The sequence below is a fragment of the Sinomonas albida genome, assembly GCF_004919045.1.
Taxonomy (GTDB): Bacteria; Actinomycetota; Actinomycetes; order Actinomycetales; family Micrococcaceae; genus Sinomonas; species Sinomonas albida.
Window position 1 is genome coordinate 115201 of the sequence record NZ_SWDW01000010.1, and the last position, 46689, is coordinate 161889.

43 protein-coding genes, 3 tRNA genes and 1 pseudogene (1 of these 47 only partly in view) are annotated in these 46689 nt (G+C 70.3%); 13 read left to right on the forward strand and 34 right to left on the reverse strand.

The window, feature by feature from the left end:
• From smc to coaD, 6 genes are all read right to left on the reverse strand, one after another.
• Positions 1-2503 carry the 5' portion of a chromosome segregation protein SMC gene (gene smc, locus E6A26_RS11625; RefSeq protein WP_211129094.1) on the reverse strand. Its footprint begins 1079 nt before the window's first position, so 2503 of the gene's 3582 nt are visible here — the first part of the coding sequence; it begins with the start codon at positions 2501-2503; the stop codon falls past the left edge of the window.
• A gap of 136 nt (positions 2504-2639) precedes the next feature.
• Positions 2640-3590 carry a bifunctional DNA-formamidopyrimidine glycosylase/DNA-(apurinic or apyrimidinic site) lyase gene (gene mutM, locus E6A26_RS11630; RefSeq protein ID WP_136611363.1) on the reverse strand — a complete coding sequence of 317 codons (951 nt, stop codon included), beginning with the start codon at positions 3588-3590 and terminating at the stop codon, positions 2640-2642.
• Between the two features lie 3 nt (positions 3591-3593).
• On the reverse strand, positions 3594-4313 hold the full coding sequence (gene rnc, locus E6A26_RS11635; protein WP_136611364.1) for a ribonuclease III: 720 nt from the start codon (positions 4311-4313) through the stop codon (positions 3594-3596).
• A 19-nt stretch (positions 4314-4332) separates the two neighbouring features.
• Complete coding sequence (gene rpmF, locus E6A26_RS11640; protein ID WP_136611365.1) at positions 4333-4536, reverse strand: 50S ribosomal protein L32; 204 nt, start codon at positions 4534-4536, stop codon at positions 4333-4335.
• Positions 4537-4567: 31 nt separating this feature from the next.
• Positions 4568-5098 (reverse strand): YceD family protein, encoded by a 531-nt coding sequence (locus E6A26_RS11645; protein WP_136611366.1) that lies wholly within the window; start codon positions 5096-5098, stop codon positions 4568-4570.
• A 137-nt stretch (positions 5099-5235) separates the two neighbouring features.
• Positions 5236-5724: a pantetheine-phosphate adenylyltransferase gene (gene coaD, locus E6A26_RS11650; protein ID WP_136611367.1), complete on the reverse strand. Its 489-nt coding sequence runs from the start codon at positions 5722-5724 to the stop codon at positions 5236-5238.
• A gap of 49 nt (positions 5725-5773) precedes the next feature.
• Here coaD and E6A26_RS11655 point away from each other — a divergent pair, with 49 nt between their 5' ends.
• Positions 5774-6970 (forward strand): pyridoxal phosphate-dependent aminotransferase, encoded by a 1197-nt coding sequence (locus E6A26_RS11655; RefSeq protein ID WP_234865383.1) that lies wholly within the window; start codon positions 5774-5776, stop codon positions 6968-6970.
• On the forward strand, positions 6967-7797 hold the full coding sequence (locus E6A26_RS11660; RefSeq protein ID WP_136611368.1) for a spermidine synthase: 831 nt from the start codon (positions 6967-6969) through the stop codon (positions 7795-7797). Before E6A26_RS11655 ends, E6A26_RS11660 begins: the two co-directional genes overlap by 4 nt.
• Here the strand turns inward: E6A26_RS11660 and E6A26_RS11665 are convergent.
• The 6 genes from E6A26_RS11665 to E6A26_RS11690 form a co-directional block, all read right to left on the reverse strand.
• Positions 7794-7964 carry a hypothetical protein gene (locus E6A26_RS11665; protein ID WP_234865385.1) on the reverse strand — a complete coding sequence of 57 codons (171 nt, stop codon included), beginning with the start codon at positions 7962-7964 and terminating at the stop codon, positions 7794-7796. The genes E6A26_RS11660 and E6A26_RS11665 overlap by 4 nt on opposite strands.
• 17 nt (positions 7965-7981) lie before the next feature.
• Positions 7982-8419, reverse strand: a complete 438-nt coding sequence (locus tag E6A26_RS11670; RefSeq protein ID WP_136611370.1) for a hypothetical protein — start codon at positions 8417-8419, stop codon at positions 7982-7984.
• The gene (gene rsmD / locus E6A26_RS11675; protein WP_136611371.1) at positions 8416-9039 is read right to left on the reverse strand and encodes a 16S rRNA (guanine(966)-N(2))-methyltransferase RsmD; all 624 of its coding nucleotides are present in this window, start codon (positions 9037-9039) and stop codon (positions 8416-8418) included. Before rsmD ends, E6A26_RS11670 begins: the two co-directional genes overlap by 4 nt.
• A 72-nt stretch (positions 9040-9111) precedes the next feature.
• Positions 9112-11343, reverse strand: a complete 2232-nt coding sequence (locus E6A26_RS11680) for an ATP-dependent DNA helicase RecG (RefSeq protein ID WP_136611372.1) — start codon at positions 11341-11343, stop codon at positions 9112-9114.
• Positions 11333-12283 carry a DAK2 domain-containing protein gene (locus E6A26_RS11685; RefSeq protein ID WP_136611411.1) on the reverse strand — a complete coding sequence of 317 codons (951 nt, stop codon included), beginning with the start codon at positions 12281-12283 and terminating at the stop codon, positions 11333-11335. Before E6A26_RS11685 ends, E6A26_RS11680 begins: the two co-directional genes overlap by 11 nt.
• A gap of 34 nt (positions 12284-12317) precedes the next feature.
• Positions 12318-13334 (reverse strand): thiamine-phosphate kinase, encoded by a 1017-nt coding sequence (locus E6A26_RS11690; protein WP_136611373.1) that lies wholly within the window; start codon positions 13332-13334, stop codon positions 12318-12320.
• 72 nt (positions 13335-13406) lie between these two features.
• Here E6A26_RS11690 and E6A26_RS11695 point away from each other — a divergent pair, with 72 nt between their 5' ends.
• On the forward strand, positions 13407-14048 hold the full coding sequence (locus E6A26_RS11695) for a DUF3515 family protein (RefSeq protein WP_136611374.1): 642 nt from the start codon (positions 13407-13409) through the stop codon (positions 14046-14048).
• Positions 14049-14136: 88 nt separating this feature from the next.
• Here E6A26_RS11695 and E6A26_RS11700 read toward each other — a convergent pair whose 3' ends face one another.
• The 6 genes from E6A26_RS11700 to leuC form a co-directional block, all read right to left on the reverse strand.
• Positions 14137-15342 carry a D-alanine--D-alanine ligase family protein gene (locus E6A26_RS11700; RefSeq protein ID WP_136611375.1) on the reverse strand — a complete coding sequence of 402 codons (1206 nt, stop codon included), beginning with the start codon at positions 15340-15342 and terminating at the stop codon, positions 14137-14139.
• A 1-nt stretch (position 15343) separates the two neighbouring features.
• Entirely contained in the window at positions 15344-16366 is a 1023-nt protein-coding gene (locus E6A26_RS11705; protein WP_136611412.1) for an NAD(P)H-dependent glycerol-3-phosphate dehydrogenase, read from the reverse strand.
• Between the two features lie 71 nt (positions 16367-16437).
• Positions 16438-17151 (reverse strand): lysophospholipid acyltransferase family protein, encoded by a 714-nt coding sequence (locus E6A26_RS11710; RefSeq protein WP_136611413.1) that lies wholly within the window; start codon positions 17149-17151, stop codon positions 16438-16440.
• 74 nt (positions 17152-17225) lie between these two features.
• Complete coding sequence (gene murA / locus E6A26_RS11715) at positions 17226-18554, reverse strand: UDP-N-acetylglucosamine 1-carboxyvinyltransferase (RefSeq protein ID WP_136611376.1); 1329 nt, start codon at positions 18552-18554, stop codon at positions 17226-17228.
• A 139-nt stretch (positions 18555-18693) separates the two neighbouring features.
• On the reverse strand, positions 18694-19293 hold the full coding sequence (leuD, locus tag E6A26_RS11720; protein WP_136611377.1) for a 3-isopropylmalate dehydratase small subunit: 600 nt from the start codon (positions 19291-19293) through the stop codon (positions 18694-18696).
• A gap of 37 nt (positions 19294-19330) precedes the next feature.
• Positions 19331-20761, reverse strand: coding sequence for a 3-isopropylmalate dehydratase large subunit (leuC, locus tag E6A26_RS11725; RefSeq protein WP_136611378.1), 1431 nt, complete (start codon positions 20759-20761; stop codon positions 19331-19333).
• A 119-nt stretch (positions 20762-20880) separates the two neighbouring features.
• On the opposite strand from leuC, the gene E6A26_RS11730 reads away from it, so the two are divergent.
• Together E6A26_RS11730 and E6A26_RS11735 are read left to right on the forward strand one after the other, a co-directional pair.
• The gene (locus E6A26_RS11730) at positions 20881-21600 is read left to right on the forward strand and encodes an IclR family transcriptional regulator (protein ID WP_136611379.1); all 720 of its coding nucleotides are present in this window, start codon (positions 20881-20883) and stop codon (positions 21598-21600) included.
• Positions 21601-21638: 38 nt separating this feature from the next.
• Positions 21639-22175 carry a DUF1697 domain-containing protein gene (locus E6A26_RS11735; RefSeq protein WP_136611380.1) on the forward strand — a complete coding sequence of 179 codons (537 nt, stop codon included), beginning with the start codon at positions 21639-21641 and terminating at the stop codon, positions 22173-22175.
• Positions 22176-22406: 231 nt separating this feature from the next.
• Here E6A26_RS11735 and E6A26_RS11740 read toward each other — a convergent pair.
• From E6A26_RS11740 to E6A26_RS11765, 6 genes are all read right to left on the reverse strand, one after another.
• Positions 22407-22479, reverse strand: a tRNA-Glu gene (locus E6A26_RS11740).
• A gap of 81 nt (positions 22480-22560) precedes the next feature.
• Positions 22561-22633: transfer RNA gene (locus tag E6A26_RS11745), tRNA-Glu, on the reverse strand.
• 49 nt (positions 22634-22682) lie between these two features.
• Positions 22683-22754: transfer RNA gene (locus E6A26_RS11750), tRNA-Gln, on the reverse strand.
• 221 nt (positions 22755-22975) lie between these two features.
• Positions 22976-23734, reverse strand: coding sequence for an HAD family hydrolase (locus E6A26_RS11755; protein ID WP_136611381.1), 759 nt, complete (start codon positions 23732-23734; stop codon positions 22976-22978).
• Positions 23727-25250: a glutamate--tRNA ligase gene (gene gltX, locus E6A26_RS11760; RefSeq protein ID WP_136611382.1), complete on the reverse strand. Its 1524-nt coding sequence runs from the start codon at positions 25248-25250 to the stop codon at positions 23727-23729. Before gltX ends, E6A26_RS11755 begins: the two co-directional genes overlap by 8 nt.
• Positions 25251-25317: 67 nt before the next feature.
• The gene (locus tag E6A26_RS11765) at positions 25318-26094 is read right to left on the reverse strand and encodes a fumarylacetoacetate hydrolase family protein (protein WP_136611383.1); all 777 of its coding nucleotides are present in this window, start codon (positions 26092-26094) and stop codon (positions 25318-25320) included.
• A gap of 130 nt (positions 26095-26224) precedes the next feature.
• Here E6A26_RS11765 and E6A26_RS11770 point away from each other — a divergent pair, with 130 nt between their 5' ends.
• The 3 genes from E6A26_RS11770 (at position 26225) to E6A26_RS11780 (ending at position 29222) form a co-directional block, all read left to right on the forward strand.
• Positions 26225-26767: a hypothetical protein gene (locus E6A26_RS11770; RefSeq protein WP_136611384.1), complete on the forward strand. Its 543-nt coding sequence runs from the start codon at positions 26225-26227 to the stop codon at positions 26765-26767.
• A 166-nt stretch (positions 26768-26933) separates the two neighbouring features.
• Complete coding sequence (locus tag E6A26_RS17760; RefSeq protein ID WP_211129096.1) at positions 26934-27770, forward strand: hypothetical protein; 837 nt, start codon at positions 26934-26936, stop codon at positions 27768-27770.
• A gap of 174 nt (positions 27771-27944) precedes the next feature.
• Positions 27945-29222 (forward strand): MFS transporter, encoded by a 1278-nt coding sequence (locus tag E6A26_RS11780; RefSeq protein ID WP_136611385.1) that lies wholly within the window; start codon positions 27945-27947, stop codon positions 29220-29222.
• A 131-nt stretch (positions 29223-29353) separates the two neighbouring features.
• Here E6A26_RS11780 and E6A26_RS11785 read toward each other — a convergent pair whose 3' ends face one another.
• Positions 29354-30700 carry a peptide synthetase gene (locus tag E6A26_RS11785; protein ID WP_136611386.1) on the reverse strand — a complete coding sequence of 449 codons (1347 nt, stop codon included), beginning with the start codon at positions 30698-30700 and terminating at the stop codon, positions 29354-29356.
• 51 nt (positions 30701-30751) lie between these two features.
• Between E6A26_RS11785 and E6A26_RS11790 the strand changes: the two genes are divergently transcribed.
• A complete protein-coding gene (locus E6A26_RS11790; protein ID WP_136611387.1) occupies positions 30752-31549 on the forward strand; it encodes an alpha/beta fold hydrolase in 798 nt (265 codons plus the stop codon).
• Positions 31550-31562: 13 nt separating this feature from the next.
• On the opposite strand, the gene E6A26_RS11795 is transcribed toward E6A26_RS11790, so the two are convergent.
• Positions 31563-32483, reverse strand: coding sequence for an NADP-dependent oxidoreductase (locus tag E6A26_RS11795; protein WP_136611388.1), 921 nt, complete (start codon positions 32481-32483; stop codon positions 31563-31565).
• A gap of 104 nt (positions 32484-32587) precedes the next feature.
• Here E6A26_RS11795 and E6A26_RS11800 point away from each other — a divergent pair, with 104 nt between their 5' ends.
• Entirely contained in the window at positions 32588-33532 is a 945-nt protein-coding gene (locus tag E6A26_RS11800) for an AraC family transcriptional regulator (RefSeq protein ID WP_168928733.1), read from the forward strand.
• Positions 33533-33803: 271 nt separating this feature from the next.
• On the opposite strand, the gene E6A26_RS11805 is transcribed toward E6A26_RS11800, so the two are convergent.
• The 8 genes from E6A26_RS11805 to ilvD all read right to left on the reverse strand — a co-directional run bounded on the left by E6A26_RS11805 (position 33804) and on the right by ilvD (position 45351).
• A complete protein-coding gene (locus E6A26_RS11805; protein ID WP_136611390.1) occupies positions 33804-34916 on the reverse strand; it encodes a branched-chain amino acid aminotransferase in 1113 nt (370 codons plus the stop codon).
• A 146-nt stretch (positions 34917-35062) separates the two neighbouring features.
• Entirely contained in the window at positions 35063-36115 is a 1053-nt protein-coding gene (locus E6A26_RS11810; RefSeq protein ID WP_136611391.1) for a 3-isopropylmalate dehydrogenase, read from the reverse strand.
• Between the two features lie 239 nt (positions 36116-36354).
• Entirely contained in the window at positions 36355-37914 is a 1560-nt protein-coding gene (gene metG, locus E6A26_RS11815) for a methionine--tRNA ligase (protein ID WP_136611392.1), read from the reverse strand.
• Positions 37915-38050: 136 nt separating this feature from the next.
• Positions 38051-39646: a phosphoglycerate dehydrogenase gene (gene serA / locus E6A26_RS11820; protein ID WP_136611393.1), complete on the reverse strand. Its 1596-nt coding sequence runs from the start codon at positions 39644-39646 to the stop codon at positions 38051-38053.
• 137 nt (positions 39647-39783) lie between these two features.
• The gene (gene ilvC, locus E6A26_RS11825) at positions 39784-40875 is read right to left on the reverse strand and encodes a ketol-acid reductoisomerase (protein WP_407695381.1); all 1092 of its coding nucleotides are present in this window, start codon (positions 40873-40875) and stop codon (positions 39784-39786) included.
• A 1-nt stretch (position 40876) separates the two neighbouring features.
• Positions 40877-41389 (reverse strand): acetolactate synthase small subunit, encoded by a 513-nt coding sequence (gene ilvN, locus E6A26_RS11830; RefSeq protein WP_136611395.1) that lies wholly within the window; start codon positions 41387-41389, stop codon positions 40877-40879.
• A gap of 3 nt (positions 41390-41392) precedes the next feature.
• Positions 41393-43267, reverse strand: a complete 1875-nt coding sequence (locus tag E6A26_RS11835; RefSeq protein ID WP_136611396.1) for an acetolactate synthase large subunit — start codon at positions 43265-43267, stop codon at positions 41393-41395.
• Between the two features lie 356 nt (positions 43268-43623).
• The gene (ilvD, locus tag E6A26_RS11840; protein WP_136611397.1) at positions 43624-45351 is read right to left on the reverse strand and encodes a dihydroxy-acid dehydratase; all 1728 of its coding nucleotides are present in this window, start codon (positions 45349-45351) and stop codon (positions 43624-43626) included.
• A gap of 143 nt (positions 45352-45494) precedes the next feature.
• Here ilvD and E6A26_RS11845 point away from each other — a divergent pair, with 143 nt between their 5' ends.
• The 3 genes and pseudogenes from E6A26_RS11845 to E6A26_RS11850 form a co-directional block, all read left to right on the forward strand.
• Positions 45495-45977 carry a hypothetical protein gene (locus E6A26_RS11845; RefSeq protein ID WP_136611398.1) on the forward strand — a complete coding sequence of 161 codons (483 nt, stop codon included), beginning with the start codon at positions 45495-45497 and terminating at the stop codon, positions 45975-45977.
• A 208-nt stretch (positions 45978-46185) separates the two neighbouring features.
• Positions 46186-46314 (forward strand): hypothetical protein, encoded by a 129-nt coding sequence (locus tag E6A26_RS18060; RefSeq protein WP_268815404.1) that lies wholly within the window; start codon positions 46186-46188, stop codon positions 46312-46314.
• A 107-nt stretch (positions 46315-46421) separates the two neighbouring features.
• A pseudogene (locus E6A26_RS11850) lies at positions 46422-46689 on the forward strand (hypothetical protein); the annotation flags it as partial.

Genomic DNA, 46689 nt, shown 5'->3' on the forward strand with positions numbered 1-46689 from the left:
CGCGGCGCTCGGCCTCGGCGGCCGCCTTGCGTTCCCCCGCGGCCGCACGCTCGAGCGACTCGGCCCTCGCGGCGAGCGCCCGGTGCTGCTCCTCTGCCGTGCGCAGCGCGAGGCGAGCCTCGAGTTCCGCGGCGCGCGCCGCCGTCGCCCGTTGCGCGAGGCGGTCGCGCTCGTCCGAGGACGGCTCGGCGTCCGGCTCCTCCTCGGCGTCAGCCTCTTCTGCTGCCTCAAGGCGCTCGGCCGCGGTCGCGAGGGCCTCCTGCTCCTTCTCGAGGTGCTCCCGGGCGGCCTCGAGCGACGCGCGGAGCCGCTCGTCCTCGGCCGTGGCGCCGCGCAGCTGGGCGCCGAGCGCTGCGAGCCGCTCGGCGACTGCCGCGAACTTCGCGTCGGAATCGTGAAGCGCGGCGAGGGCCGCGTCCGCGCGCTGGGTCGCCTCGCGCACGCGCTCGCGGGCGCCCGCGAGCTCGAACCCGGCGCGCTCGTGCTCTGCCTGAGCCGTCGCGAGCTCCGCCTCGGCCTCCTCGACCTGCGCCTGGAGTTCGATCGTGGACGGCGCCGCCGCCGAACCGCCCCGCACCGAGGCCGACGTGAGGACGTCGCCACCGTGCGTCGCCACCGTGAGCTCGGGGTGTTCGGCGAGAATCGACCGGGCCTGGGCGGCGTCCACGGCGGCGACGGCGCCACCGAGGAGGCGGACGACGGCGGCCCTCACCCGCGCGTCGGGCGTCACCACGGCGTCGAGCCAGCTGGCCCCCTCGGGGAGCTCGGGCCGCTCCGGGGAGGCGTCCGGCTCCGGCCCGCCGCCGACGAGAAGGGCCGCCTGCCCGCCGTCGTCCTCGCGGAGCCGCTCGAGCGCGCGGTGGGCCGCGTCCGCGCCGTCCATCGCGAGGCCCTCGGCCACGGGGCCCAGCACGGCTGCGACGGCGGCCTCGAAGCCGGGCTCGACCTTGACGAGGGCGGGCACGGCGCCGAGCACGCCGTCGCCGGAGGCGACGACGGCGCCGCTCCCGTCACGCCCGCGCAGGCCCGCGCGGAGCGCGTCGAGCCTGGCCTCGAGCGAGCGCCGGGCGGTCTCGGCGTCGCGCCGCCGCTCCTCGATCGCGACGAGCTGGGCCTCCGCGGTCTCCTGGGCCTCGGCGGCCTCCTCGTAGTCGGCGTCGAGGCCCTCTTCGCCTTCCTCGACGCCCGCCACCTGGGTCTCGAGCGCCGTGAATTCCAGTTCCGCGGCCCGGCGGCGCTCGGACGCGGACGCGAGCGTGGCGCGCAGCCTCCCGATCTCGCCCTCGGCCGCCTCGACCCGACTCCGCGCGGCGCCGACGCTTCCCGCCAGCCGGGCGAGGCCTTCGCGCCGGTCCGCAGACGCCCGGAGCCGCGCGGTGTGCCGACGATCCTCCGCTGCGGCGTCCTCCTCTGCCTCGGCCCGCGCCTCGGACGCCGCTTCGAGGGCCTCCGAGCGGACCTCGAGCGCCTCGTCGAGCACGGCGAGCTCCTCTCGCGCCTCCTCGGCCTGCCGCTCGAGACGCTCGGGATCACGGCCGGAGTGGGTCGGCTCCGAGGTTCCGAGCAGGCGGCGGCGCTCCTCGGCGACGTTGGCCAGCGATCGAAGCCGCTCCCGCCCCGACGAGAGGCGATACCAGAGGTCTCTCGCGGCGTTGAGCCGCGGGGTCGCGATGGCGGCGGCGTGCTCGGCCTCGGCCTGTTCGCGCCGCGCGGCCTCGAGCTCACGCTCGACGTCGGCGCGGCGGGTCGTGAGCGCCGACTGGTCCGCGCGGTCCTGCTCGAGCGAATCGCGCAGCCGCACGACGTCGTCGGCGAGGAGGCGGGCGCGCGCGTCGCGCACATCTGCCTGGATCGTCTGGGCCCTCCGGGCCACCTGCGCCTGCCGGCCGAGCGGACCGAGTTGCCGACGGATCTCCCCCGTGAGGTCGGCGAGGCGCTGGAGGTTGCCCTGCATCGCGTCGAGCTTGCGCACCGTGCGCTCCTTGCGGCGACGGTGCTTGAGGATGCCGGCGGCCTCCTCGATGAAGCCCCGGCGGTCCTCGGGCGTCGCGTGCAGGATCCGGTCGAGCTGCCCCTGGCCCACGATCACGTGCATCTCGCGACCGAGGCCCGAATCGCTCAGAAGCTCCTGGATGTCGAGGAGCCGGCAGGAGTCCCCGTTGATCGCGTATTCGGAGCCGCCCGTACGGAAGAGCGTGCGGGAGATCGTCACCTCGGCGTAGTCGATGGGGAGCGCGCCGTCGGCGTTGTCGATCGTGAGCGCGACGTGGGCGCGCCCCAGCGGCGGCCGCCCGGACGTCCCCGCGAAGATGACGTCCTCCATCTTGCCGCCGCGGAGCGTCTTCGCGCCCTGCTCCCCCATCACCCACGCGAGTGCGTCGACCACGTTCGACTTGCCCGAGCCGTTGGGGCCGACCACGGCCGTCACGCCCGGCTCGAACTCGAACGTGGTCGCCGAGGCGAAGGACTTGAAGCCTCGGATGGTCAGGGTCTTGAGGTGCAAAGGACCGGGGGTCTCCTGTCAGTGGCTCCCCTGCTGGCTGCGGGTAGGGAGGATGGGTAGATGAGAGCGGCGGGCACAACCTGCGCGCAGGGCAGGCTGTGCGCCATTCTGCCACCACCACCCCGCGGATCCGCGGCTACCAGCGGGCGTTGCGTGGAGGCCGCTGGCAGTAGGGGCACCGGTAGGAGGACCGGTTCATGAATGATTCGCGGACCATGATGCTCGTCCGGCCGTCCTCGGCGCAGCGCGCGCACGGCTGCCCGGCCCGCCCATAGGCCGACAGCGAGCGGTCGAAGTAGCCGGACGCGCCGTTGACGTTGACGTAGAGGGAATCGAAGCTCGTCCCGCCGGCGTCGAGCGCCCGGGTCATGACGTCGCGCACGGCGTCGACGAGGCGCAGCGTCTCGGTCCGGCGCAGGGTGTCGGTGGGCCGGGCGTAGTGGAGACGCGCCGCCCAGAGCGCCTCGTCCGCGTAGATGTTCCCGATCCCGGAGACGAGGGTCTGGTCGAGCAGCGCCCGCTTGAGGCCGGTCCGGCGCGTGTGCAGCCGGGCGTGGAACGCCTCGGCGGAGAAGAACGGGTCGAGTGGATCCCGCGCGATGTGCTTGGCGTCGGCAGCGATGAGCGGGAGGGGGCGCGCGCCGTGGCCGCCCGGGCCGCCGTCGTAGGTCGGAACGAGAGGGACGACGGCGAGGCCCCCGAAGATGCGCTGGTCCACGAAGCGCAGCTCGTCCGGGAGCCCGGGCGCAGGCGAGAGCGTCAGGCGCACCTTGAGGTGCTTCTCATCCGGCTGGCCCGGGTCCTCGACGAGGAGCTGGCCGCTCATGCCGAGGTGGGCCAGGAGCGCCGTGTGGGGCGACCCGCCGTCGTCGGCCGTCGCGTCCGAAAGCGGGAGCCACAGGAACTTGCCGCGGCGCACCGCGTCGACCACCGTGGCGCCCTTAAGCTGGCCGCGGAAGTCCTCGCCGCCCAGCAGATGCCGGCGGAGCGAGCGGGGGTCACGGATTTCGACGGACTCGATGCGGCGCCCGGCGACCCATGTCGCGAGGCCGCGTCGGACGACCTCGACCTCGGGGAGCTCAGGCAAGGCCTACGCCGCTCCGCCTGAATCGTGCGCGCCGGCCGCGGCGGTCTCGGGGCCGAGGATCTTCCACGCGCTGGACGCGGACTGCTGCTCGGCTTCCTTCTTGGAATTGCCCGTTCCGGTCCCGTAGGCGACGCCGCCGATGAGGAGCGTCGCGGTGTACGTGCGGGCATGATCGGGGCCGTCGCCGACCACCGCGTAGTGGATGCTGCCGAGCTGGCGGTTCGCTGCGAGCTCCTGGATGTGCGTCTTCCAGTCGGTGCCGGCGCCGAGGACTGCGGCGTCCTCGAGCAGCGGGCCGACGAGCCTCACGACGAGGCAGCGCGCGTCCTCGAGGCCGTTGGAGATATAGGTGGCCCCGATGAGGGCCTCCATGGTGTCCGCGAGGATCGAGGACTTGTTCTTGCCGTTCGTGACCTTCTCGCCGTGGCCGAGGTAGATGCACTCGCCAACGCCGAGGCGACGAGCGATGCTCGCGAGGGCGCGGGTGCTCACGACGGCGGCGCGCCGCTTGGCCAGTTCGCCTTCCGACAGGTCGGGGTACACCCTGTACAGGTGGTCCGTCACGGAGAAGCCGAGGATCGAGTCGCCGAGGAACTCGAGGCGCTCGTTGGTGGGGATGCCGCCGTTCTCGTACGCATACGAGCGATGGGTCAAGGCAAGACGAAGCGTCTCGGCGTCGATATCGACGCCGAGACGCTTCAGAAGCTCATCGCGAGCAGGCATTTGGCGGCCCGACGGTCTGTCAGACGTCGGCGACCTTGCGGCCCTTGTACTCCATGAAGAGCGCAGTGCCGGCCGAGTCGGTCACGACCTTCGCCTGATGCGGAAGGCTGTAGGTCACACGGCCGTTCTCGACCGTCTTGATCAGGTTGGGCGCAGTCGCCTTCCACTGGGACCGGCGGGCGCGCGTGTTCGAGCGGGACATCTTCCGCTTGGGAACTGCCACGGCTAACTCATTTCTCTCTTAGGGCCAACACTTATTCATCTCGGTGCCGGTCGGGCCTAGCCAACTCAGCCAAGGCCGACCATCGCGGGTCAACGACCTCGTGATGATGGCCCGGCTCGTCTGCAAGTCGGATGCCGCATTCGGGGCAGAGCCCCGGGCAGTCCTCCCGGCACACCGGCTGGAACGGCAGCATGGTCACCACTGCGTCCCGCAACACCGGCTCAAGATCGATGGAATCGTGCTCGACTCGACGTTGCTCTTCCTCGTCTTCTCCCCCGGCGGACTCAGCGCCCTCGAAGGAGAAAAGCTCTTGCACATCGACCTCGAGGCTGTACTCGATGGCATCCAGGCACCGTCCACACTCGCCGGTTACATCGACGCGTGCGGTTCCCGATACCAGGATCCCCTCGTGGACAGACTCAAGCCGCAGATCGAGGTCCACGGGGGACCCCTCCTTGACGCCGATGAGCGCCACACCGAGCTCGCTCGGTGCGGGAACATGCTCTTCCAGTGTCCGCATTGTGCCCGGGCTTCGCCCGAGGTCCTTGACTTCGATGGTCAAGGGCGAACGTCCTTCGCGCTTAATGAGAACTCCTGTGGAACATAGACCGACAAACAATCCTAGCCTGTGTGGGGGCCAAGGCAAAAACGGAAGCGCCGTTCACGCAGCGCCGCCTCCCGACGCCGCTCGCGCGGCGCTCAGGACCCCGCACGCGGCGTCGTCGCGTCCAGCCTAGCGAGTACGGCGCGCGGCACATACTCGGACACGTCGCCGCCGAGGTCGTGGACCTCCTTGACGAGCGTCGAGGACAGGTGGACGTAGTGCGCCTCGGCGGGGAGGAACACCGTCTCGACCCCGGCCAGCTGGCGATTCATGATCGCCATGGGCAGCTCGTAGTCGAAGTCCGACGACGAGCGCAGGCCCTTGACGATCGCGGACGCGCCGCGCTGGCGGCAGTATTCGGCGAGCAGCCCCTCGCCCATGGGCTCGACGAGGATCCCGCTGATCGCCCCGAGCGTCCTGCGGGCCATCTCGATCCGCTCCTCGGTGGAGAACCGGTACTTCTTCGCGTAGTTGGTCGACACGGCGACGACCACCTCGTCGAACAGGTTCGCGGCGCGCGCGATGACTTCGAGGTGGCCGTTGTGGATCGGGTCGAAGGAACCGGGGCACACCGCGCGTCTCATGCTGTCAACATACCCGCTCGGCCCCGCAGGCGCTGGTTAGCATGGGCAGGTGACTTCCCCTTGGCAGCGGACGGCGGCCGGCGCGAACCTGCTCGGCGACGATGGGCGCCTCGGCGTGACGATCTTCGAGGAGATGACCGCCCTCGCGGTTCGGACCGGGGCCATCAACCTCGGCCAGGGCTTCCCGGACGAGGACGGCCCCGCGGAGATGAAGGAGGCCGCGCGCCGCGCGATCGCGGAGGGCTCGAACCAGTACGCGCCCGGCAAGGGCCTGCCGGTGCTGCGCCATGCCATCGCGGAGCACCAGTCTCGGTTCTACGGGCTCGAACCGGACCCCGAGGCTGAGGTCGTGGTCACGACCGGCGCCACCGAGGGCATCGCGGCGGCCGTGCTCGCGCTCGCGGAGCCCGGCGACGAGGTCATCACGTTCGAGCCCTTCTACGACTCGTACGGCGCGATGATCGGGCTCGCCGGCGCCAACCATGTCACGGTGCCGCTTCATGCGCCCCGCTTCCAGCCGGACCTGCGCGAGCTCGAGGCCGCATTCGGCCCGCGGACCCGCCTCGTGATCCTGAACAACCCGCACAACCCGACCGGGGCCGTGTTCGGGCGCGACGTGCTCGAGCGCGTCGTGGAGCTCGCCGCACGGCACGACGCCGTGATCGTCACCGACGAGGTGTACGAGCACCTGGTCTTCGGCGAGCCGCACATCCCGGTCGCGACGCTCCCCGGCGCGGCCGAGCGGACGCTCACGATCTCCTCGGCCGGAAAGACCTTCTCCTTCACGGGCTGGAAGATCGGCTGGGTCACGGGCCCCGAAGAACTCGTGGCCCGTGTGCGCACCGTCAAGCAGTTCACCACGTACAGCTCCGGGACGCCGTTTCAGGCGGCCGTGGCACTGGGCCTCGGGCTCCCCGACGAGTTCTTCGCGGGCGCGGCGGCGTCGCTCCGGCGCAAGCGCGACATTCTCGCCGACGGGCTGCGCCGCGCCGGCCTCACGGTCTATCTGCCGGACGGGACGTACTTCATCACGGCGGACACCGCCGCGATCGGCTTCGACGACGCCCTCGACCTCGCGCGCCGCCTCCCCGAACTCGTGGGCGTCGCCGCGATTCCCGTCTCCGTCTTCTGCCACGACGAGGGTGCGAAGCGCACGCGGTCGCTCCTGCGCTTCGCGTTCTGCAAGCGCGAGGACGTCCTCGACGACGCCGCGGCCAGGCTCGCGCGCCTCGGCGGGCTCGTGTGAGCGGCGGAACGGACGACGGCGGCCCCCGCCCCGGTGCGAGCCGGTACCTCGCGGGTCTGGGCACCCACGCGACGATCTCCCCGGACGAGCTCGTGCCCGGGGCGTATGTCCTCTCGATCGGCGGGTCCGAGCAGTCCCACGTGGACCTCGCCGCGCCGCGCCACGTCTTCTACGCCTACCTCCGCCGCATCGCGAACGTGCTCGACGTGCTCAAGCCGCCCGACGAACCGCTGCGCGTCCTCCATCTCGGCGCGGGGGCGCTCACTCTGGCGCGCTACGTCCAGGCGAGCCGAGAAGGGTCGCCGCAAGTCGCCGTCGAACGCGAGCGCGAGCTGCTCGGCTTCGTCCTCGACCAGCTCCCGCTCGCCCTGGGGACCGTCCTCGAAACCCGCATCGGCGACGCGCGGTGGGAGCTAGCGGACCTCGCGGACAGGGCGCCTTTCGATGCGATCGTCCTCGACGTCTTCTCGGGCCCCGGGGCGCCGAGCCATCTGTCGCATCGCGACTTCTACGCCGAGGCAGCCGCGCTGCTCGATCGGGACGGCGCCATGCTCGTGAACATCGGCGACGACCCGCCGCTGACGCTCGTGCGCTCGCAGCTCGCGGCCATGCGCACCGTGTTCCGCGAGGTCGCTGCGCTCAGCGAGCCCGACATGTTCGAGGCGAGGTTCCCCGGCAACTTCGTGGCCGTGGGCCTGCAGGTCCCGTGGCCGGAAGGGTGGAGCGACGCGCTGATCGCGGCGGGCCCGCACCCCACCGAGCTGCGCCGCGGCGTCGAGCTCGATGCGCTTGCCGGCAGCGGGCAGAGCGGCCGGCTGGACAGCTAGCTCGCGAGACGCTGTTCGGCGAGCCGCTTGACCCAGTCGGGCGTCTCGCGGTTGAGGCGCTCGTCGAGGGCGACGCGGAGCTTCGCGGCAGCGATTTGGACGCGGCGGTCTGAGGAGCCCGGGCGCCGCACGGGCAGCCTGGAGGCGCCGGCGTGCTTCGGTGTCACTTGAGGCCTCTCGTGGCTCATCGCTCCCCCGTTTCCTCGGGCCCGCCATTAGGACCGTCCCTCCCAGTATGGTCCGGATCCTCGTCGAGGCCCAGCTCATCGTCGAGATAGGCTTCCGCGGCCTCGGCGATCGGCTCGAGCCACACGGCATCGAGGAACATCAGTTCCTCGTCGCTGGCCACGAGCTCGCTCCGGGCGAGCGTCGCGAGAAGCTCGGTGCCGATGGCCTGCATCTGCGGGTCCGGGCTCACGGTCGCCGTGAGGGCCCATTCCGTGCGGCGCCAGAACTCAGCCCTTCGGTCGGCCTGGGCGCGCTGCCGGAGCGTCCAGAGGCCAACGAACGCCGCTACGACGGCCGTGGCAAACGTCCCAACGGGAGCGAACGAGGACACGATCTGCCACCACTGCGGCGCGTCCTGGACGCTTGCGGCAGCGACCTGCTCGAGAATCCTCATGTCTCCAAGCTAGGCGCAGGCTCCGACATTCCGGCGCTGCCCTGCCCCGCGGGCGCGGTCGGCTCGGCGAACCACAGGTGGGTCTCGCCGTACTTCCGATCGGCGTAGTGGGCGAGGCCGTCCGGCCAGGCCGGCTCGGGCGAGCGCGTCGAACGCTCGACGACGACGAGCGCGTCCGCGGCGAGGCGGGGGGCCACCGCGCCGAGCACGTCCGCGAGCTGCTCCTCACCGAGCGGGTACGGAGGATCCATGAGCACGAGGTCCCAGTGGGCCCCTAGCGGGACCTTCTCGAGGAACACCGAGACCTTGGAGCGCCGCACGGTAACGGCCCGGCGGCTCACGGCCTCGTTGACGGTCCGGGCATTGCGCTCGCACACCTGGGCGGCCTTCGCGTCCGCCTCCACGAGCTCGACCGTCGAGGCACCACGGCTCGCCGCCTCGACGCCGAGCGCCCCCGAGCCTGCGTAGAGGTCGAGGACGCGCGCGCGACTCAGCATGCCGAGAGCGTCAAGGCGGGAGAAGAGCGCCTCCTTGACCCGATCGGTCGTGGGGCGCGTGGCCGATCCCGGAACGGCAGCCAGCGGCACGCCGCCCGCGATTCCGGCGATGATCCGGGTCATGCCGCGCTCCCCTTCCGCACCCGATCCGTCCGTCTCGCCATCCGTCTCGCCATCCGTCTCGCGGTCTGGTTCTCAGCCACGCTCGAGGAACACCTCCCGCTCCGGGTCCAGATAGTCGTCGATCGCCGCGGCCAGCTCCGGGTGCCGCTCGAGCTCGGGGTCGTCCCCGACGAGCTCGAGGGCATCCTCGCGGGCGCGCGCGATGACGTCGCCGTCGCGGAGCACCCGCAGGAGCCGGAGCGTCGAGCGCCGGCCCGACTGGCTTGCGCCCAGGATGTCGCCCTCGCGCCGGAATTCGAGATCACGCTGCGCGAGCTCAAACCCGTCTGTGCTCGCCGCGACGGCCGCGAGCCGCTCTCGGCTCGGGTGGCCGGGCTCGAGCCGCGTGACGAGGAGGCACGTTCCGGCGTGCCCGCCGCGGCCCACGCGGCCCCGCAGCTGATGCAGCTGCGCGATGCCGAAGCGGTCCGCGTCGAGGATGACCATGAGCGTCGCGTTGGGGACGTCGACGCCGACCTCGACCACCGTCGTCGCGACGAGGACACCCGTCTCCCCCGAGGCGAAGGCTCGCATCGCAGCCGCCTTCGACTCCGTGTCGAGCCGGCCATGCAGGACGCCGACCTTCACGCCGTCGAGCGCCGGCTCGGCCTCGAGCTGCTCGACGATCTCCGTGACGGACACCGCCTGCGCCGGCTCGGGCGCCGCGAACGCCCCGCCCCACGTCGCCGCGTCGAGCGCGTCCAAGTCGTCCTCCCCCCGGTCGCCGGCTCCGATCGTGGGGCACACGACGTAGACCTGCCGCCCGGAGTCGACCTCTTCGCGGGCCCGCTGCCAGATGCGCCGCTCCCACAAGGGGTTCTCGACGAGGCCCACCGTGTGCGTGGCGATGGGCGATCGGCCCGCGGGGAGCTCGCGAAGGACAGACGTCTCGAGATCCCCGAAGACCGTCATCGCGACCGTCCGGGGAATGGGCGTCGCCGTCATGACGAGGAGATGCGGCGTTGCGAGGCTCTTGGCCCGGAGGGCGTCCCGCTGCTCGACTCCGAAGCGGTGCTGCTCGTCGACCACCACGAGGCCCAGATCCGCGAACTGCACGTTCTCGGACAGGAGCGCGTGGGTCCCGATGACGATGCCGGCCTGCCCGCTCGCGGCCGCGAGCAGGCTGCGCTTCTTCTCGGCGGCGGACTGCGAGCCCGTCAGCAGGGCGACCTCGACGCCGTCGTCACCGGCGCCGCCCAGGAGGCCCTCGCGCACGAGCGGCCCCAGCGTCGCGCGGATCGAGGCGTAGTGCTGGGACGCGAGGACCTCGGTGGGCGCAAGCAGCGCCGCCTGGCCGCCGTCGTCCACGACCTGGAGCATGGCGCGGAGGGCCACGACCGTCTTTCCCGAGCCGACCTCGCCTTGGAGCAGCCGGTTCATCGGGTGGGCCAGGGACAGCTCCTCGGCCAGGAGCTCGCCGACGCCGCGCTGGCCCGCGGTGAGCTCGAACGGGAGCCCACGGTCGAACGCGTCGAGGAGGCCGCCGCGGCGCGCCGGACTCGGGCGGGACGGGAGGGCCGCATGCTGGGCCCGCCGCCGCGCGAGCGCGGTCTGGAGCACGAGGGCCTCCTCGAAACGGAAGCGATCCTGCGCGAGGCGCCATTCGGCGTCGTTCTCCGGGACGTGGATCATCCGGTAAGCCTCAGCCGCGGACGGGAAGCGGTACTTCCGGAGCAGCAGCTCCGGGACCGGTTCCGGAAGCGACTCCAGATCGAACGCGCCCAGCACCGTCTCCATGGCCTTGGCGATGGTCCAGCTCGGCACCGCCGCCGTCGCGGGATAGACGGGGATCGGGCGACCCGCGAGCTTGGCGGCAGCCTCGGCGTCGAGCTCCTCCGGATCGAGCAGCTCATAGATCGGATTGGTGAGCTGGAGCCGCCCGCGATACATGCCCACGCGTCCGGAGAACATGGCCACCACGCCGCGCGTGAGCTGGCGCGACGCCTTGATGCCGTTGAAGAAAGTCAGCGAGAGCGTGCTCGGTCCGTTCGTCTGCCCGGGGCGGTCGCTCACGAGCACCTCGGTAATGCTCCCCTTGCGCTGGTTCATGCGCCGTGTCGAGGTGGAGACGACCTGCGCCACGAGTGTCACGTCCTCGTCGAACGGGAGCTCGCGGATGGGCGTGAGCTCGCCGCGCGCGAGGTAGCGGCGCGGGAAGTGCCCCAGGAGCTCCCCCGCCGTCGTGATTCCGAGCTGGTCGGCGAACTTCTTCCCGCTCCGCGCACCGATGAGCCGGTCGAGCCCGGTGCTGCGCTCAGCTCGCATGGTCGGGGCGGAGCTCGGTCAGCGAGATCCGCTCGGGCTCGCCGAGGCGACGGATCTCCGCGAGCGCGTCCTCTGGCTCGCGGACGTGGACGTGGACCCGCCAGCGGACGCAGCCCGAGTCCTCGTCGAGCGGACCGAGCGGGCTCATAATGACTGATTCGCCCAGCTCATCGAGACGGTGGCGGAGCCCGGCGGCGTCGAGCGGGCTGAGCGTAATGGTGCACATGAGCTCGACGCCCTGCGCGGCCGGCTGCTCCGCGTGGATGTGCGGATCCTGGACGTCGAAGCCGTGGAGCGCGTCGACGATCGGCTCGGCGAGCCCGACGCCCAGCACAGCGGCGCGGAGCGCGCCGAGCACGAGGAGCAGGCCGACCGCGCCCGCGTCCACGACGTTCGCATCGTGCAGGCTCGGGAGCTGGCCCTCCGTGTCGACGACCGCGGCCACCGCCGCGTCGACGACCGCGTCGAGCGTCCGCGCGAGGGCCGCGTTGCTGTGGGGCTTGTCGGCGTTCGCGTCCATGCCCGAGTTCGCGTCGGCCGCCGCGTCGGCCGCGGCTGCCAGGACGGACAGCATCGTCCCCTCGACCGGCTCGCTGAGCGCCGACCACGCCCGGATACGGCTGCGGTGCAGGGCTTCGGCGAGCAGCGGGCCGCTCAGCCGCGGCTGGCCCGCGAGGGGCACGGCGAACGCGTCGAGGAAGACGGCGAAGAGCGTCCCCGAGTTTCCGCGGGCCTCCTCCATCGCGGCGTGCCCGGCCGCGCCGATCACCGTGCCGAGGTCGGAGCTGTCACACTCGGCGGCCGCCTCCGACGCAGCCCGCGCCGTGAGGTAGAGGTTCGTGCCCGTGTCGCCGTCCGGCACCGGGAAGATGTTGATCGCGTTGAGCCGGTCGCTGTGGTTGGCCAGCACCGTCTCCGCCATGCCCAGCCAGCGGCGCATCGCGGCCGCGTTGGACGCCGGTTTGGCGGCGTTGTTAGCTGGCAAAGTGGTCCCATCCCCTCGTTGCCGCTGGATGTCCACCCACGGACACCCCGGGCGCCCCGCCGACGGCGGGCAACACCGAGCCTATCGCAGCGAACCCGTGCGGAAGCTGTGTTGCGGCGGGGAACGTCGCGAGGAGTCCGTGGTCCTCCCCGCCGCCGAGGACCCACTCGAGGGGGTCCACTCCGAGGACCTCGGCCGCGGCGACGAGGGGCGCGGCCTGGGCCGCGAGGGCCGTCGGATCGAGGTCGAGGCGGACACCGCTCGCCTCCGCGAGGCGCCCCCCGTCCCGCAGGAGCCCGTCGGAGAGGTCCATCAGCGCGGTGGCTCCCCCGCGCGCGGCCGCGGGACCGGCCTCGAGCGGCGGGACCGGGCGGCACTGCCGGCCCACGAGCTCGCGGAGCTCGGCGCCGAGCGACTCGTAGCTGGGGCCGCCCTCGAGCAGGGCGAGACCCGCGGCGGCGGGGCCGAGCGAACCGGCGACGGCGACCACGTCACCCGGGCGGGCGCCGCTGCGCAGCACGGCCTGGCGCCCGTCGAGGCTCCCCAGAACCGTCGCGGTGATCGAGAGCTCGCGGCCCCGTCCCAGGTCCCCGCCGGCCAGGGCACAGCGCGCCGCGCCGAGCGCCGCGACCGCCTCGGCGAGACCGTCGGCGACGCCTTCGACCCACTCGACGGGCGTGGCAGGCGGGAGCGTGAGGCTCACGACGATCGCCGTCGCGACCGCGCCCATGGCGTTGACGTCGCTGAGGTTCTGCGCGGCCGCCTTCCAGCCCACGTCGCGGCCGGTATGGCGGTAGCCGTTGGGCCACTCGAGCCGGAAGTCGGCGTCCTGGGTCTGCGTGTCGGTCGTGACGACGACCCGCCCGTCGGGGGCCGCAACGACGGCGGCGTCGTCGCCTGGGCCGAGCAGCGCGGGCGGTCCTCCGGCGAGCCGGGGAAGGATCCGTGCGAGGAGCTCCCCCTCGCTCAGCTCGCCGACCGTCGGTGTCAGGGGGAACGTGGGCACGGTCTCAGCCTAGTAGTCTTGAAAGGGCCGGGCCGCTCGCTCGGCACCCCCGAATCCGTCCCGAGGAGGACCATGCCTCGCAGCCGTCGCCGTGCGAACAGCCTCTCAACGGGCGCCGTACTGCGCGCTTCTGCGCTGGCGTTGGCCGTGGGTCTCACCGCCTCGCTCAGCGCATGCGGCACCGCCGTGTCCGTCGAGGCCGCCCCGGACGCCGCGAACCCCGCGTGCGCTCCCGAGATGATCGCGCTTCCGGACTCGATCGGCGACGCGGCGCTGCGGAAGACGACAAGCCAGGCGACCGCAGCGTGGGGCGACCCCTCCGCCGTCGTGCTCCGCTGCGGCGTCGCCTCGCCGGGGCCCACGACGGACCGCTGCGTGACCGTCAACGGCGTGGACTGGGTGATTCGCGAGGCTGGCCGGTCGCCGTCGGCCTCGGCGTCCGCGAGCCCGAGCGGCCCCGCCACCTCGGGAGCCGGGCCCCACCCCACGGCGTCGCCCTCGGCCTCGGCACCCGCTTCGCAAGGCACCGACACCGAGAACGGGACGTACGTCCTCACGACGTTCGGGCGCTCGCCCGCGACCGAGTTACTCCTCGACAGCTCGAAGATCAGCTCCGCGACGGTCCTGGCGACGCTCGCTTCGGCGGTCGCGAAGGTCCCCCAGACCGCGAAGTGCGTCGGGCAGGCCGAGGTGGCCCAGCTGCCGAAGGGCTGAGGCCCGCGGCGTCGCGAGGGCCTGCTGCCGGGCCCGGCACCCGCCGGGCGGCCCGGCGCGAACCGGCCTCGAGCCCAAGCCCCGGCGGCTAGCGCAGGCCCGTGGGCCGCTCGAGTGCGAGCTGGATGAGCTCGTCGATGAGGTCGTGGTAGGCAAGCCCGGTCGCCGCCCACATCTGCGGGTACATGCTGATGGGCGTGAATCCGGGCATCGTGTTGATCTCGTTGATCACGAGCTCGCCCTCGGGCGTGTAGAAGAAGTCCACGCGGCTCAGGCCCTCTGCGGAGACGGCGTCGAACGCGAGCGCCGCCTGCTCGCGAACGCGCGCGATGGCCTCCTCGGGAAGATCCGCGGGGCAGCTCAGCGCGGCGGCGTTGTCCTCGACGTACTTCGCCTCGAAGTCATAGAACGTGTGGTCGTCGCCCTGCACCACGATCTCGCCGGGGAGGGAGGTCCGCGGGGGCTCGGCGCCGTGGCCCTCGAGCACGCCGCACTCGATCTCCCGGCCCGTGATCGCGGCCTCGATGACCATCCGCAGGTCGTGCCGGCGCGCCTCGGCGATCGCGGCGTCGAGATCCTCCGGACGTTCGACGCGCGTGATCCCCACCGAGGAGCCCGCGCGGCACGGCTTGACGAAGACGGGGAAGCCCAGACGGCCGACGGCGGCGCGCACCCCCTCGGGGTCGCGGCGCCATTCCTTGTCGGTCACCGCGACATACGGACCCACGGTCAGGCCGGCGGCCTCGAACGCGACCTTCATGAAGTGCTTGTCCATCCCGACCGCCGACGCGAGCACGCCCGCGCCGACATAGCGGACGTCCGCGAGCTCGAGCAGCCCCTGGACCGTCCCGTCCTCTCCGAACGCCCCGTGCAGGAGCGGGAACACGACGTCGACCTCGCCCAGCTCGCGCGGGACCTCGTTGGGCCGGGTCACCACGAGGCCCGGGCGCCCGGGTCCGCCCGCGAGGCTCACGGTCTCGGAGCCGGCATGTACCTCGGGCATCTCGCCGGCGTTGAGCGCCCACTGCTGCCAGTTGCCGTCGGAGAGGACCCACTGGCCGTCCTTGGAGATGCCGATCGGCAGCACCTCGTACTTGGCCGCGTCGATCGCGTTCATGACGCCGGCGGCCGTCACGCAGCTCACGGCGTGCTCGCTCGAGCGGCCGCCGAAGAGGAGCGCGACGCGGACCTTGCGCCCGGGGCCGGGGCTCTCAGGACCGGTTCCCTCGGGGGCGGAGTTCTCGGGGCCGTTTCCCTCGGGGGCGCCGCGCTCGGAACCTGCAGTGTTGGACACGCTATTCGCCTTCCGATTTGAGCTCGCGAGCGAGCAGGAGCGTTTCAAGCTGGTCGACCTCGACCCTGCCGGCGAGAACGCCGACCACGGCCTCGGTGATGGGCATCTCGACGCCGACCCGCCGCGCGAGCTCGCGCACCGCCGGGGCCGACTTGATGCCCTCGGCGATCTGGGTCATGTGCTGGCCGAGCTCGTCCACGGTGAAACCCTGGCCGAGCAGCGTTCCTGCGGTGTGGTTGCGGGAGAGCTTCGACGCACACGTCGCGACGAGGTCCCCGAGCCCCGCGAGCCCGGACAACGTCTGGGCGTCGCCGCCGAGCGCCACCGCGAGGCGCGTCGTCTCGGCGAGGCCTCGCGTGATCACGGAGGCCTTCGTGTTGTCGCCCATGCCCTTGCCCTCGCAGATCCCTACGCACAGCGCAATGACGTTCTTGACGACCCCGCCGATCTCGGCGCCGACCACGTCAGTGGACGTGTACGGCCGGAAATAGGGTGCCGTGCAGGCGCGGGCGAGCCGCAGCGCGAGCGCCTGGTCCCCGCACGCGACGACGGAAGCGGTCGGCTCGCGCCGCGCGATCTCCATCGCGAGGTTGGGGCCGGAGAGGACGGCGATTCGCTCCGCGGGAACGCCGGCAACGTCGGAGATGACCTGGCTCATGCGCAGGTCGGAGCCGACCTCGAGGCCCTTCATGAGCGACATCACGACCGCGCCGGGCGGGATCAGGCCGCGCCAGGCCTCGAGCTGCGCGCGCAGCGACTGGGCGGGAACCGCGAACACCACGAGCTGGGCTCCGGCGAGCGCCTCGGCGGGATCGACGGTGGCCGTCACCGTGGCCGGCAGCTCGATGTCGCCGAGGTAGCGCTGGTTCCGGTGCCGATTGATGTCTGCGATCGTCTCCGGGTTGCGGCCCCAGATCCGGATGGTGCGCTCCACTCCGCTCGCCGCGGCGGCGTCCGCGAGGACCTTGGCGAACGTCGTGCCCCAGCTCCCGGCGCCGAAGACCGCGATGCTCGTGAGCTCCAGCTCGGCCTCACGGGCCGGCGAGCTCGCGGGCCCGGTCTCCGAGGCGCGCCCCACGGCGGTGACGTCAGCGCTCACGCGGGGATCCCGCCATCGTGCGTGGAGCCTTTCGCGCCGCGCTCGACGTCCCGGCCGTGCTTGGGCTGCTGGTGCGCCGACGGGTCCCACCGCTCCGCCGGGGCCTCCTCGCCCCGCAGCTCTGCGAGGAGCTCCGTGATGGCCGCCATGATCTTCTCGGTGGCCGCAACGAGAGTCGACTTGTCGAGCGGGCGGTCCTTGAACTCGCTCAGGTCCACGGGGTCGCCCACGAGCACGCGGACGTGCTTGCGCGGCCACGTGTACAGGCGCTTCGCGTAACGCGGGAAGAGCTCCTGGGCTCCCCAGTGGGCGATCGGAACGACCGGGGCGCCCGTCTTGAGGGCTAGCCGCGCGGCGCCGGTGTGGCCCTTCATGGGCCACAGGTCCGGATCGCGCGTGAGCGTGCCCTCGGGGTAGATGAGAATCGCGCCGCCCTCGTCGAGGACCTCCCGCGCGACTTCGAGGGACTGGCCCCCGCCGGCTCCGCTGCGGTCCACGGGGATCTGCTTCGTGCCCCGCATGATCTGTCCCACGACCGGGGGCTTGAACAGGCCCGCCTTCGCGAGGAAATGCGGAGGCCGCCCCATGTTGTACAGCATGTGCCCCACCACGAGCGGATCGATCTCGGTGCAATGGTTCGGGCAGGCGATGAAGCCGCCCTCGGGCAGGCGCTCGGTGCCGAGCCACCTCTTTCCGAGGAGGGCGTTCATGGTGGGCCTCACCACGCCCCCGGCGATCGCGAAGGCGATGCGCTCCCCGATCGACTCGGCCCGGACCGGACGGCTCACGCTGCACGCTCCTCGAGGTCGAACTGGGCTCCCAGGGCCTCCAGCTTGTCCGTGAAGTGCTCGTAGCCGCGTTTGATGACGTCCACGCCGGTCGCGCGGGACGTGCCCTCGGCCGCAAGGGCCGCGATGAGATGGCTGAACCCGCCGCGCAGATCCGGCACGTCGAACTCCGCGCCCTTGAGCTCCGCGGCGCCGGAGATGACGGCGGAATGCAGGAAGTTGCGCTGCCCGAAGCGGCAGGGAACGCTCCCGAGGCACTCGCGGTGCACCTGGATGGTCGCGCCCATGCGCCGGAGGGCCTCCGTGAAGCCGAATCGATTCTCATAGACGGTCTCGTGCACGATCGAGACGCCCTCGGCCTGGGTCAGCGCGACGACGAGCGGCTGCTGCCAGTCCGTCATGAAGCCCGGGTGCACGTCCGTCTCGACGACGAGCGGCGAGAGCTTGCCACCGCGATGGAAGAAGCGGATGCCGTCGTCGCCGATCTCAAGACCGCCCCCGACCTTCCGGAACGTGTTGACGAACGTCATCATGTCGCGCTGGAGCGCACCCTCGACAAAGATGTCGCCCTTCGTCACGAGGGCCGCGCAGCCCCACGACGCCGCCTCGTTGCGGTCAGGGAGTGCCGTGTGCGTGTAGCCCCCGAGCGAGGGGACGCCCTCGATCCGGATCGTGCGGTCGGACTGGATCGAGATGAGCGCGCCCATCTTCTGCAGGACGGCGATGAGGTCCACGATCTCCGGCTCGGTCGCCGCGCCCGTGAGCTCGGTGATGCCTTCGGCCTTGGTGGCGCTGAGCAGGACCTGCTCCGTCGCACCCACGCTCGGGTACGGGAGGGAGATCTTCGATCCCTTGAGGACCTTGGGCGCCGAGATGCTGATGCCGCCCGGGCGCTTGTCGACGACGGCGCCGAACTGGCGCAGGACTCCAAGGTGGTAGTCGATGGGGCGGTCGCCGATGCGGCAGCCGCCGAGGTCGGGGATGAAGGCCTCGCCGATGGCGTGGATGAGCGGCCCGCACAGGAGGATGGGGATGCGTGAATCGCCCGCGTGCGCGTCGATGTCGGCCACGTGTGCCGTGCGCGCGTTCGCGGGGTCCAGCGTGAGCTCGCCGCGCACTGCGTCCCGCTCGACCTCGACTCCGTGGAGTCGGAGGAGGCTCGTGACGACCTCGACGTCCTTGATGTCTGGGACGTTCCGGAGGGTAGAGGGCTCGTCGCCCAGCAGGGCCGCGACCATGGCCTTCGGGACGAGGTTCTTTGCTCCACGAACGGTCACCCGCCCCGAGAGCGGCACGCCGCCGCGGATGGTCAGGACACTGCTCATATGCATTGCTTCCTCACTGCTCGCCTGACCCACCGGACCGGCCACGGACCTGCTAAGCATAGAAGCTCCTCCGTGGCCCGGCGAATCCCGCAGCCGGGTGAGGGGAGGCTCGACCGGGTGGGCGGCCGGGCCTCCCGGCTCAGCCTCGGGCTGGGAGGGTGGTCGGTTTGAAGGAGGGCCTCTGGCCCTCGTAGGCCGCGATGTCCGCCTCGCGCTGGAGCGTGAGGCCGATGTCGTCGAGGCCCTCGAGGAGGCGCCAACGCGTGTAGTCGTCGATCTCGAAGGGGGCCACGAGGTTCCCGCACGTGACCGTCTTGGACTCGAGGTCCACCGTAATCTGGGTGCCGGGGTGGTTCTCGAGCTCCTTCCAGATGAGCTCGACGTCGTCCTGCGCCACGACGGCGGCAAGGAGCCCCTGCTTGCCCGAGTTGCCGCGGAAGATGTCTGCGAAGCGGGACGAGAGGACGGCCCTGAAGCCGTAGTCCTTGAGGGCCCACACGGCGTGCTCGCGCGACGAGCCGGTGCCGAAGTCCGGTCCGGCCACGAGCACCGAGCCCTGGTTGAAGGGCTCCTGGTTGAGGATGAACTGCTCGTCCTTGCGCCAGGACGCGAACAGGGCGTCCTCGAAGCCGGTGCGGGTGATCCGCTTGAGGAACACCGCGGGGATGATCTGATCCGTGTCGACGTTGCTCTGACGCAGCGGGACGCCGATGCCGGTGTGGGAGGTGAACTTCTCCATGGCTAACTCCGTATCGTTCGTGGCCGGGGCCCGCGGCTCAGGCGGCGCTCGTCGCGGCTGGGATGGGTTCGAGGTCCGACGGCGACGAGAGCGTTCCGCGGATGGCCGTCGCGGCGGCGACGACAGGAGAGACGAGGTGCGTGCGGCCGCCCTTGCCCTGGCGGCCCTCGAAGTTGCGGTTCGAGGTGGACGCGCAGCGCTCCCCCGGCGCGAGCTGGTCCGGATTCATCCCAAGGCACATCGAGCAGCCGGCAAACCGCCACTCGGCGCCGAACTCCTTGAAGACCCTGTCCAGGCCCTCAGCCTCGGCCTCGAGCCGCACGCGGGCCGAGCCCGGGACCACGAGCATGCGCACGTTCGGGTCCTTCTGCCGGCCGCGGACGATGTCGGCCGCGGCGCGCAGGTCCTCGAGGCGCGAATTCGTGCACGAGCCGAGGAAGACGGTGTCCACGCGGATGTCCTTCATGGCCGTGCCGGGGGCGAGGTCCATGTACTGGAGGGCGCGGCGGGCGGCGGACTTCGAGTTCTCGTCGCCGAAGGAGTCCGGGTCCGGGACCGCCTCGGAGAGCGAGACGCCCTGACCCGGGTTCGTGCCCCACGTGACGAACGGCTCGAGCTCGTCCGCGTCGAGGAAGACCTCGGCGTCGAAGACGGCGTCCTCGTCGGTGTGCAGGGTGTTCCAGTATTCGACGGCGGTATCCCACTCAGCTCCCTGCGGGGCGTGCGGGCGGCCCTTCATGAATTCGTACGTGGTCTCGTCCGGGGCGACCATGCCGGCGCGGGCGCCGGCCTCGATCGACATGTTGCAGATGGTCATGCGCGCCTCCATCGAGAGCGCGCGGATCGCGGAGCCACGGTATTCGAGCACGTAGCCCTGGCCGCCGCCGGTGCCGATCTTGGCAATCACGGCGAGGATGATGTCTTTGGAGCTCACGCCCGGCTTGAGCGTGCCCTCCACCGTGATAGCCATGGTCTTGAAGGGCTTGAGCGGGAGCGTCTGGGTCGCCATGACGTGCTCGACCTCGGACGTGCCGATGCCCATCGCGAGCGCGCCGAACGCGCCGTGCGTCGATGTGTGCGAGTCGCCGCACACGATCGTCAGGCCCGGCTGCGTCAGTCCCAGCTGGGGGCCCACCACGTGGACGATCCCCTGTTCCTTGTCGCCGAGCGAGTGGAGACGCACCCCGAACTCCTTGCAGTTGGCGCGCAGGGTCTCGATCTGGGTACGGCTCGTGGGGTCCGCGATCGGCTTGTCGATGTCGAGCGTCGGGGTGTTGTGGTCCTCGGTCGCGATGGTGAGGTCGGGGCGGCGCAGCGGGCGGCCGGCGAGGCGGAGCCCCTCGAACGCCTGCGGCGACGTCACCTCGTGCACGAGGTGAAGGTCGATGTAGAGGAGGTCGGGCTGGCCGTCTTCGCCCTTGCGCACCACGTGCGCGTCCCAGACCTTCTCGGCCAAAGTGCGTCCCATGGCCAGCTCCCTTCGATTCCGTGCGCCTCCAAGCGCCTCTTCACCAGTCCAGCAGGCGCCCCGGATCGGGGCCAGTCCGTCGACTTGCATCTCAGATATTGAGACGGCAATATCAACCTATGGACAATTCTAGTGGCGTCGGCGTGATCGACAAGGCCGCCATGGTGCTCGACGCCCTCGAGGCCGGCCCGACGACCCTCGCGCAGCTCGTCGCCGCCACGGGCCTGGCCCGACCCACCGTGCACCGCCTCGCTCTCGCCCTCGTCCACCACCGACTCGTGGCGCGCGATATCCAGGGGCGCTTCGTGCTCGGCTCGCGGCTCGTCGAACTCGCCTCGGCGGCCGGCGAGGACCGCCTCATCGCCGCTGCCGGACCCATTCTCGTCCAACTGCGCGACGCGACGGGCGAAAGCGCGCAGATCTTCCGCCGCCAGGGTGATTGGCGCGTGTGCGTCGCCTCTGCCGAGCGCCCAGTGGGCCTCCGCGACACGATTCCGGTCGGCACGCAGCTCACCATGAAGGCCGGCTCGGCGGCCCAGGTGCTCGTCGCCTGGGAGGACCACGACCGGCTCCTTGAGGGGCTCAACAATGCGCGCTTCACGCCGACGGTCCTGGCCGGCGTACGACGGCGGGGCTGGGCCCAGTCGCTCGGCGAACGCGAGCCGGGGGTCGCCTCGGTGTCCGCGCCTGTGCGCGGGCCGTCCGGCCGGGTCATCGCGGCAGTCTCGATCTCCGGGCCGATCGAACGCTTGACCCGCCAGCCCGGCCGTCAGCATGCTGAGGTGGTCTGCGGCGCGGCGCGGCTCCTCAGCGAGGCGCTGCGCAAGGCCAACGACTGAGACCCGCCCCAGGAACCCGAGTCACCCGAGGAGACCAAGTGACCGCCTACGCCGTATTCCTCCGAGGGGTCAACGTGGGCGGGATTAACCTCAGGATGGCGGACGTCAAGACGGCCCTCTCCGAGCTGCCCGTCACGGACGTCTCGACGCTCCTCGCGAGCGGGAACGCGGTACTGCGCTCGGATCTCGACGCGGACGAGCTCAAGGAGGCGGTCCAGGGCGCGCTCCGGAAGTCCTTCGGGTACGACGCATGGGTCATCGTCATGACGGCGGACGACGTCGACGCGACCGTGGGTGCGTGCACCTACCCTCCCGATGACGAGACCACCCATGCGTACGTGACGCTCTCCACGGATCCCTCCGTGCTCGACGAGCTCTGGGAGCTGGCGGAGGGCGGCGGCACCGAGCACACGCGCCTCTCCCCCGTCGCGACGGCCTGGCTCGCACCCGTGGGCGGAACGCTCGACAGCACGATGGGCGAGGCGACCGGCAAGGCCAAGTACAAGGCCACGACCACGACGCGCAACCTCCGCACGCTGCTGAAAGTCCAGTCCGCCCTGGCCAAGCTCCCCTGACCGTCTCGGGTACACCAACTCCCACACAGACACGTCTCGGGTACACCAACTCCCGCCCTTGGCCATCTCGGGTACAGATCACCTGTACCCGAAACGTTTCTGGGCCGGATTATCTGTACCCGAAACGTTTCTGGGCAGGATTATCTGTACCCGAAACGTGTCTGGGCCGGATTATCTGTACCCGAAACGCAGAACACCCCCGGTCCGAGGACCGAGGGTGTTCTTCTGCAGTGACCCCAGCGGGATTCGAACCCGCGTTACCGCCGTGAGAGGGCGGCGTACTAGGCCTCTATACGATGGGGCCGCACACTGCACCTTCCGTAAAGAAGGCATTACCTTCCCAAAGAAGGCATTGAGAAAGTCCGGCGCAGAACGCCGAACTTCGTGACCCCAGCGGGATTCGAACCCGCGTTACCGCCGTGAGAGGGCGGCGTACTAGGCCGCTATACGATGGGGCCGCGCACTTTACCGACCGTCAGGCCGCGACTCGATCGCGGACATCAGGAGCTGGGATACCAGGACTCGAACCTAGAATGACGGTACCAGAAACCGTAGTGTTGCCAATTACACCATATCCCAAGGTGTCTGCCGGGTCAGGGCTCCTCGGACTGCCGTCCGGTTCGCTCCGTGCCCCTCAGCACGAGTAATTACTCTACTGGATCGCGAGCCACGCTGCCAAATCGGCAGGGGCCCGGCGTGGCGTCCGCCGTGCCGCGATTCGAGATACCCAGGCCTGCGGATCCCAGCAGGTTTCGGCGGGGGCTGACAAGCCCGCGAACGCCAACCGGCAGCTCCCCTGGCTAGGTGATGCCGATGAGGGCGGGGAGCTCCCCAAGCCCCGTGATCTGCTCGGCCACCGAGCCGGCCACATCCTCGGGGAGGGCCCGCCCCGAGCGGTTGAGCCAGATGCCGCGGAGGCCGGCGCTGGCTGCACCGATGACGTCGTGGCGAGGGTTGTCGCCGACGTAGACGGTGGCCTCGGCGGCCGTCCCCAGGAGGCGAAGTCCCTCACGGAAGATCGCGGGATCAGGCTTCGCGGCGCCGACCGCGTCGATGCCCACGAGGACCCTGATGCGGCCCAGGCCAGCTGTATCGAGCTTGGCGCGCTGGTAGTCGTGCACGTTGTTGCTCACGGCGCCGTACGGAACCCCGGCGGCGTCGAGCGCGTCGAGGAGGGGGACGACGTCCTGGAACGCGCGGACGTAGTTCGGCTGCGCGGCCTCGTAGGCGCCGAGCCACGCAAGAGCGGCCGCGCCGTCCACGAAGGCCGTGCCGGCGTTCGCGAGGCAGCGCTCGGCGCGCTGAACCCGCTGCTCGGCGAAGGTGATCTCGCCGGCCACGTAGCGGTCGTAGATGTCATCCGAGCCTCGCGTGAACATGAGGCAGAATTCGGTCCAGCCGGCCTCGGTGAGCGCCGCGTACGGCGCGGTGACCTCGCGGAGCGCCTGATGCATCGCGCCCTCGAGGTCCACGAGCGTCTCGTCGATGTCGAGCAGGACCCCGGCGACCGTACCGTGCGACGGCCGGCCGGCCGCCGGCGCCAAGACCGAATCAGCCATGGAACGCCTTGAGCCGCGCGAGCGACGAATCCTTGCCGAGGATGACCATGGACTCGAAAAGCGGCGGGGAGACCCGTCGACCCGAGACAGCAGTGCGGACCGGCCCGAACGCGAGGCGCGGCTTGATGCCGAGCCCCTCCACGAGCGCCGCGCGCAGCGCGTCCTGGATCGCCTCGGCGGTCCAGTCCTCGAGCGGCTCGAGGGCCGCAATGGCCGCGCCGACCACGTCGGCGACGTTCTCCGGGAGCCCCTTCCGCCCGTCGTCCTCCACCTCGATCGCCGAGTCCTCCGCGAAGAGGAAGCCAATCATTCCGGGCGCCTCGCCCAACAGTGTGATGCGCTCCTGGATGAGCGGGGCCGCCTCCGTGAGAATCGCCTCCTCGCGCGGAGTCAGGGTCTCCCCCACCACGTGGGCCGCGCGAAGGTACGGCACGAGTCGATCGCGGAAGTCCGCGGGCTCGAGGAGCCGCACGTGCGTTCCGTTGATGGCCTCGGCCTTCTTCTGGTCGAACCGCGCGGGGTTCGGCAGGACCGAGGAGATGTCGAAGTTCTCGACGAGCTGCTGGACCGTGAAGATGTCCTCGTCCGCGGACAGCGACCAGCCCAGGAGCGCGAGGTAGTTGAGCAGGCCCTCCGGGATGAAGCCGCGGTCTCGGTGGTGGAAGAGATTCGACTGCGGGTCGCGCTTCGAGAGCTTCTTGTTGCCCTCGCCGAGGACGTACGGGAGGTGCCCGAAGAGCGGCATGTAGGAGGCCACGCCCACGGCGTGGAGCGCGTGGTACAGCGCGACCTGGCGCGGGGTCGAGGAAAGCAGGTCCTCGCCGCGGAGCACGTGCGTGATGCCCATGAGCGCGTCGTCGACCGGGTTGACGAGCGTGTAGAGCGGCGAGCCGTCGGCGCGGACCACGACGAAGTCGGGGACGCTCCCGGCCTTGAAGGTGATCTCGCCGCGGATGAGGTCGTTGAACACGACGTCCTCCTCCGGCATGCGGAAGCGGAGCACGGGCTCGCGGCCCTCGGCGCGGAACGCGGCGACCTGCTCGGCCGTGAGGTCGCGGTCCGAGTTGTCGTACCCGAGCTTCGGGTCGCGGCCCGCGGCGCGGTGGCGTGCCTCGATCTCCGCCGGCGTCGAGTACGACTCGTAGAGGAAGCCCGCGTTCTTGAGCTTCGCGGCGACGTCCTTGTAGAGGTCGAGGCGGCGGGACTGCCGGTAGGGCTCGTGCGGGCCGCCCACTTCGATGCCCTCGTCCCACGTCAGCCCGAGCCACTTGAGGGCCTCGACGATCTGCTGGTAACTCTCCTCCGAGTCGCGCTGCGCGTCCGTGTCCTCGATCCGGAACACGAACGTCCCACCCGTGTGACGCGCGTAAGCCCAGTTGAACAGGGCCGTGCGGATCAGGCCGACGTGCGGGGTGCCCGTGGGCGACGGGCAGAAGCGCACGCGGACAGGGGTGTCCGGGGTGACGGTGGGGATCTGATCGGCAGGGTTCAGCGCGGTCGCGGCGGAGGAAGTCATAGTGACCCCATTCTAGGCCGCGAGACGGCGCCGCTTCCCGCGTGGGCGCTTGCGGCGCCAGCTGGCCTCAGCGGCGCACGACGGGGTTGGTCAGTGTGCCGATGCCCTCGATCTCAACCTCGACCCGGTCCCCCTCCTGCACGAGCCCGACGCCCGCAGGGGTCCCGGTCATGATGACGTCGCCGGGGAGGAGGGTGAAAGCCTGTGACACCGCGGAGACGAGCTCGCGCACGCCGAAGACCATGTCCGCCGTCGTGCCGTCCTGCACCACTGTTCCGTTGAGGCGCGTCACGACCGAGAGGTCCTCGGGGTCGAGCTCAGTCTCGATCCACGGGCCGAGCGGCGACGACGTGTCGAACGACTTCGCGCGGGCCCACTGCACGTCCGCCCGCTGCTTGTCACGCGCAGTGAGGTCGTTGCCCACCGTGTAGCCGAAGATCACGTCCTCGACCTTCTCGGCCGGGACGTCCTTGCAGATCCTGCCGATGACCACGCACAGCTCGCCCTCGTAGGAGACCTCGTCGCTCCAGTCAGGGAGCACCACCGGATCGCCGGGGCCGACGACGGCGGTGTTCGCCACGAGGAACATGGCCGGCTCGGTCGGGAGCTCGTTGCCCATCTCCTTCGCGTGGTCGGCGTAGTTGCGGCCGATGCCCACGATCTTGCTGCGAGGGATGATCGGCGCGACGAGCCGCACGTCCTCAAGCCGGTGCACCTGCCCGGTCGGCGTGATGCCCTGAAAGAACGGGTCGCCCTTGATGACGGCCACTTGCTCCTCGCCGGGGTCACCCTGGACCACGCCGTAGACGGGCTCGGACTCAACAACAAATCGGGCGATACGCATGGCTCCCACCCTATCGCGGCGCGTGCGCGAGACCCGCTCTCGGCCGACCTTGACCGAGCCTCGAACTGCCGCCACACTTTCAGAACCCAAGGGCACCGGTCCACGTCCGCCCGGGGCCAGGGGTGGGGTCATGGCTTCTAGACGGCGCATCGCCGCGATCGCAGCGGCGCTCGGCGCACTACTGACGACGACGGCGTGCGGCGCCGCGTCTTTCGGCGCGCCTGAGGCAGTGCCTGCGGGAGTCGAGACGGTCATTGACCACGCCGTGAACGACCGCGCCCAGACAGCCCTCGAGGTTCCGACGTCTTCGCCGGCACTGACCCCGGACAGCACCACCGATCAGTTCAAGGCCGGCTGGGCACGGGCCGTGGCGCGGATTCAGGAGTCCAAGAAGGGGTTCAGACTCAAGGGCTTCACGTACATCAGCACATCGTCAAGGATTTCGGTGACGTCGTGGACCACGGCCGGGGACACCGGTCGCGCCCATTTCACCGAGGCCACGACGCTTTACCTGGCCTCGGCCACGAGCGGCCCGAGCGCTGTTCCGACTGAATACACGGCGAATGAGACGGCGACATTCAAACGCACGAACCACGGGTGGGTCCTCGACAGCATCGTGTCGGACGAGGGCCAACACGGCCAGCCCATGGCTGAGGTCGACATCTCGTCCTGACCCTCTGGTATCCCCCAACGCCCCCACTCATCAGAACAGCACCGCTCGGATGCCCAATGCGGCAGTCCGGTGGAAAATCAGTTCTATGGGCGGATCGATGGGCGACCGCCGGGACAGCGTCCCGCGCGCCGTGATTCCTCCCGCCGCGGCGCGGATTCCACCATCCATGACTCCGATAGCCGCGGCTCCTGAGCCGTTCGGTGCCTATACCTTGAGCACAGGCACCGGCGCCGGCACCCGCGGAAGCTGGACCGGCGCCGGCACCCGCGGAAGCTGGACCGGGGCAGGCACCGGCGGAGGCGAGACCGGCGCAGGAACGGGCGGCGGCACCGGCGCAGGCACCGGCGGAGGCGGGACCGGCGCAGGAACGGGCGGCGGCACCGGCGCAGGCACCGGCGGAGGCGGGACCGGCGCAGGAACGGGCGGCGGCACCGGCGCAGGAACGGGCGGCGGCACCGGCGCAGGCACCGCCGGCGCCGGCACAGGAGCAGGAACCGGCGGAAGCGGGACCGGCGCAGGAACGGGCGGCGGCACCGGCGCAGGAACGGGCGGAGGCGGGACCGGCGCCGGAACGGGCGGCGGCACCGGCGCAGGCACGGGCGGCGCCGGCACAGGAGCAGGAACCGGCGGAAGCGGCACCGGCGCAGGCACGGGCGGCGCCGGCACAGGAGCAGGAACCGGCGGAAGCGGCACCGGCGCAGGAATGGGCGGAGGCGGGACCGGCGCAGGAACCGGCGGCGCAGGCACCGGCGCAGGAACCGGCGGCGCAGGCACCGGCGCAGGCACCGGTGGAAGCGGCACCGGCGCAGGCACCGGCGGAACTGGAACGGGCAAAGGCACCGGCGGGACCGGCACGGGCGCAGGCACCGGCGGAACCGGCACGGGCGCAGGCACCGGCGGAACCGGCACGGGCGCAGGCACCGGTGGAAGCGGCACGGGCGCAGGAACCGGCGGAACCGGAACAGGAGCAGGCACCGGCGGAACTCGCCGCCGTTCGATGTGACCAGGGCGCGCGCGAATCTGCAGCAAGGCAGTCGCCTTGAATCTGAACTACCTCCGAGAGGCTTACGAGGTGGGCGCGGGACGCCACCTGAAGGAAATGCCGAGGGACCGAACGACTCGCTGAGGTCGGCACCGGCGTTGGTAGTGTCGAGGTCACCGATCCTAGGGGGCAGCTTTGGGCGAGGGGACTTCGACCGCGCGGGTTTTTCGGCTGCCCGGGTTTGCCGCATTTTGGGCGGCGTCCACGATCTCCGGGTTCGGGAGTTCGATCACGCAAGTGGCGATTCCGGTGCTCGTCGTCTCGACTCTGGCCGCTACGCCCCTTGAGGTCGGCCTCATCAATGCCGTTCAGTTCCTTCCGTATCTGCTGTTCGGGCTCATCGCGGGCGTCCTCGTGGACGGCGGGCGGAAACGAAGCACGCTCATCGTCACATCGCTGGCCAGTTGCGCGCTCCTTCTCACCATTCCCGCTTTGTGGCTGACGGGGTATCTGTCCCTCTGGACCGTCGCCGCATTGCTCTTCCTCTTCGGCATTGCCGGGCTGCTGAACGCGGCGGCTTCTCAATCGTTCTTGCCGCGCTTGACTCCTCGGAGATACCTGGTGGCGGCAAATGCGCGATTGGATCAAAGTTCGACGGCGGCGCAGACCGCCGGCCCCATGCTCGGCGGTGCGTTGGTCGCCGCGTTGAGCGCGCCCTTTGCAGTACTCGTCGATGCAGTCAGCTACGCCGTCGAGGCGGCGTTGATCGCCCGCATTCGCACGGAGGAGCCGCGAGGCGCACGGAGACAACGGGCCAGGAACGTTCTACGTGACATCCGCGAGGGTCTCGCGTTCATCTACCACCACCGGATGCTCGGGCCGTTGGCCTGGTCCACGCACGTCTGGTTCGTGGCGAATGCCATCGCCCTCGCAGTCTTCGCTCCGTTTGCGCTCCGGGCACTGGACCTTGGCGCCCTGGGGTATGGCATCTCGCTGGCCGCGGCCGGAATAGGAGGCCTGCTGGGCGCGAGCCTCGCGACGAGATCGGGCACCCGCCTCGGAGCGGGCCGTTCCATCCTTGCGGGGCGGGCACTGATTCCCCTGGCCTGGGTGGTGGTCGCGCTGGCGCCGTCGACCTCCCAATCCGGCTCCCTCGCATCCGTGGGCGTTGTCGCTGTCGGGCAATTCGTCTACGGGCTCTCGATGGGCATCGAGAACGCCAACGAGATGGGCTATTGGCAGGCCGCCACGCCAGACGAGCTACAAGGACGAGTCAACGCGACAAGGCGTTCCGCGAATCGGACGATGTTCGTCGTCGGCTCACTCCTCGGCGGTGCCCTCGCGACCCTGCTCGGCTACCGCCCGGCGATCTGGATCGCCGCCGGCGTCTTCCTGATCGCGGTGCTCGTGATCGGCCTTTCGCCGTTTCGCAACGCCCGGCACCTCCAGCACGACGCTCCGGCCACACGATGAGGCTCCCCAAAGCGGGCGGCTGCCCGACGAACGACGACGGCGCGTCCCCCGAGGTGGGGAACGCGCCGTCGTTCGCTGTGGTGAAGGCGCGCTACGCGAGCCGAGTGAGCCAGCCGTGGAGGTCCTCCGGGTCAGCGCGGGCGGGGCGGCTCGTCCGGTTCTGCGCGGGCGACCGTCGCAATCCGGTTCGTGAGCTCGTCGAGCCACGAGCTCACGGTTGCCCGGGCGACGGCGTTGCTGGGGTAGCGGCAACGCAGGTGGAGCCCGTCGTCATTGACGATGAACCAGATCATGAGATTGTCCGTGGGCAGCTCAGCCGAGACGAACTGCGGCTCGAACGACGCCTCGATGCGCAAGGGCAGGCGGCGCACATCGAGCCAGGAGAGCGCGAACATCCCCGGGGGCTCGGTCCCGCCGATGCGGTCGAAGATGGGAGCCAAGGGAAAGGCGCCAAGGCGCACTGCCTCGCCGACCGCCGCAGCGCAGGACGCCGGGGCCGGATCCCCGACGTCGAGCACGGCGTTGGTGATGTACCAGCCGACCGAGTCGCGCCACCGCGGCTCGTTGCGCGAGTGCACGGGGAACACGGCACGCAGCGGCGCGTCCGCAACATCGCGGAACAGCTGAGCGAGCTCGGACAAGACCAGGGGGAGAATTCGCACCTCGCGCGCACGCGCCTGCTCTTCGAGACGCGCAAGCTGGCTGACATCGAGCACATCGCGCACCTCCACAATCGCCGACGACGGCGTCGACACATCCCCCAGCGACAACGGGAACACAGGCATCGCCCCGCCGCCCGCGCGCAAGATCTCCTCCCAGTGCGCGATCACCTCAACCGGCGCCTCGGGCATCGCCGCGAGCGCCCGCGTGTGATCGACGAACGCCGCCGGGAGCGGATCAGCGGGGGCCGCCGCCGAGGTCGCGTCCCCTCCCGCGCCCTCGCCATCGACGCGGGACCTCACCTCGTGGGCGAGGATCAGCAGCGACCACATGTCAACGTGCGCGTGGTCGCTCGCGAGAACGACGACGGGCCGCGGGTCGGGTTCGGCCGGTGAGGGCACCACCATGGCGAGAAGGTACGACGGCGCCGCAAACGGGCGGCACTCTGCGTCAAGCAGCGCGTGCAGCGCCTCGCGCGTCGTTGCGCCCGGGCTTGCCTCATGCTCTCGCCATACGCCGTCGTCGACGGTTGCCTCGTGCAAACGGACCCCAGACTCAGCGGCTGAGAACACGGTGCGCAGGGTGCCGTGTCGGGCGATCGCCGCGCGCCACGCATCAGCGAGCACAGCGTGGCTGGGAGACTGGGCGAGCCGGAATGACACCGCCATCCATGATCCTGCACGATCACCGCGCCCGACGTGGCGGCTCTGGTCGAACGATACGGGCAGCTCGCGCGTCGGATCGGGCGTGGCGCGCACAGCGAAGCTCTGGAGGGACCCCTCTGGCAGGGCCATCTGGGCGACCGTAGTAAGGCGCATGGTGCCGTAGTCTAGGGCCCGGATGTTTCGCGAAAGTACGCGGGAGGGCTCGTGACCTCATTTCAGACGCGCGGCGCGACTCTCGACTTCGATGTCGCCGGAACCACCGGTCCCCTGGTCGTGCAACTGCACGGCCTGACATCCAGCCGCGAGCGCGACGGACAGCTCGGCCTCAACCTCGCACGAGCGCTGCGTGGACACCGGATCCTTCGCTATGACGCCCGCGGCCATGGCCGCTCCACCGGCACGTTCGAGGAAGCCGACTACACCTGGCCCCGCCTTGCCGACGACCTCTTGGCCCTGCTCGACAGTGTCGCCCCGGGCGAGCGGGTACACGGGGTGGGGCCGTCCATGGGGACCGGGACGCTTCTGCATGCTGCAGCGAAAGATCCCGACCGATTCGCGTCCCTGACTCTTGTCACGCCCCCGACGGCTTGGAGGACCAGAGTCGCGCAGCGCGAGACCTACCTGGCCAATGCCACCATGATCGAGCAGGAAGGGGTCGCGGCCTTCGTTCAACAAGGATCCACGGCCCCTTCCCCGCCGGCGCTCGCCGACGCGCCTGAGACGAGCATCGCCGTGGGGCAGAGCCTCCTGCCGACGGTGATGCGCGGCGCGGCGAATACGGACCTGCCGCAGAAGAAGACCATTGCGGCTGTCGAGGTGCCGACCCTTGTCCTTGCCTGGAGCGGCGACCGCTCGCACCCACTGACCACGGCGCATCAGTTGCACGCCACGATGCCCCGAAGCCGCATCGTGGTGGCCCGCACGCCCTACGGCATCTTGGCGTGGCCGGGACTCTTCGCGGAGTTCATCACGACTGTAGGCAAGGGAGATCCGGTCGACTGAGCGGCAACAGTCTCTACGGCTCAAGCACGATCTTGCCGCGGGTGTGCCGGCGCATGAGTTCGCGGTATGCCTCGCGGACCTCAGTGAGCGGGTAGCTCGCGGCGATCGGAACCTCGAGGTCCCCGTCCGCGGCAAGCTTGACGAGCTCGGCCAGGACGGCGGCATTCGCGGAACCGTCCATGCCCTCGCTCTTGACTCCGGTCCGGGCTGCGCCGGCGAAGTCGATGATGGTGTTGATGCGGTCTCTGGCGACGCCGAGGTCTAGTGCCAGATCGACGTAGCCGTTTCCGAAGGTGTCGACGAACGCGTCGATGCCCTCGGGGGCGACGGCGCGGATCCGGTCGGCGACGCCGTCGCCATAGGTGACCGGGACCACGCCGTGCTCCTGCAGCCACTCATGGTGAGGCTCGCTGGCCAGCCCGATGACCGTGGCGCCGGCGCGACGGAGCAGCTGCACCGTCAGCGAGCCCACCCCGCCCGCGGCGCCGGCGACCACGACGGTGTCGCCTAGGCCGGCGTCGACCGCACGCACGTTCGCGTGTGCGGTGGTTCCTGCGACGAACAGCGAGCCGCCGACCTCCCAAGAGACCGCGGGGTCGCGCGCTACGAGATTGGCGGCGGGAACGGCAACCAGCTCTGCATGGCTGGCTCGGGTATCCACCCAACCAATCACCTCGTCCCCCACCGACCAGTCGAGCACCTCGGAGCCGATCTCTTCAACGACGCCGGCGAGGTCGCTGCCCTGGCCGGAGGGGAAGGTCGCAGGCCACCGGTCGTGGAGAACGCCAGCCCGGATCACGCTCTCGCCCGGGCTGATTCCGGCGGCGCGCACGCGCACCAGGACCTCGCCGGCCGCGGGTACCGGCCGGGGCACCTCCCGAACCTCGAGCACGTGGATGTCACCATAATTGTCGAACTGCACTGCCTGGGGCATAGCGCCCTCCCTCCGTGTTTCCGCTCTGCAGCTTCTAGGAAACCGTCTCGGTGAGGCGCGATCCATGCTGGATTCGCCCGATTACATATGCGATCGTCTCAGGTGTGGACGTACTGACGGATCTCTTGCAACGTTCGCGTGCGCGCGGCGCCGCGTTTTCGCATTCGACCGCGCATGGCGCATGGGGGGTCAGATTCCCTGTCGGCGCCCAGCTCGCGATCCACGGCATCCTCGGCGGCGAGGCGTTCGCGTGGACCGACGACGCCGGCACGTCGCGCCACGTTCTGGCCGGCGACATCGTGCTGGTGCGCGGGTCGGCGGAGCATTTCATGGCCCACTCGCCGGGGGCAGAAACGGTTTCGTTCCTGGGCCATCCGTCCGTCGGCCCGCCGGGCGGGGCACAGCGGATGGTGTTCGGCGAGGGCCCCGGAAGCTCAACCACCTTCTTCTGCGGTGCCTACACCTTCGTGGGCGACCTGTGCGCGGGACTACTGGCCGGGCTCCCGGAGCTGACCGTCGTGCGGCCGAGGTCCGGCTCGAGCCTGCGCGCGACTCTCGATGTGTTCGCCGGCGAGCTGCTCGACGATGCTCCCGGACAGCAGGCACTTCTCGACAGCCTCCTCGACGTGGTCCTCGTGCAGGCGCTGCGGGAACAGCTTGCAGCCGATGTTCACGCCGCGCCCGCGTGGTTCCGCGCGATGGACGACCCGACGGTCGGCTCTGCCCTGCGCGCCGTACATGCCGAGCCAGCGCGCAACTGGACGGTCGCGGACTTGGCCGCGGAGGCATCGGTATCCCGCGCCGTGCTGGCACGTCGGTTCACCGCTCTGCTCGGCGTCGCACCTCTGGCCTACGTCACGGACTGGAGGATGGCGCTCGCGCGCGAGCAACTGCGCGAGGGCGCTACCAGTCTTGCCGCTATCGCGCGTTCTCTGGGATACGCGTCGGAGTTCTCCTTCGCCGCAGCCTTCAAGCGTCACCACCGCATGCCGCCGGGGCGCTGGCGGACCGCGTCACGAAGGCAGGCCGCCGGTTTGGCGTCGGTTTGAGTCGGCGAGCCTTCGACGGCGTAGGCGGCGGCATGGTCGGCCGCGGGTGCGGCGGTGCGGACGCTTCATGAGGCCCCGCCGCCAGCATGGGCCGCGCGGAGCCTTGTCGGTGCGGCAAGGCGCCTCGACGAGGAATGCGAGCTACTCATACGAGGCGGCATCCTTCCCGCCGACATGGTCACGCGGAATCGCAGGATTGCCGAGGCCGCGCTGCGACGGCGCGTCCCCCGAGGTGGGGGGACGCGCCGTCGTTGGCTGTGGTGAAGGCGCGCTACGCGAGCCGCGTGAGCCAGCCGTGGAGGTCCTCGACGGTTCCCGTCTGGATGCCGAGGAGCTGCTCGCGGATGGCCATGGCCACGGAGTCGGCGCCGAGCGGCGGCGACACGAACGAACCGTTCGCCGTCTTGAGCTCGCCGATGGGCGTGATGACCGCCGCGGTGCCGCACGCGAACACCTCGGAAAGCGATCCGTCCTCGAGCGACTCGTGCCACTCGTCGATCGTGATCTTGCGCTCCTCGACCTTGTGGCCACGGTCGGAGGCGAGCTGCAGGACGGAATCGCGGGTCACGCCGTGGAGGATGTTGCCGTTGAGCGCGGGCGTGACGATGCGGCCGTCGGTGAAGACGAAGAACACGTTCATGCCGCCGAGCTCCTCGACCGCATTGTCGTTGAACGGATCGAGGAAGAGGACCTGCTTGCAGCCGTGTGCCTCGGCCTCGAGCTGCGCCGCGAGCGACGCCGCATAGTTGCCGCCGCACTTGGCCTCGCCGGTCCCGCCGCGGCCGGCGCGCGCGAAGTGCTCCGAGAGCCAGATGGAGACGGGCTTGAGCTCGCCGCCGAAGTAGTTGCCTGCGGGCGAGGCGATGACGCGGTACGAGACCTCGCGCGACGGGCGGACGCCGAGGAACGCCTCAGTGGCGATCATGAACGGGCGGAGGTAGAGCGCCTCGCCGTCGCCACTCGGGACCCAGTCCTTGTCCACGGAGACGAGCTGGCGGAGCGACTCGATGAAGACCTCGGGGGGAAGCTCCGGGAGGGCAAGTCGCTGCGCCGAGCGGTTGAAGCGGTGGGCGTTCGCCTCGGCGCGGAACGTCCAGACCGAACCGTCGGCGTGCCGGTACGCCTTGAGGCCCTCGAAGATCTCCTGGCCGTAGTGCAGGACCGCGGCGGCCGGGTCCATCGCGATGGGACCGTAGGGCTCAATCCGGGCGTCGTGCCAGCCGCCCTTGCCTTCCGTGTCAGCCGTCCAGTCGACCACTGCCGTGTGGTCGGTGAAGTAGTCGCCGAATCCCGGGTTCGCCAGGATGGCCGCACGCTCCTCAGCGCTCTTCGGGTTGTCCGTGAGCCGCTGCGAGAATTCAACGCCCAGGGCGTTCTGAGTCATGGTTCCTCCACATCCTTGTGCCCAACAGATTCTGGGCACGTGCCCCGACGACCGTGGCCCTCGGGCTGTCAGTGCCATCAGCTTACGCCGAAGCCCACGTTCGCCGGGCGTCGAAACAGGGCCCCCGCCCAACCTCGAGGGCGGCTCTAGACGAGTGCCGCGATCGCGTCGCCGATCTGCGCCGTGGTCCGCTGCTCCCCAGCGGTGCGGGACTCGACCTCGGTCTTGACGGCGGCCTCGATCCGGGCCGCCGCCTCGGCGTAGCCCACGTGGTCGAGCAGGAGCGCGGCCGAGAGGATGGCCGCCGTAGGGTCCGCCTTCTGCTGGCCCGCGATGTCCGGCGCCGAGCCATGGACGGGCTCGAACATGGACGGTGCCGAGCGGTCGAGGTTGATGTTCCCTGAGGCCGCTAGGCCGATGCCGCCCGTGACGGCGCCGGCGAGGTCGGTGAGGATGTCACCGAACAGGTTGTCCGTGACAATCACGTCGAAGCGCGAGGGATCAGTCACGAGGAAGATCGTCGCGGCGTCCACGTGCAGGTAGTCGAGACTCACCTCGGGGAACTCCGCTGCGACGGCTTCGACGGTGCGCTTCCAGAGGTGGCCTGCGTGGACCAGGACGTTGTGCTTGTGAACGAGCGTGACCTTCTTGCGCGGCCGGAGCGATGCCCGCCGGAACGCATCGCGGACCACGCGCTCCACGCCGTAGGCCGTGTTGACGGAGACCTCGGTCGCGATCTCGTGCGGGGTCCCAACGCGAAGTGCGCCGCCGTTGCCCACGTACGGACCCTCGGTGCCCTCACGCACCACGACGAAGTCGACCTCGCCCGGTGCCGCGAGCGGGCTGCCGACACCGGAGTACAGGCGCGAGGGGCGCAGGTTGACGCAGTGGTCAAGGCTGAAGCGCAGCTTGAGGAGCAGTTCGCGCTCGATGAGCCCGGACGGGACGCGGGTGTCCCCCGGGGCCGCGCCGACGGCGCCGAACAGGATGGCGTCCCGCCCGCGGAGATCCTCGAGGACTTGGCCCGGGAGCGTCTCCCCCGTCTCGAGCCAATGCTGGGCGCCGAGCGCGTAATGCGTCTCCTTGACCTCGACGCCCGCTCCGTCGAGCGCCTTGCGGAGCACCTTGAGGGCCTCCTCGGTCACCTCAGGGCCGATTCCGTCACCGGGGATCACTGCAAGGTCGAGTGTCTGGGTCATGGACCAACCCTAGCCGCACCATCCACATGCTGGGCAACCGGTCTCGCAATTCGGACCACGCCACGACGATTCACGGCAGGACACGCGGCCGCGGCGGCTCAGCCCCTGGCATGATGCCTTCCCACCCCGATGCGGCCCACACGCTCGTCCAGGTCATCCTGAGCAATCAGCCGGTGACAGCCCGAGGTCCCGGTCTTCCCGACCGGGACCCGCCGCCTTCGCGGAAGGGTGGCGAGGCGTCAGACCGCCGCGGGCTCCTCGTACTTCGGGAAGACCGGCGACGGCGCCGGCAGCTGGGTGCCGGGCGCGATCCGCGTGCCGAGGGAAGCGAACTCGCGCGGGGCGCCCTCGCCCTGCCCGAGCGCGTCGAGGAGCCTGCCCGCGGAGCCCGGCATGACGGGCTGGACGAGCACGGACACGACGCGCAGGACCTCGAGCGTCACGTACAGGACGGTCGCCATGCGCGCGGGGTCCGTCTTGCGCAGCACCCACGGCGCCTGCTCGGCGAAGTACGCGTTCGTGTCGCCGAGCACGCCCCAGATCGCCTCGAGTGCGCGGCTGAACTCCTGCTTCTCGAACGCGGCCCGGACCGCGTGGAGCAGCCCGTCCGCCGCCGCGAGCAGCGCAGTGTCGGCAGCGGTGAGCTCTCCCGGCTCCGGCACGATCCCCTCGAGATTCTTCGCGACCATCGAGAGCGAGCGCTGCGCGAGGTTGCCGAGGTTGTTGGCGAGGTCTGCGTTCATGCGGCCCACGATCGCCTCGTGGTTGTAGCTCCCGTCCGCGCCGAACGGCACCTCACGGAGGAGGAAGTAGCGCACCTGGTCGAGGCCGTACTGCGCGATGAAGTCCCGCGGCGCGACGACGTTGCCGAGCGACTTCGACATCTTGACGCCGTTGTTCTGCAGGAAGCCGTGGATCATGACGCGCTTGGGCACGTCGAGCCCGGCGCTCATGAGGAACGCGGGCCAGTAGACGGCGTGGAAGCGCGAGATGTCCTTGCCGATCACGTGCACGTCCGCGGGCCAGTACTTCCGGAACTCCTCCGACTCGACGTCCGGGAAGCCGACTCCGGTGAGGTAGTTCGTGAGCGCGTCGACCCACACGTACATGACGTGGCCGGGGGCGTCGGGGACGGGAATGCCCCAGTCGAACGTGGTGCGCGAGATCGAGAGGTCCTCGAGGCCGCGCTTGACGAAGGAGATGACCTCGTTGAACCGGTACTGCGGCGCACCGAACTCGGGCTGCGACTCGTAGAGCGCGATGAGCCGGTCCTGGTAGGCCGAGAGGCGGAAGAAGTAGCTCTCCTCCGCCGTCCAGGTGACCTCGGTGTCGGTCTCCTTCGTGTACCGCACGCCGTCGCGGACCACGGTCTCGTCCTCGGTGTAGTACGCCTCGTCGCGCACCGAGTACCAGCCCTCGTACTTGTCGAGGTAGATGTCGCCGTTGGCCTCCATGCGCTTCCAGATGGCGGCCGCGGCGGCGTAGTGGTCCGCGTCGGTCGTGCGGATGAAGCGGTCGTACGTGATGCCGAGCTCGGCGTGGGTCTGCTTGTAGAGCTCGGCGTTTCGGTCCACGAACTCCTTCGGCGTGATGCCGGCCTTCTGTGCGGACTGCGCGATCTTGAGTCCGTGCTCGTCCGTGCCGGTCATGAAGAAGACCTCGTGCCCGTCGAGGCGCTTGAAGCGCGCCATCGCATCCGTCGCGATGTACTCGTAGGCGTGCCCGATGTGCGGCTCGCCGTTCGGGTACGTGATGGCGGTCGTGATGTAGAAGGGTGCCTTCTGGGCTGCGGACGTCACCCTAAGAATTTACCGGATCCGCGAGGCCGGCGCGGCGAATGCGTCAACGGACGACGGCGGGCCCCACCGCATGTGGTGGGGCCCGCCGTCGTCGTGGGTGTCGTGCCGATCCAGCTCAGCTGGCCAGCTCAGGAAACTAGTCCTCGAGGTCGATCTCGCGGACCGCGGTCGCGCCGATCTCGCTCTTGACGGTCTCGAGCACGGTGGCCGGGATCTTGGAGTCGACCGTGAGGAGGGCCATGGCCTCCCCTGCCTCCTCGGCGCGGGCCACCTGCATCCCGGCGATGTTGACGCTGTTCATGCCGAGGATGTGCCCGATCGTGCCGATCACGCCCGGGCGGTCCGTGTAGGCCATGACCACGAGGTGGTCGGAGATCGGGATCTCGACGTCGTAGCCGTTGACCCCCACGAGCTTCTGGACCTGCTTCGGCCCCGTGAGCGTGCCGGCCACCGAGACCTGCGAGCCGTCGGAGAGCAGGCCGCGGATCGTGAGGACGTTGCGGTAGTCCTCCGCCTCGCTCGTGGTGAGGAGGCGCACCGTGACGCCGCGCTGCTCGGCGAGCACCGGGGCGTTCACGTAGGAGACCTTCTCCGACACGATGTCCGTGAAGACCCCCTTGAGCGCCGCGAGCTCGAGGGACTTCACGTCGAGCGACGCGATCTCGCCCGCGACCTCGACGTCGATCTGCGTGACCGGCTCGTGGCTGAGCGCCGTGAAGATGCGGCCGAGCTTCTCGATGAGCGGGATGCCCGGGCGGACGTCCGGCGCGATGACGCCGCCGGCCACGTTGACCGCGTCCGGCACGAGCTCGCCCGCGAGGGCCAGCCGCACCGACTTCGCGACCGAGATGCCGGCCTTCTCCTGGGCCTCGTCCGTCGACGCGCCGAGGTGCGGGGTCACGACCACGCTCGGGCTGCCGAAGAACGCGAGGTCCGTGCTGGGCTCCTTCGCGAAGACGTCGATGCCGGCACCGGCGATCTCGCCGTTCTCGAGCGCCTCCGCGAGCGCGTCCTCGTCGACGAGCCCGCCACGGGCCACGTTGACCACGTACGCCGAGCTCTTCATCTTCTTGAACGCCTCGGCGCCGAGCATGCCGACCGTCTCCGGCGTCTTCGGCATGTGGATCGTGATGAAGTCGCTCTGGGCGAGCAGCTCGTCGAGCGTGAGGAGCTTGACCCCGAGCTGGGCCGCGCGCGCGGACGTGACGTACGGGTCGAACGCGACGATGTTCATCTCGAACGCCTGCATCCGGGCCGCGACGAGCGCACCGATCCGGCCGAGGCCGATCACGCCGAGGGTCTTGTCGAGCAGCTCGGTGCCCGCGTACTTGGAGCGCTTCCACTCGCCGCCCTTAAGGGACGCGTTGGCGGCCGGGATGTTGCGCGCGAGGCTCAGGATGTGGCCGCACGTGAGCTCGGCGGCGGAGACGATGTTCGAGGTCGGCGCGTTCACCACCATGACTCCGGCCTGCGTGGCCGCCTTGATGTCGACATTGTCGAGGCCCACGCCCGCGCGGGCGATGACCTTTAGCTTCTTGGCGGCCGCGATGGCCTCGGCGTCGACCTTCGTCGCGGAGCGGACGAGGATGGCGTCGACGTCGGCGATCGCGGGCAGGAGCTGAGCGCGGTCGGCGCCGTCGGTGTGGCGGATCTCGAAGTCGGGGCCCAGGGCCTCGATGGTGGCGTGGGAAAGTTCCTCGGCAAGAAGGACGACGGGCTTGTCGGTAGACACGGGCGGGGCCTCCGGTTCGGGCGGGTGGGGCTGTGGTGAGTCGAGGGGGGCTGGAAGGCCGGGTGTGCACTGGGTCACACCCTGGGCGGTGACAGCCGAAGCGGCGGGTGCCGGGCACCCGCCGCCTCGATCGTCGACTAGCGGGCTGCGCTGCCCTCGGTGTAGTCGTTGTCCTGCTGGCTCCACGAGAAGTGCGATCGGAGGTCCTTGCCGGTCGCCTCGATCGGGTGGCCGGCCTCCTTCTCGCGAAGCTGGAGGAACTCGACAGCGCCGTTGTCCTGGTCGTCGATGAACCGCTTCGCGAAGGCACCCGACTGGATGTCCGCGAGGATCTCCTTCATCGACTCCTTGACCGCCGGCGAGACGACGCGCGGACCCGAGACGTAGTCGCCGTACTCGGCCGTGTCGGAGATGCTCCAGCGCTGCTTCGCGATGCCGCCCTCCCACATGAGGTCGACGATGAGCTTGAGCTCGTGGAGGACCTCGAAGTAGGCGATCTCCGGCTGGTAGCCGGCCTCGGTGAGGGTCTCGAAGCCCGCCTGGACCAGGTGGGACATGCCACCGCAGAGCACGGCCTGCTCGCCGAAGAGGTCAGTTTCCGTCTCCTCGGTGAACGTCGTCTTGATGACGCCGGCCCGCGTGCCGCCGATGCCCTTCGCGTAGGCCTTCGCGAGGTCCCACGCCTTGCCCGTGGCGTCCTGCTCGACCGCGATGATGTCCGGGATGCCGCGGCCGGCGACGTACTCGCGGCGCACCGTGTGGCCCGGGGCCTTCGGCGCGACGAGGATGACGTCGACGCCCGCCGGCGGCTGGATGTAGCCGAAGCGGATGTTGAAGCCGTGGCCGAACACGAGGGCGTCGCCGTCCTTGAGGGCCGGGGCGATGTCCTGCGCGTACAGGTGGCGCTGCGTCTGGTCCGGCGCGAGGATCACGACGACGTCGGCCTCCTCCGCGGCCTCGCGCGGGGTCAGGACGCGGAGCCCCTCCTCCTCGGCCTTGGGGCGGCTCTTCGAGCCCTCGAGCAGGCCGACGCGGACGTCGACGCCCGAGTCGCGGAGGTTGAGCGCGTGGGCGTGGCCCTGGCTGCCGTAGCCGATCACGGCGACCTTGCGGCTCTGGATCACCGAAAGGTCGGCGTCGTCGTCGTAGTAGAGCTCGGTCATTTCTTCTCCCTTGACTTGCTTCTCGGATGCGTGGGGGCGGCGCCCGCCCTCGCGGGCGCCGCGCAAACTAGCTCGCGCGGAGTGCGCGGTCGCTCATCGACCGCGCACCGCGGCCGATCGCGAGGGTTCCGGACTGGACGATCTCGCGGACGCCGAACGGCTCGAGCACCGTGAGCAGCGCTTCGAGCTTCTCGGTGGTGCCCGTCGCCTCGATGACGAGCGCATCGGTCGAGACGTCCACGATCGACGCGCGGAACAGGTCAACGGCCTGGGTCACCTGGATGCGGGTGGCCGCGTCGGCGCGAACCTTGATGAGGAGGTGGTCGCGACGCACCGAGTTCTCGGGCAGCAGCTCGACGATCTTGATGACGTTGATGAGCTTGTTGAGCTGCTTCGTGACCTGCTCGAGCAGATCGCCCTCGGCGTCGACCACGACCGTGATGCGGGAGATGCCCTCGACCTCGGTCGGCCCGACCGCGAGCGAGTGGATGTTGAACGCGCGGCGGGCGAAGAGGCCTGCGACGCGCGTGAGCACGCCGGGCTTGTCCTCGACCAGCACGGACAGGGTGTGGCGGGCCATGCGTCAGTCCTCCTCTTCCCACACGGGCGTGGAATTGCGGGCCACCTGGATCAGGTCATTGCTGACGCCGGAGGGCACCATAGGCCAGACCATCGCGTTCGGGCTCACGACGAAGTCGATCACCACGGGACGGTCGTTGATCTCGAGGGCCTTCTTGATGACCTCGTCGATCTCCTCCTCGCGCTCGACGCGGAACGACGCACAGCCGTACGCCTCGCCCAGCTTGACGAAGTCGGGGACGCGCACCGTCTCGGCGCCCGTGTGGAGGTCGGTGTTGGAGTAGCGGCCGTCGTAGAAGAGCGTCTGCCACTGCCGGACCATCCCGAGCGAAGAGTTGTTGATGACCGCGACCTTGATCGGGATCTTGTTGAGCGTGCACGTGGCCAGCTCCTGGTTGGTCATCTGGAAGCACCCGTCGCCGTCGATCGCCCACACGACCCGGTCCGGATTGCCGACCTTCGCGCCCATCGCCGCAGGGACGGAGTAGCCCATCGTGCCGAGGCCGGCGGAGTTGAGCCAGGCGCGCGGCCGCTCGTAGTCGATGAACTGCGCAGCCCACATCTGGTGCTGCCCCACGCCCGCCACGTAGACGCCCTCGGGGCCCGTGAGCTGCCCGATGCGCTTGATGATCTTCTGCGGGGCCAACAGACCGTCCTCGGGCTCGGTCCAGCCGAGGGGGTAGTCCTCCTTGAGCCGGCGCAGGAACGTCCACCAGGCCGTCAGGTCGGCGGGGCCGTCCTTCTCCTGGAGCGCGCGCACGGCGTCGGAGAGCTCGGGGAGGATCTCCTTCACGGAGCCCACGATCGGCACGTCCGCCGTGCGGTTCTTGGAGATCTCCGCGGGGTCGATGTCCGCGTGGATCACCTTCGCGCTCGGCGCGAACGTGCTCAACACGCCCGTGACGCGGTCGTCGAAGCGTGCGCCGAGCGTCACGAGCAGGTCGGCCTGCTGGAGCGCTGTCACGGCCGAGACCGAGCCGTGCATGCCGGGCATGCCCACGTGCTGCGGGTGTGCGTCGGGGAAGGCCCCGCGAGCCGTGAGGGTCGTGACGACGGGCGCGCCCGTCGTCTCCGCGAGGCGAAGGAGCTCCTCCGACGCGTCTGCCTTGATCACGCCGCCGCCCACGTAGAGCACGGGCTTCGACGAGGCCGCGATGAGCCTGGCCGCCTCGCGGACCTGCTTGCTGTGGCCGCGCGTCACGGGGCGGTAGCCCGGGAGGTCGACCTTGGGCGGCCAGCTGAACGTCATCTTGGCCTGCTGGGCGTCCTTCGTCACATCCACGAGGACGGGGCCGGGGCGGCCGGTCGACGCGAGGTGGAAGGCCTCCGCGAGGGTGTGCGGGATGTCTTCGGCGCGCGTGACGAGGAACGAGTGCTTCGTGACCGGCATCGTGATACCGACGATGTCCGCTTCCTGGAAGGCGTCGGAGCCGATGACGCTGCTCGCGACCTGCCCGGTGATTGCGACGAGGGGCACGGAGTCCATATGCGCGTCGGCGATCGCGGTCACCAGATTGGTGGCACCCGGACCGGACGTCGCAATGCAGACCCCAACACGTCCCGTGACCATCGCATACCCTTGGGCAGCGTGGCCGGCGCCCTGCTCGTGGCGCACCAGGACGTGGTTGATCTTCGAAGCCATCAGAGGGTCGTAGGTCGGCAGGATCGCGCCGCCCGGAAGACCAAAGACATCGTCCACGCCAAGTTCCTCGAGCGAGCGGACGATTGCTTCAGATCCAGTCATCTCTGTGGGCTCAACAACACGGTTGGGCCCCAGGACGGCAGAGGCAGAGTCGACAGAGTCGACAGAATCCGCGGCCTTGGCCGCAGACGGCTTCGAAGCCATCAGCGATGGGCTGATTGGCGTTCCTTTGCTCATCAGTCTCTTCCTTAGGATCTTCGTGGCGAAGGAGCTGTGCCCAGCTCAAATAAAAACAACCCCTGTGAGCCTTTCGGCTCTCCGAGGGGTTGCGCGTGACAGAACGTTGCCAGTCGGGCTTTAGTGGGCCACGCGCTTGGCAAGGACGACGACATTGAGCACCATGTCGGCCGAAACGGTCTGCATGCCCACAGTCTTCACAATGGCTCCTCAGAGTGTCAATCGGTGAACCGACTGTCTCAACATGCGGACAGCCATCCACTCAGTGAGACCGCGGGGTGGCGAGGCAAGGACCTCGCCACCCGTGGACGGTCGTCGCGGTGCTGTCAGCTGAGCCGCCGTCAGCTGAGCCGCCGTCAGCTGAGGACGGCACCCTCGCTCGCCGAGTGCACGAGCTTGGCGTACTTGGACAGCACGCCCTTCGTGAACTTCGCCGGGAGCGGCTGCCAGCCCTCGCGGCGCGAATCGAGCTCGGAGCCGTCGACGAGGAGCTCGATCGTGCGGTTCGGGATGTCCACGCGGATCCGGTCGCCGTCGCGAACAAAGGCGATGGGGCCGCCGTCGACCGCCTCTGGGGCGACGTGCCCGATGCACAGGCCCGTCGTGCCGCCCGAGAAGCGACCGTCCGTGAGGAGCAGGACGTCCTTGCCCAGCCCCGCCCCCTTGATCGCGCCCGTGATCGCGAGCATCTCGCGCATGCCCGGGCCGCCCTTGGGGCCTTCGTAGCGGATGACGACGACGTCCCCCGCCTCGATCTCGCCGTTGTCGAGGGCATCGAGCGCGCCCTGCTCGCGCTCGAACACGCGGGCCTTGCCCTCGAAGACCTCGGCGTCGAAGCCTGCGGTCTTGACGACCGCGCCCTCAGGAGCGAGCGAGCCGCGGAGCACCGAGAGGCCGCCCGTCTTGTGGATCGGGTTGTCCATGGCCCGGACGATCTTGCCGTCGAGGTCCGGGGGCGCGATCTCGGCGAGGTTCTCAGCGACCGTCTTGCCGGTCACCGTGAGCGCATCGCCGTGCAGGAGACCCGCATCCAGGAGCGCGCGCATGACGACGGGGACGCCGCCCACGCGGTCGAGGTCGTACATGACGTAGCGGCCGAACGGCTTGAGGTCGCCGAGGTGCGGGACCTTGTCGCCGATGCGGTTGAAGTCCTCGAGCTCGAGCTCGACCTCGGCCTCGCGGGCGATGGCCAGGAGGTGAAGGACGGCGTTGGTCGAGCCGCCGAACGCCATGACCACGGCGATGGCGTTCTCGAACGCCTTGCGCGTCATGATGTCGCGGGCGGTGATGCCTTGACGGAGGAGGTTGACCACGGCCTCGCCCGAGCGGTGCGCGAACATGTCGCGACGGCGGTCGGCCGAGGGCGGGGCCGCGGAGCCGGGGAGCGACATGCCGAGGGCCTCCGCGGCGCTCGCCATGGTGTTCGCGGTGTACATGCCGCCGCATGCACCCTCGCCGGGGCAGATGGCCCGCTCGATGCGGTCCAGATCGCCCTTCGACATCTTGCCCGCGGCGCACGCGCCGACGGCCTCGAACGCGTCGATGAGGGTCACGTCCTTCTCGGTGCCGTCCTCGAGCTTGACCCAGCCGGGCATGATCGAGCCCGCGTACAGGAAGACGCTCGAGACGTCGAGGCGGGCCGCAGCCATGAGCATGCCGGGAAGGGACTTGTCGCAGCCGGCGAGGAGCACCTGGCCGTCGATGCGCTCGGCCTGCATGACGGTCTCGACCGAGTCCGCGATGATCTCGCGCGAGACGAGGGAGAAGTGCATGCCCTGATGGCCCATCGAGATGCCGTCGGACACCGAGATCGTGCCGAACTGCATCGGGAAGCCGCCGGCTGCGTGGACGCCCTCCTTCGCGGCCTTCGCGAGACGGTCGAGCGACAGGTTGCACGGGGTGATCTCGTTCCACGAGCTCGCAATGCCGACCTGCGGCTTGGCGAAGTCCTCATCGCCGAACCCGACGGCGCGGAGCATTCCGCGCGCCGGTGCAGCATGGATGCCGTCGGTCACGACACGGCTGCGCGGCTTGATGTCGACGCCCTCGGAGGGCGCGGGAGATGTCTGGCTCTGCTCGGTCATGGGGAGAGTCTATGACCGCCGTTCTCGTGGTCGGGGAGCGATCACGGCCGCTGCCGCGAGATTCAGCGTTTGTTTCGCCCAAATCACGGACATCTGTCCGCATGATGGACACGTAGACTGGGGACGCGGCGAAAGGAGCAAGCGTGAGCAGCCAGCACCCGCCCCACCCCGAAGGCAGGGCCCGTGCCATGACAGACGCAGCCCTCAAGACGGCACTGCATCGGATCTTCGACGGACAGATCCCCAACTACGGCTCGTACAACCTGGTGTGCGCGGCCGAGACAGGCGGAACGGTCGACGGCGTCCTGCCGGGCGCGCCGGTGCCGCACGGCTTCGTCCTGGGCTACCGGAGGCAGCCTGCCGAGCTTGTCATCGCGCCCTTCGATCGGCGCACCCTCGCACCCGCTGGCCGGCCATGGACGGTCGACCTGACGAACCTCGTCTACGCCGAGGAGGCCACCCCGGGGGCGTTCGACGTGGGCACGAGCACGGGCCGGATCTTCTCGTTCACGGTTCGTGGGCGCTGCGTCATCGACTCGCCCAGCCCCGCCACGCCGCGGGTCGTCGAGCAGGAGGACGACGCCGAGGACTTCGCCGAGTTCATGCGGGTGCTCGCGGCCCTCTGAGCGCCGCCCCGAGATTCGGCTCCCCGCCCCGCCCCGAGGTCCGGCTCCCCGCCCCGCCCCGAGGTCCGGCTCCCCGCCCCGCCCCGAGGTCCGGCTCCCCGCCCTAGGTCCAAGTTCTCTGGACAGGCGTTCTGGCCACCCCTTCAATGATCCCAAGCGCGCCGCGGGCAGCCGGCCCACGACGGCGCGCCGAGCGAGGGAGGTCGCCGTGGACTGGCTGCCCATCACCGTATCCGCAATCCTGCTTGCCGCCGCGGCGGCTTGGACCGTCCTGCACGAGGACACCTCCACCGTGGGCACTGGGAGGCACCGCCTCCAGCGCCGCCCCACCTCCTGACGCCCGCCTGCCCGGGGCGCGGGAATTTCGCATCTCCAACGCTTGATTGGACATGTCCAGCGGAGTAGCCTCACGCCATCATTTCACTTGGATAGTGGGGGTACTCCATGTCATCTCGTTCGCTCTTCCGTGCGCTCGCCGGCGCTGCGCTCGCCCTCTCCCTCGCGGGATGCGGCGGCACCGCCAGCACGACCCCGAAGGCCAGCCCGCCGCCGTCGTCCGCCGTGTCGGTCACGGCGAGCGCCACCCCGTCGCCCACGCTCACGACTCTCGCGCCCGCGCCGAGCGCGACGAGTGCGAGCCCGGTCGCGGCGCCGGCGACCGTCGCGCCCGCGCCTGCCGCTCCAGCGCCGGTCGCGCCCGCGCCGGTCGCCC

Excerpts from the sequence above, each read along its gene's own strand:
- rnc (WP_136611364.1), bottom strand. The coding sequence starts at position 4,313 with ATGCCTGCTCGCGATGAGCTTCTGAAGCGTCTCGGCGTCGATATCGAC.
- coaD (WP_136611367.1), bottom strand. The coding sequence starts at position 5,724 with ATGAGACGCGCGGTGTGCCCCGGTTCCTTCGACCCGATCCACAACGGC.
- E6A26_RS11670 (WP_136611370.1), bottom strand. The coding sequence starts at position 8,419 with ATGAGGATTCTCGAGCAGGTCGCTGCCGCAAGCGTCCAGGACGCGCCG.
- rsmD (WP_136611371.1), bottom strand. The coding sequence starts at position 9,039 with ATGACCCGGATCATCGCCGGAATCGCGGGCGGCGTGCCGCTGGCTGCC.
- E6A26_RS11680 (WP_136611372.1), bottom strand. The coding sequence starts at position 11,343 with ATGCGAGCTGAGCGCAGCACCGGGCTCGACCGGCTCATCGGTGCGCGG.
- E6A26_RS11685 (WP_136611411.1), bottom strand. The coding sequence starts at position 12,283 with ATGCGCCGCTGGCTGGGCATGGCGGAGACGGTGCTGGCCAACCACAGC.
- E6A26_RS11695 (WP_136611374.1), top strand. The coding sequence starts at position 13,407 with ATGCCTCGCAGCCGTCGCCGTGCGAACAGCCTCTCAACGGGCGCCGTA.
- E6A26_RS11710 (WP_136611413.1), bottom strand. The coding sequence starts at position 17,151 with ATGAACGCCCTCCTCGGAAAGAGGTGGCTCGGCACCGAGCGCCTGCCC.
- murA (WP_136611376.1), bottom strand. The coding sequence starts at position 18,554 with ATGAGCAGTGTCCTGACCATCCGCGGCGGCGTGCCGCTCTCGGGGCGG.
- leuD (WP_136611377.1), bottom strand. The coding sequence starts at position 19,293 with ATGGAGAAGTTCACCTCCCACACCGGCATCGGCGTCCCGCTGCGTCAG.
- leuC (WP_136611378.1), bottom strand. The coding sequence starts at position 20,761 with ATGGGACGCACTTTGGCCGAGAAGGTCTGGGACGCGCACGTGGTGCGC.
- E6A26_RS11730 (WP_136611379.1), top strand. The coding sequence starts at position 20,881 with ATGGACAATTCTAGTGGCGTCGGCGTGATCGACAAGGCCGCCATGGTG.
- E6A26_RS11755 (WP_136611381.1), bottom strand. The coding sequence starts at position 23,734 with ATGGCTGATTCGGTCTTGGCGCCGGCGGCCGGCCGGCCGTCGCACGGT.
- gltX (WP_136611382.1), bottom strand. The coding sequence starts at position 25,250 with ATGACTTCCTCCGCCGCGACCGCGCTGAACCCTGCCGATCAGATCCCC.
- E6A26_RS11765 (WP_136611383.1), bottom strand. The coding sequence starts at position 26,094 with ATGCGTATCGCCCGATTTGTTGTTGAGTCCGAGCCCGTCTACGGCGTG.
- E6A26_RS11770 (WP_136611384.1), top strand. The coding sequence starts at position 26,225 with ATGGCTTCTAGACGGCGCATCGCCGCGATCGCAGCGGCGCTCGGCGCA.
- E6A26_RS17760 (WP_211129096.1), top strand. The coding sequence starts at position 26,934 with ATGACTCCGATAGCCGCGGCTCCTGAGCCGTTCGGTGCCTATACCTTG.
- E6A26_RS11785 (WP_136611386.1), bottom strand. The coding sequence starts at position 30,700 with ATGCGCCTTACTACGGTCGCCCAGATGGCCCTGCCAGAGGGGTCCCTC.
- E6A26_RS11795 (WP_136611388.1), bottom strand. The coding sequence starts at position 32,483 with ATGCCCCAGGCAGTGCAGTTCGACAATTATGGTGACATCCACGTGCTC.
- E6A26_RS11805 (WP_136611390.1), bottom strand. The coding sequence starts at position 34,916 with ATGACTCAGAACGCCCTGGGCGTTGAATTCTCGCAGCGGCTCACGGAC.
- E6A26_RS11810 (WP_136611391.1), bottom strand. The coding sequence starts at position 36,115 with ATGACCCAGACACTCGACCTTGCAGTGATCCCCGGTGACGGAATCGGC.
- ilvN (WP_136611395.1), bottom strand. The coding sequence starts at position 41,389 with ATGGCCCGCCACACCCTGTCCGTGCTGGTCGAGGACAAGCCCGGCGTG.
- E6A26_RS11835 (WP_136611396.1), bottom strand. The coding sequence starts at position 43,267 with ATGAGCAAAGGAACGCCAATCAGCCCATCGCTGATGGCTTCGAAGCCG.
- ilvD (WP_136611397.1), bottom strand. The coding sequence starts at position 45,351 with ATGACCGAGCAGAGCCAGACATCTCCCGCGCCCTCCGAGGGCGTCGAC.